56 protein-coding genes, 1 tRNA gene and 1 pseudogene (1 of these 58 cut by a window edge) are annotated in these 56,614 nt (G+C 62.1%); 27 read left to right on the plus strand and 31 right to left on the minus strand.

The window, feature by feature from the left end:
* Positions 1-109 precede the first annotated feature (109 nt).
* A complete protein-coding gene (locus tag P1T08_06905) occupies positions 110-742 on the plus strand; it encodes a hypothetical protein (GenBank protein ID MDF1595810.1) in 633 nt (210 codons plus the stop codon).
* Between the two features lie 226 nt (positions 743-968).
* On the opposite strand, the gene P1T08_06910 is transcribed toward P1T08_06905, so the two are convergent.
* Positions 969-2,243: an NfeD family protein gene (locus P1T08_06910; protein MDF1595811.1), complete on the minus strand. Its 1,275-nt coding sequence runs from the start codon at positions 2,241-2,243 to the stop codon at positions 969-971.
* A 102-nt stretch (positions 2,244-2,345) separates the two neighbouring features.
* On the opposite strand from P1T08_06910, the gene P1T08_06915 reads away from it, so the two are divergent.
* The 3 genes from P1T08_06915 to P1T08_06925 all read left to right on the plus strand — a co-directional run bounded on the left by P1T08_06915 (position 2,346) and on the right by P1T08_06925 (position 4,134).
* Positions 2,346-2,726, plus strand: coding sequence for a response regulator (locus P1T08_06915; GenBank protein ID MDF1595812.1), 381 nt, complete (start codon positions 2,346-2,348; stop codon positions 2,724-2,726).
* Between the two features lie 31 nt (positions 2,727-2,757).
* Entirely contained in the window at positions 2,758-4,032 is a 1,275-nt protein-coding gene (locus P1T08_06920) for a hemolysin family protein (protein ID MDF1595813.1), read from the plus strand.
* Between the two features lie 28 nt (positions 4,033-4,060).
* A tRNA-Pro gene (locus P1T08_06925) sits at positions 4,061-4,134 on the plus strand.
* Between the two features lie 131 nt (positions 4,135-4,265).
* On the opposite strand, the pseudogene P1T08_06930 reads toward P1T08_06925, so the two are convergent.
* The 8 genes and pseudogenes from P1T08_06930 to P1T08_06965 form a co-directional block, all read right to left on the minus strand.
* Positions 4,266-5,170 (minus strand): annotated as a pseudogene (locus P1T08_06930) (IS481 family transposase).
* A gap of 27 nt (positions 5,171-5,197) precedes the next feature.
* Positions 5,198-5,464 carry a hypothetical protein gene (locus tag P1T08_06935; GenBank protein MDF1595814.1) on the minus strand — a complete coding sequence of 89 codons (267 nt, stop codon included), beginning with the start codon at positions 5,462-5,464 and terminating at the stop codon, positions 5,198-5,200.
* An 88-nt stretch (positions 5,465-5,552) separates the two neighbouring features.
* Positions 5,553-6,410: a thioredoxin family protein gene (locus tag P1T08_06940; protein MDF1595815.1), complete on the minus strand. Its 858-nt coding sequence runs from the start codon at positions 6,408-6,410 to the stop codon at positions 5,553-5,555.
* Positions 6,407-6,772 carry a hypothetical protein gene (locus P1T08_06945; GenBank protein ID MDF1595816.1) on the minus strand — a complete coding sequence of 122 codons (366 nt, stop codon included), beginning with the start codon at positions 6,770-6,772 and terminating at the stop codon, positions 6,407-6,409. The genes P1T08_06940 and P1T08_06945 overlap by 4 nt, the downstream gene beginning before the upstream one ends.
* The gene (locus tag P1T08_06950) at positions 6,769-8,604 is read right to left on the minus strand and encodes a plastocyanin/azurin family copper-binding protein (protein MDF1595817.1); all 1,836 of its coding nucleotides are present in this window, start codon (positions 8,602-8,604) and stop codon (positions 6,769-6,771) included. The genes P1T08_06945 and P1T08_06950 overlap by 4 nt, the downstream gene beginning before the upstream one ends.
* Positions 8,605-8,885: 281 nt before the next feature.
* Positions 8,886-9,626, minus strand: a complete 741-nt coding sequence (locus P1T08_06955; protein ID MDF1595818.1) for a sigma-70 family RNA polymerase sigma factor — start codon at positions 9,624-9,626, stop codon at positions 8,886-8,888.
* Positions 9,626-10,075, minus strand: coding sequence for a thioredoxin family protein (locus P1T08_06960; protein MDF1595819.1), 450 nt, complete (start codon positions 10,073-10,075; stop codon positions 9,626-9,628). The genes P1T08_06955 and P1T08_06960 overlap by 1 nt, the downstream gene beginning before the upstream one ends.
* Positions 10,076-10,087: 12 nt before the next feature.
* Complete coding sequence (locus tag P1T08_06965; GenBank protein ID MDF1595820.1) at positions 10,088-10,300, minus strand: DUF2892 domain-containing protein; 213 nt, start codon at positions 10,298-10,300, stop codon at positions 10,088-10,090.
* Between the two features lie 238 nt (positions 10,301-10,538).
* Here P1T08_06965 and P1T08_06970 point away from each other — a divergent pair, with 238 nt between their 5' ends.
* Positions 10,539-11,354, plus strand: coding sequence for a hypothetical protein (locus P1T08_06970; GenBank protein MDF1595821.1), 816 nt, complete (start codon positions 10,539-10,541; stop codon positions 11,352-11,354).
* 847 nt (positions 11,355-12,201) lie between these two features.
* Here P1T08_06970 and P1T08_06975 read toward each other — a convergent pair.
* The 5 genes from P1T08_06975 to P1T08_06995 form a co-directional block, all read right to left on the minus strand.
* Positions 12,202-12,354 (minus strand): hypothetical protein, encoded by a 153-nt coding sequence (locus tag P1T08_06975; GenBank protein MDF1595822.1) that lies wholly within the window; start codon positions 12,352-12,354, stop codon positions 12,202-12,204.
* A gap of 382 nt (positions 12,355-12,736) precedes the next feature.
* Entirely contained in the window at positions 12,737-13,903 is a 1,167-nt protein-coding gene (locus P1T08_06980) for a low temperature requirement protein A (GenBank protein ID MDF1595823.1), read from the minus strand.
* Positions 13,904-14,357: 454 nt separating this feature from the next.
* Complete coding sequence (locus P1T08_06985) at positions 14,358-15,302, minus strand: IS110 family transposase (GenBank protein MDF1595824.1); 945 nt, start codon at positions 15,300-15,302, stop codon at positions 14,358-14,360.
* 157 nt (positions 15,303-15,459) lie between these two features.
* The gene (locus P1T08_06990; protein ID MDF1595825.1) at positions 15,460-15,792 is read right to left on the minus strand and encodes a hypothetical protein; all 333 of its coding nucleotides are present in this window, start codon (positions 15,790-15,792) and stop codon (positions 15,460-15,462) included.
* A 64-nt stretch (positions 15,793-15,856) separates the two neighbouring features.
* Complete coding sequence (locus P1T08_06995; GenBank protein MDF1595826.1) at positions 15,857-16,852, minus strand: TerC family protein; 996 nt, start codon at positions 16,850-16,852, stop codon at positions 15,857-15,859.
* Between the two features lie 225 nt (positions 16,853-17,077).
* Between P1T08_06995 and P1T08_07000 the strand changes: the two genes are divergently transcribed.
* A complete protein-coding gene (locus P1T08_07000) occupies positions 17,078-18,052 on the plus strand; it encodes a hypothetical protein (protein ID MDF1595827.1) in 975 nt (324 codons plus the stop codon).
* A gap of 80 nt (positions 18,053-18,132) precedes the next feature.
* Here P1T08_07000 and P1T08_07005 read toward each other — a convergent pair whose 3' ends face one another.
* Positions 18,133-18,954, minus strand: coding sequence for a hypothetical protein (locus P1T08_07005; protein ID MDF1595828.1), 822 nt, complete (start codon positions 18,952-18,954; stop codon positions 18,133-18,135).
* 159 nt (positions 18,955-19,113) lie between these two features.
* On the opposite strand from P1T08_07005, the gene P1T08_07010 reads away from it, so the two are divergent.
* Entirely contained in the window at positions 19,114-20,208 is a 1,095-nt protein-coding gene (locus P1T08_07010) for a transaldolase family protein (protein MDF1595829.1), read from the plus strand.
* A 187-nt stretch (positions 20,209-20,395) separates the two neighbouring features.
* On the plus strand, positions 20,396-21,550 hold the full coding sequence (locus tag P1T08_07015; protein ID MDF1595830.1) for an alpha/beta hydrolase: 1,155 nt from the start codon (positions 20,396-20,398) through the stop codon (positions 21,548-21,550).
* A 117-nt stretch (positions 21,551-21,667) separates the two neighbouring features.
* On the opposite strand, the gene P1T08_07020 is transcribed toward P1T08_07015, so the two are convergent.
* The 3 genes from P1T08_07020 to P1T08_07030 all read right to left on the minus strand — a co-directional run bounded on the left by P1T08_07020 (position 21,668) and on the right by P1T08_07030 (position 24,606).
* Positions 21,668-22,528, minus strand: coding sequence for a TIGR03560 family F420-dependent LLM class oxidoreductase (locus tag P1T08_07020; protein ID MDF1595831.1), 861 nt, complete (start codon positions 22,526-22,528; stop codon positions 21,668-21,670).
* Between the two features lie 14 nt (positions 22,529-22,542).
* A complete protein-coding gene (locus P1T08_07025) occupies positions 22,543-23,439 on the minus strand; it encodes a dienelactone hydrolase family protein (protein MDF1595832.1) in 897 nt (298 codons plus the stop codon).
* 105 nt (positions 23,440-23,544) lie between these two features.
* Positions 23,545-24,606: a Gfo/Idh/MocA family oxidoreductase gene (locus P1T08_07030; GenBank protein MDF1595833.1), complete on the minus strand. Its 1,062-nt coding sequence runs from the start codon at positions 24,604-24,606 to the stop codon at positions 23,545-23,547.
* A 175-nt stretch (positions 24,607-24,781) separates the two neighbouring features.
* Between P1T08_07030 and P1T08_07035 the strand changes: the two genes are divergently transcribed.
* From P1T08_07035 to P1T08_07060, 6 genes are all read left to right on the plus strand, one after another.
* Positions 24,782-26,515 carry an ABC transporter substrate-binding protein gene (locus tag P1T08_07035; GenBank protein ID MDF1595834.1) on the plus strand — a complete coding sequence of 578 codons (1,734 nt, stop codon included), beginning with the start codon at positions 24,782-24,784 and terminating at the stop codon, positions 26,513-26,515.
* A gap of 111 nt (positions 26,516-26,626) precedes the next feature.
* Positions 26,627-27,640: an ABC transporter permease gene (locus P1T08_07040; protein ID MDF1595835.1), complete on the plus strand. Its 1,014-nt coding sequence runs from the start codon at positions 26,627-26,629 to the stop codon at positions 27,638-27,640.
* A 35-nt stretch (positions 27,641-27,675) separates the two neighbouring features.
* Positions 27,676-28,566, plus strand: a complete 891-nt coding sequence (locus tag P1T08_07045; protein ID MDF1595836.1) for an ABC transporter permease — start codon at positions 27,676-27,678, stop codon at positions 28,564-28,566.
* A complete protein-coding gene (locus tag P1T08_07050; protein MDF1595837.1) occupies positions 28,563-29,882 on the plus strand; it encodes an ATP-binding cassette domain-containing protein in 1,320 nt (439 codons plus the stop codon). Before P1T08_07045 ends, P1T08_07050 begins: the two co-directional genes overlap by 4 nt.
* Positions 29,882-31,246 carry an ABC transporter ATP-binding protein gene (locus P1T08_07055; GenBank protein MDF1595838.1) on the plus strand — a complete coding sequence of 455 codons (1,365 nt, stop codon included), beginning with the start codon at positions 29,882-29,884 and terminating at the stop codon, positions 31,244-31,246. The genes P1T08_07050 and P1T08_07055 overlap by 1 nt, the downstream gene beginning before the upstream one ends.
* Positions 31,247-31,292: 46 nt before the next feature.
* On the plus strand, positions 31,293-32,555 hold the full coding sequence (locus P1T08_07060) for an MFS transporter (protein ID MDF1595839.1): 1,263 nt from the start codon (positions 31,293-31,295) through the stop codon (positions 32,553-32,555).
* Between the two features lie 24 nt (positions 32,556-32,579).
* On the opposite strand, the gene P1T08_07065 is transcribed toward P1T08_07060, so the two are convergent.
* Genes P1T08_07065 through P1T08_07075 form a run of 3 tightly spaced genes read right to left on the minus strand, consistent with a single transcriptional unit; the run spans position 32,580 to position 34,569 of the window.
* On the minus strand, positions 32,580-33,299 hold the full coding sequence (locus P1T08_07065) for a fumarylacetoacetate hydrolase family protein (GenBank protein ID MDF1595840.1): 720 nt from the start codon (positions 33,297-33,299) through the stop codon (positions 32,580-32,582).
* Positions 33,296-33,703 carry a cupin domain-containing protein gene (locus P1T08_07070; GenBank protein MDF1595841.1) on the minus strand — a complete coding sequence of 136 codons (408 nt, stop codon included), beginning with the start codon at positions 33,701-33,703 and terminating at the stop codon, positions 33,296-33,298. Before P1T08_07070 ends, P1T08_07065 begins: the two co-directional genes overlap by 4 nt.
* Positions 33,700-34,569 carry an NAD(P)-dependent oxidoreductase gene (locus P1T08_07075; protein ID MDF1595842.1) on the minus strand — a complete coding sequence of 290 codons (870 nt, stop codon included), beginning with the start codon at positions 34,567-34,569 and terminating at the stop codon, positions 33,700-33,702. Before P1T08_07075 ends, P1T08_07070 begins: the two co-directional genes overlap by 4 nt.
* 130 nt (positions 34,570-34,699) lie before the next feature.
* On the opposite strand from P1T08_07075, the gene P1T08_07080 reads away from it, so the two are divergent.
* The 5 genes from P1T08_07080 to P1T08_07100 all read left to right on the plus strand — a co-directional run bounded on the left by P1T08_07080 (position 34,700) and on the right by P1T08_07100 (position 39,900).
* Positions 34,700-35,857 (plus strand): hypothetical protein, encoded by a 1,158-nt coding sequence (locus P1T08_07080; protein ID MDF1595843.1) that lies wholly within the window; start codon positions 34,700-34,702, stop codon positions 35,855-35,857.
* A gap of 134 nt (positions 35,858-35,991) precedes the next feature.
* Positions 35,992-36,951 (plus strand): C-terminal binding protein, encoded by a 960-nt coding sequence (locus tag P1T08_07085; GenBank protein ID MDF1595844.1) that lies wholly within the window; start codon positions 35,992-35,994, stop codon positions 36,949-36,951.
* The gene (locus P1T08_07090) at positions 36,948-37,697 is read left to right on the plus strand and encodes a creatininase family protein (GenBank protein ID MDF1595845.1); all 750 of its coding nucleotides are present in this window, start codon (positions 36,948-36,950) and stop codon (positions 37,695-37,697) included. The genes P1T08_07085 and P1T08_07090 overlap by 4 nt, the downstream gene beginning before the upstream one ends.
* Positions 37,694-38,077, plus strand: a complete 384-nt coding sequence (locus tag P1T08_07095; GenBank protein ID MDF1595846.1) for a cupin domain-containing protein — start codon at positions 37,694-37,696, stop codon at positions 38,075-38,077. Before P1T08_07090 ends, P1T08_07095 begins: the two co-directional genes overlap by 4 nt.
* Positions 38,074-39,900 carry an aldehyde ferredoxin oxidoreductase C-terminal domain-containing protein gene (locus P1T08_07100; GenBank protein MDF1595847.1) on the plus strand — a complete coding sequence of 609 codons (1,827 nt, stop codon included), beginning with the start codon at positions 38,074-38,076 and terminating at the stop codon, positions 39,898-39,900. Before P1T08_07095 ends, P1T08_07100 begins: the two co-directional genes overlap by 4 nt.
* Positions 39,901-39,930: 30 nt before the next feature.
* Here the strand turns inward: P1T08_07100 and P1T08_07105 are convergent, their stop codons facing one another.
* A complete protein-coding gene (locus P1T08_07105; protein MDF1595848.1) occupies positions 39,931-40,233 on the minus strand; it encodes a YdhR family protein in 303 nt (100 codons plus the stop codon).
* Between the two features lie 192 nt (positions 40,234-40,425).
* On the opposite strand from P1T08_07105, the gene P1T08_07110 reads away from it, so the two are divergent.
* From P1T08_07110 to P1T08_07120, 3 genes are read left to right on the plus strand one after another with little or no spacing between them, the layout of a single operon-like run.
* On the plus strand, positions 40,426-41,499 hold the full coding sequence (locus P1T08_07110) for an alcohol dehydrogenase catalytic domain-containing protein (GenBank protein ID MDF1595849.1): 1,074 nt from the start codon (positions 40,426-40,428) through the stop codon (positions 41,497-41,499).
* A 29-nt stretch (positions 41,500-41,528) separates the two neighbouring features.
* Positions 41,529-42,506 (plus strand): 3-dehydro-scyllo-inosose hydrolase, encoded by a 978-nt coding sequence (gene iolN / locus P1T08_07115; GenBank protein MDF1595850.1) that lies wholly within the window; start codon positions 41,529-41,531, stop codon positions 42,504-42,506.
* A 38-nt stretch (positions 42,507-42,544) separates the two neighbouring features.
* Positions 42,545-43,354, plus strand: a complete 810-nt coding sequence (locus tag P1T08_07120; GenBank protein MDF1595851.1) for a sugar phosphate isomerase/epimerase — start codon at positions 42,545-42,547, stop codon at positions 43,352-43,354.
* Between the two features lie 146 nt (positions 43,355-43,500).
* Here P1T08_07120 and P1T08_07125 read toward each other — a convergent pair whose 3' ends face one another.
* The 6 genes from P1T08_07125 to P1T08_07150 all read right to left on the minus strand — a co-directional run bounded on the left by P1T08_07125 (position 43,501) and on the right by P1T08_07150 (position 49,092).
* Positions 43,501-44,340 (minus strand): sulfurtransferase, encoded by an 840-nt coding sequence (locus tag P1T08_07125; protein MDF1595852.1) that lies wholly within the window; start codon positions 44,338-44,340, stop codon positions 43,501-43,503.
* Between the two features lie 88 nt (positions 44,341-44,428).
* A complete protein-coding gene (locus P1T08_07130; protein MDF1595853.1) occupies positions 44,429-44,896 on the minus strand; it encodes an EamA family transporter in 468 nt (155 codons plus the stop codon).
* Positions 44,889-45,311 carry a DMT family transporter gene (locus P1T08_07135; GenBank protein ID MDF1595854.1) on the minus strand — a complete coding sequence of 141 codons (423 nt, stop codon included), beginning with the start codon at positions 45,309-45,311 and terminating at the stop codon, positions 44,889-44,891. The genes P1T08_07130 and P1T08_07135 overlap by 8 nt, the downstream gene beginning before the upstream one ends.
* A gap of 130 nt (positions 45,312-45,441) precedes the next feature.
* A complete protein-coding gene (locus P1T08_07140) occupies positions 45,442-46,212 on the minus strand; it encodes a 3-ketoacyl-ACP reductase (GenBank protein MDF1595855.1) in 771 nt (256 codons plus the stop codon).
* Positions 46,209-47,600 carry a glycoside hydrolase family 88 protein gene (locus P1T08_07145; GenBank protein ID MDF1595856.1) on the minus strand — a complete coding sequence of 464 codons (1,392 nt, stop codon included), beginning with the start codon at positions 47,598-47,600 and terminating at the stop codon, positions 46,209-46,211. The genes P1T08_07140 and P1T08_07145 overlap by 4 nt, the downstream gene beginning before the upstream one ends.
* An 85-nt stretch (positions 47,601-47,685) precedes the next feature.
* The gene (locus P1T08_07150; protein MDF1595857.1) at positions 47,686-49,092 is read right to left on the minus strand and encodes an NADH:flavin oxidoreductase; all 1,407 of its coding nucleotides are present in this window, start codon (positions 49,090-49,092) and stop codon (positions 47,686-47,688) included.
* 269 nt (positions 49,093-49,361) lie between these two features.
* Between P1T08_07150 and P1T08_07155 the strand changes: the two genes are divergently transcribed.
* The 5 genes from P1T08_07155 (at position 49,362) to P1T08_07175 (ending at position 54,298) form a co-directional block, all read left to right on the plus strand.
* On the plus strand, positions 49,362-50,735 hold the full coding sequence (locus tag P1T08_07155; protein ID MDF1595858.1) for an amino acid ABC transporter substrate-binding protein: 1,374 nt from the start codon (positions 49,362-49,364) through the stop codon (positions 50,733-50,735).
* A gap of 162 nt (positions 50,736-50,897) precedes the next feature.
* Entirely contained in the window at positions 50,898-51,626 is a 729-nt protein-coding gene (locus P1T08_07160) for an ABC transporter ATP-binding protein (protein MDF1595859.1), read from the plus strand.
* A gap of 1 nt (position 51,627) precedes the next feature.
* Positions 51,628-52,368, plus strand: coding sequence for an ABC transporter ATP-binding protein (locus P1T08_07165; GenBank protein MDF1595860.1), 741 nt, complete (start codon positions 51,628-51,630; stop codon positions 52,366-52,368).
* Positions 52,365-53,264, plus strand: a complete 900-nt coding sequence (locus P1T08_07170; protein MDF1595861.1) for a branched-chain amino acid ABC transporter permease — start codon at positions 52,365-52,367, stop codon at positions 53,262-53,264. The genes P1T08_07165 and P1T08_07170 overlap by 4 nt, the downstream gene beginning before the upstream one ends.
* Positions 53,261-54,298, plus strand: a complete 1,038-nt coding sequence (locus tag P1T08_07175; GenBank protein ID MDF1595862.1) for a branched-chain amino acid ABC transporter permease — start codon at positions 53,261-53,263, stop codon at positions 54,296-54,298. Before P1T08_07170 ends, P1T08_07175 begins: the two co-directional genes overlap by 4 nt.
* Before the next feature lie 24 nt (positions 54,299-54,322).
* Here P1T08_07175 and P1T08_07180 read toward each other — a convergent pair whose 3' ends face one another.
* The 3 genes from P1T08_07180 to P1T08_07190 all read right to left on the minus strand — a co-directional run.
* A complete protein-coding gene (locus P1T08_07180) occupies positions 54,323-55,423 on the minus strand; it encodes a sugar kinase (protein ID MDF1595863.1) in 1,101 nt (366 codons plus the stop codon).
* A 44-nt stretch (positions 55,424-55,467) separates the two neighbouring features.
* Positions 55,468-56,136: a bifunctional 4-hydroxy-2-oxoglutarate aldolase/2-dehydro-3-deoxy-phosphogluconate aldolase gene (locus P1T08_07185; GenBank protein ID MDF1595864.1), complete on the minus strand. Its 669-nt coding sequence runs from the start codon at positions 56,134-56,136 to the stop codon at positions 55,468-55,470.
* Positions 56,137-56,247: 111 nt separating this feature from the next.
* Positions 56,248-56,614, minus strand: the final stretch of a protein-coding gene (locus tag P1T08_07190; protein ID MDF1595865.1) for a shikimate dehydrogenase. Its footprint extends 470 nt past the window's final position; the window shows 367 of its 837 coding nt (coding positions 471-837); its start codon lies beyond the right edge, outside the window; it ends in the stop codon at positions 56,248-56,250.

The following is a 56,614-nucleotide window of genomic DNA, read 5'->3' on the forward strand; positions in this document are numbered from 1 at the left end:
CCACGGACCCCGACTCCAACCGCCAGGGTCACTATGTCAGGCCACCCCTCTTACACAGAGGATCTGACACGCCCGGACGGTCCTCAACGCAGTCACCTTGCTCGTCGAGGTGGCCTGGCCAATCATGTCGATCCCCCAAGCAATGAGTGTCGACAACGCCTTCGCTCGGACAACACATCCCAACAATCCCTGGACGCTCTGGACCCGGACCTGTCTGTTCTTTGGGGTCGAAGTCGTCGTGTCACCACCCGGAGAGCTCGGCTGGACCAATCACGTTGAAGGCGACAACAACCTGTGGCAGTCCCGCACCATCAACCGTCACTTCTGTCCCGATATCAACGCCGTCCGTGACATCTCCGACACGGCCTGCGACTGGTTCAACACCAAACGCCCCATCCTCGATCCCAACCTCTGTGGCACTCGCTACCCAGCCGAACACATCGCCAACCACCGAGAGGCGCTGCGATGGCCACCCGACACCATCATCGCCGACCACCTCGATACCAAAGGCAAACTCCACATCCCCCTCGCAGCCGGGAGAGTCACCTTCCTCCGCCGCGTCGACCGAGAAACCGTCACCATTGCGCGGACCCGCTGGCCTACCCCCGGCCTCCCAAACGGTGCGCTTGTCATCGCCTCAATCACCACCAGCGACAAGACGCTCACACTCCGACATCGCGGAGAAGACCTGGCACGCCTGCCCTACCCGATCAACAAGCTGGAAACGATGTACTGGCGGTAAACCGTCAACGATGTCCTGACGGTTCCCCCCTACTGCCTAGAGCTCATTGCCTAAGGCACATGGCCACGGCTCACTGCTCGTGTCCGACGGTTCCATGGCCACGGCCTACGGCTCACTGCTCGTGTCCGACGGTTCCATGGCCACGGCCTACGGCTCACTGCTCGTGTCCGACGGCTCCATGCCTATGGCCCAAGGCTCATTGCCTAAGGCCCAGGGCCACAGCTCGCTACTCACGATTGCTGTACTTGTCTACCTCGAGAAACAACCCGTCGATGCCGGTCACCACAATCGCATCACCCTCACCGATCCCCGCCTCTCGCCGGGCGGTCGCCTTCCAGCGAGCCCCATCCACCTGGACCTCGCCGTCGGGAACGAGCGCACCAGCAGCCACGCCTGAACGCCCGACCATGTGTTCCCGGCCGATGGTCGGAGTTGAGAACCGCGCCCTGGCAACCGTCGGCATGGCGAACTGATAGAAGAGCCACACGCCGATGACCGCAAAGACAACACCCCATGCATTGGGAACGATTTGAGGAGATCCGTCGGTGAACGTGAATCCACCGATTAGCTGGAGAGACGCTCCGAGCACGCTCAAGACCCTGAAGCGGCCCCGTTGGTAGTCGACATTGAAGAGCCATGCACCGAGAAGGACCAGCAGGATCCCCCACCATCGCAGGGGGAGGTTGACCAGGCCGTATCCCGCCATGAGCAAGGAGGCGGCTGCCACACCGGCGGCCACTCCGGGCCCGATCGCATAGAACTCGAACGCCGCAATCGCCAAACCGGCGATCAGGAAGAAGAAGGCGGCCTCGGGAGCCAATGCCGTCCGAGCAGTCCGAGTCACAACCCCGGGTTGGCGGAAGCGGACCGGAACCGTGGTCGTGATGGTCTGGCCGTCAACCTCCACTTCACGAACGGTGGAGAGGGAGATCGTCTCTCCTGCAACGACAAAGGTCGCTCCATCCAGGGCGGCGACTGCCTGGCTATCGGCGGGTGGTGTGGCGTCTATGAGACCCGCAAGCGGGGAACTGACTTCAAACGTGTCTTTGAGACTCTCGATGTCCTCGAGTGTGATGCCGGCATGGATCTCCAATCCCCCGCCGGTACCCGCCACCCTCGGACTCAGATAACCGATCTCGGAGCCGAGCGCCGCCAGCCTGACCGGAGCCGCGAGAAACAACTGAAGAGCACCGCCGTAGGCGCGTGCGGGCGCAGGGCCGACCCACACCGCCACAGGCAGCGGAGGGTTGCGAACCAGGTCGATGAGGTCATCGATCTCGTCCGAGAGAGCACCGGGGGAATCTATCTGGATGATCACCGCCAGGGCCCCGTCCTCGGCGGACGCTTCTATCTCATCGATGACGTAGCCGATTCCCAGCCCGTCCAGTGGTCCCTTGATCTCGATGATGTCTACCGGTGCATCACCTTCCTGAGCAGCTACAGGCATCGCGACGACAAGCGCGGCAAGCAGAAGCACCGTGGAGGAGAAGCGGCGAAGCATCACGACATCGTACTCAGAACGTCGAACCTAGGACTCAACCTGACTATGTCTCGCCAATCTCCGATGGTGCTGCCTCACCTCGCTCCGGCTAAAGTTCCCGCTATGTCGAAGGTGCTGCTCGTAGCGGATGCACCCTGGGTTCGAAACCAGGTGGCGGGCGCCCTCAGCGATTCAGGAACCGAATTGCGCGAGGTCACCGATCCGCGTGCTGCGGTCGATGAGGTCATCGACTTCGATCCCGACGTGATCATCATCGATATGCAGATCGGGAGCATGGGCGGCATGGCCGTCGCCAGAGCCGTTCGCGATAGTGCGTATGAGACTCATCTCGCCGACGTTCCGCTTGTGCTGCTACTCGATCGGGCCGCCGACGCGTTCATCGCCAAGCGGGCTTCGGCTCATGCCTGGCTCACGAAGCCCTTAACCGCCCAGGATCTCCGGGCCACTTTGGAGCAGGTGCAGGGCGCCGGGGCCATCCGCTGACGGGGTTCCACCCCGGTGCGACGGCACGACCATGATCCCACTGTTGGCCATATTGACCGTGTGTGTCACTGCTTCCGGTTTTCTCTCCGGTTCGGAGACCGCGCTCATTGCCATCCCGCGCGAGCGGGTGCACCAACTCGAGGACAAGAGTCGGAGTGGCCGGTATCTCGCCTTGCTTACAAGTGATCCCGAGCGAACGCTCGGCACATTGCTGGTCGCCAACAACTTCGTGAACATCCTCGGTGCTTCGGTCGCCACCGTCATCGCCATCCAGCTCATTGAAGGTGGTTTCGGCGAAGAGGCGGGATCGGTTTGGGGCCCGTGGGCGTCGACCCTGCTGTTCACAGCCCTCATCCTCATTGTCGGCGAGATTACGCCGAAGACCCTGGCTGCACGGTACCCGGATCAATTCTCGCTGGTGGTTGCCCGACCCATCTGGTTTCTCACCCGAGCGATCAGCCCCATTACCCGCGTGTTCGTGGGTATTGGCAGAGCCATTCTCCGTCTGTTCGGGGCGACGGACCTATGGGTGAGCCCGATCACGGAAGGGGACATCAAGGCAATGGCCAAGCTCGGAGAAGCGGCCGGGGAAATCGAATCGGCCGAACGAGCCATCATCGATTCCGTCTTCCGTCTCTCGGACCGGCCGGTGCGCGACGCCATGACCCGTCGGGTCGACATCGTTCCGTTGATTGCGCCCCTCACCAAGGAGAGCATCCGCTCGGCTGTCATCCGGACGGGGCATTCCCGGTATCCCGTCGTTGCAGAGGACGGGAACCTGGATCACATCCTGGGCATCTTCTACGCCAAGGATCTCCTGCGATCCGCAGACAATCTTCCACCGCCGCGCCTCATCCGCCTGCTCCGGGAGCCGCACTACGTGCCGGAGAGCACCCCGGTGCTCGATGTGTTCCAGCAGATGCGTCACCATCGGCTGGGTTTCGCCGTCGTGCTCGACGAGCATGGTGGAGTCGACGGCATCGTGACCATCAAGGATCTGGTGGCTGAACTCGTCGGAGAACTCCAGGACGAGTACGACCCGGGTATCCCGGAGGCTGTTCCGATCGGTCACAGAACGTGGATGGTTGACGGTCGCATGCCTGTGGAAGATCTTGCCGCAGCCATTGCGGAGGAACTGCCCGAAGGCCCCTACGCCACAGTCAGCGGCCTGTTCCTCTTCTTGTCGGGAGACATCCCGGAGGAGGGGTCGATTGTCGAACACGACGGAACACAATTCGTCGTTGACCGCATGGACAAACTCCGAATCGACCGGATTCGCGTGGAGACCGGGTTCGAGCATCCCTGAACCGAGTATCATGCTGCCCCACACAGATCGGGACGTGGCGCAGCATGGCAGCGCGCAGCGTTCGGGACGCTGAGGTCGTGGGTTCAAGTCCCACCGTCCCGACTAGAGAAACACCAGGTGAAGGCCGCCCGCAAGGGCGGCCTCTGGTTTTGGATGTCGTTTCCATCGCGCGTCAGAGGAGGCCTCGTTGTGTGCAACTGACGGTGACGGGTTACATCGGTGGGCTCCTGCGTCTTCTGTCGTAGTCGTTCGTATGGGGTTTGGCCGTCGAGGCCGCCGTGGGGTCGGTTGAAGTTGTAGAAGTCCTCCCACTCTTGCAGCTTGTCGTTGAAGAGGGCGGTGTCGTCGATGACCATTCCGTCGAGCATCCGGTAGAACTCTTCTTCGTCGATCCGATGCGACCTCTCGACCTTGCCGTTGAGACGGGGTGTGGCTGGTTTGATGTAGACGTGTCTGATGCCTCGGTCCAAGACGTGGTAGTGGAATTGGGTGCCGAACTCTCCACCGTTGTCGGTTTGGATCACGTCCACCCGGAAGGGCAGTTTGGCCAGCAGGTAGTCGAGGAACTGGATGGCCGTTTTCTGGTTGCAGCGGGGGTAGACCCTGAGCACTCGCAGTCGGGTGCAGTCGTCGATAGCGGTGAACTGATAGAAGCGTTTCCCGGCTCCTCCCACCGGGGTGATGAACTTGACGTCGACCTGGACGGCGTGCCCCGGCTTGGGTTTCTCATAGCGCTTCCAGCGTTTCTGATAGGTCTTGTGCTTCTGGGAGGCCGGCAGCCGGTTCAGCTCAAGACGCTGCAAGATCCGCCACACCCCCGACTTGGAGACTTCGATGTCGTGGTGGCGCTTCAGATACATGGAGATCTTCCCTGGTCCGAAGTGGTAGTTCTGTCTCAGGTAGATGATCTTGCCCACCACCTCAGCGGAGGTGGCATTAGGACTGTGGTGGGGACGATGGGACTTGTTACGGAGCCCTCGAGCCCTTTCTCCTCGTACCTGCGCAGCCACCGGTAGAAGGTTTGGCGGGTAATCCCGTAATACCGGCAGGTCTGGGCCACGTTGCCGGTCACTTCCTCAGCATGTTGGATGATCGCCAAACGATGATTCACCAGTCGCTGTTGTTCCCTCTCAGTCATCGGTTCTCCTCGTCTAGTTGGAGAACCCTACGTGTAACCAATCTCCGTCAGTTCGACAAGGAGGCCTCGTCCGCGATCCTGGTCCCGGCGGGGAAGAAATCGGTCGCCGAGACGGTCGGCGGCTTGCCGGTCGGCTTCGGTGGTGGCCTGGGCGTAGATGCCCAAGGTGAGCCGGGGGTCGGTGTGACCGAGGCGAGTCTGTGCCGTCTTGATATCGACGCCTTCGAGGACGAGTCCGGCGGCGAACCGCCCAGGCAGCCGGCGGGGAAGCCTATTGGGAGGCAGGTCGGCCATCGGGGACGGTGGTTCGAGTGGTGCTGCCGGTGGCCGGCGGTGGCCGCCCCCTGGTCCGCTCACCTGATCGCTTTCGGCTCTTCGACAATCAGCCCAGAGCCGCCCGCAGTTCGGTTGAATCCATCACACCTTCAAATCGATGGGTGACGACCCCTCTGCCGTCGACGACGAAGACCCATGGCTCCGACGGAAGATTCCATCCCGATGAGGTAACAGCCGGAGCCAGGTGCGCACCATCGGGAACGAAGTCGGGATCCGTGAACCCCGTGTAGATCTCCACGTGCACGAAGTTGACGTTGGGGTAGCCAGCGGCGACCTCCTTGGTCTGTTCGAGCACCGGACCGCACGTTGCCGTGCGGCAGAAGGCAGGGGTGCTGAACACCACTACGGTGGGCGTCCCCGACCGAACAGCTTCGTCTAGAGACATCCGGTAGAAACGTGGATCGGGTTCTGGATCGGTGGTGATGGCGTCGAGGCTTTGGTCCTCCCCGGTCGGTGTTGACACCAGCGGGGCCAAATCGCCAACGTTGGGAGCGATGGTCTCTTCATACACGACCACGGTGCTCGGTGCGAGGGGGCGGCCGGCTTCGGGCACAACCGTCACGTTCCAGGGGCCAGGTCGACTGAAGTCGAAATCGGCTCGATACAGACCAAAGGCGTCCTCGATGATCCAGGTGAAGACGCCGGTGGTGCGCTGTCGCAACTCGGGCTGATCGGCCGGGGCAACCTCGATGGCGATGATGTCCTGCGGCGAGCCAAGGCGACCACCGTCGCTTTCCGCCACCGCGACGTTCAAACGGGACGGCCCGACGGCGACGTCCGTACTCGCGATGATGGAGATGGCTCCATCCGGGAAGCCGCCGGTGTCAGGGCTCGGCTGCTCATTGAGGCCGCCACATGCCGACGCCACCACCACCAGTGTTGCGACGATTGCGATGCGTCTCATTCGGAATCCACCACTTCTGTGGCGATCAGCAGGTCGCCTTCTTGGTGGAACTCGACTCGCACTGGTGCTCCGCTGACCAGGTGATCCCGGATGTGCGAGAGGGGGCCACCCTCGAAGAGGAGGCCCGGTTGGGGGGTCAGTTCGAGAGTCGAGCCGTCGGCTAGCAGGATCGAGAAGCTGCCGACATCGACGAGACCGCCGTCGACGACCACCACTACGCCGGTTTCGTGCTGACTCGAGTGCGGGTCGGTCCCGGCGGGCGAGTCCGCCGGATCAGGTGTCTCCGTCCCGCCGACCGCCGAGCATCCTGCCAGAAGGCCCAGGGCTAGAAGGAGAAGTCCGCGCGCAGCCCGCAACCTCATGTTCCGTCTGAGTCAGCGGTCGCGGGGATTTTGGAATCGCGAGCGATGAGAATGACGAACCCGGCTGCCAACATCAGCAGGAGCAGGGTGGCGATGTTGCCGGCCATCAGGGCGACATTGCTGGTGGACGGTGTCGTCGAGGAACCGCGAGAAGGGGTGGCCCCCGATCCGCTCGCACCCGTGGTGAGGTTCTCCGACCCCGTGGTTCCACCCCCATCGACAGGTTGTGTAGCCGCAACCACAGTCACACGACCGACCATCTCGGGATGGATGATGCAGAAGTACTCGATCACACCCACCTGATCGAACTGCATGGTCCAACTCTCGCCGGTCATCAGGAATCCTGAATCGAAGCTCTCGTCTCGGGCCGTGACAGTGTGCGGAAGTTCACCGATGTTGCTCCACGTGACGCTGCTTCCCGCCTGCACCTCGATGTCCAACGGGTCGTAGGCGTTGTCGACCATGTCGACTACCACCGCCCCCGCGGGGCCGGCGGCGGATCCTCCCCTTTGGTCGACGAGCAATCGATCCTGGTCCCCCCCGCCGGTGTCGTCTCCGCTCGTGAGTGGTGCTTCGCCGCTGCTGTCGGTGACGAGGATGGTGCCGGTCATCTCCGGGTGGAGGGTGCAGAGGTAGTTGAAGGTTCCCGGGCTGATGAAGGTATGGCTCCAGGTGTCGCCGCTCATCATAAAGCCCGAGTCGAACTGGCCGAGGGCGGTGACGGTGTGCGGCAGTTCGCCTAAATTCACCCAACTGACGGTAGACCCGACGGATATCGTGCGACTGCGTGGTTGATAGTCGTTGTCGACAACGTTGATCGCGCCGCGCGGTGCCGCCGGCGGATCCGATGGTGGTGGTGGTGGTGGTGTAGTTGGGTCTGCCGGAGGTGGTGCCTCGCCGCTGCTGTCGGTGACGAGGATGGTGCCGGTCATCTCCGAGTGGAGGGTGCAGAGGTAGTTGAAGGTTCCCGGGCTGGTGAAGGTATGGCTCCAGGTGTCGCCGCTCATCAGTATCCCTGAGTCGAACTGGCCGGCGGCGGTTGCCGTGTGCGGTAGCGCTCCCGTGTTGGCCCAACTCACGGTCGAGCCGACCGCGACGGTCATCGTGCCCGGCAAGTAGTCGTTGTCGATGATCGAGACGTCACCCGTCCCGGGCGGTAGAGGGGGCGGAGGAGGAGGGGGCGGAGGAGGAGGTGGAGGCGGTGGCGGAGGCTCTCCGCCGCTGCCCCCCACCACAACAGTCCCCACCATGTCCGGATGGATGATGCAGAAATACTCGACGGTGGCAGGATTCGTGAAGGTACGCGAGAAACTCTGGCCCGCATCGAAGATTCCACTGTCCCAAGACCCATCCCGAGCGGTGACCGTGTGCTGGCGATCCTGATTGACCCAGGTCACCGTTCCGCCGACGCTCACGGTTATGGATCCCGGCCGAAACGTGTCATCGAGAATCATCACGTCGCCGGTCGGCGGAGGCGGGGGTGGCGGCACTCCTGGGTCACCTGAAGCCGTGGTCACGATGATCGTGCCGTAGTAGCTCGAGTCGTCTCGATCACGGTCGTCCATATACAGATAGGTGCCTTCGACGTCGAACGTGACTGCGAAGCCCTGACCAGGGTCGAGATTGCCAGAATCGAAGTCGACCGGTCCAGAGGTCGTCCGCATGCGGTGTCGGGTCTCGTCGTTGTTGCTCCAGGTCACCGTATCTCCGACGTCGATGGTCAGGTCACGGGGGGTCAACGTGTCGGTGATTGATACGGTCGACTCTGCCGCAGAGGCGATGGGCGGAAACAGGGCGAGCACCACGAGGCTGGCCACCAAACCTCGGAGCATCCTGCGCGCAGAATGGCGAGGCTTGCTTGTCGCTCTCGGAGAGCCGGAAACCGATGCACTCATCGTGGGGTGACCTCGTTGGTTCGTGTTCGTTCGTCGGGGGTGCGTGGTTCAACCCCGCGCTCGGGCAGGTGTGAAGCAGCCTGATGCAAACCTGGTTAGTGAGTCCTCCGGCGGTAGTAAGAAAATCGTAAAGCCGGAGACGGCTCGCACCTGCAAAGCTCGGCTCCATCCGGCACCCTGGTCGCTCGGCGTTCCCGATCGGCCAAACAGCGAGTAGCTCACCGCAGGGCCAGGACTCTCGCCCGGACATCCGGCGGGATGACCGAGTCCGGATCGCGGTGCCCCGCCAGTCCGGTGTGAGCATCGACGAGCGCCGCGTAGAGCGGAGGACAGGTAGGGCAGACTTCGAGGTGACTCTCGACCATGAGAGCTGTATCCGGCCCGAGCACCCCATCTAGATAGTCGGACACGTGTTTCCGAGCGTCCCAGCACCGCATCGGTACCTCCTTGAGCATCATCCGACGTTCGTGACCTTCTGCCAGGGCATCCACCAACATCATCCGCCCCCGTCGCAACCGCTGTTTGGCGGCGGGTAGTGAGACTCCCTGCACCTCGGCGATCTCTCGCACTTTCCACTCTTCAGCATCATGAAGTACAACGGCCGTTCGGTAGGCGAACGGGAGACGGACTAACGCGTCCTCCAGTTCCTCACGTGTCTGCACCCGCTCGGCGACGGCCTCGGGATCAACCGTGTAGTCGTTGTCGTGCCACTTCTCTTCGACCTCCTCGACGGCGACTTCGCGGGCGGATCTCCGCACGCGGTCGATGGCCAGATTGTGCAGAATCCGCCGAAGCCAGCCGCCCAGCGGTGCGTCGCCTCTGAATTGATCACGCCGCTCGATGGCTCTCACCACCGTGTCGTGTACGAGGTCACCGGCGAGATCCGGATTGCGAGTAATGGCCAAGGCAAAGCGGTACAAGTCGTCGAGATGCTCGCCTAGCTCAGCAGTCTCGAACATCAGCGTCCTGCCGACCGGATAAGGGCGTATCCGCCAAGGCCGACCCCGATCGCCACGAGGATCCACGAAGGGCCGGTCAGCAGTCCCACTCCGGTGAGCAGGACCCCGGCGATGCCCGACACCTGCAGATCGGAACGGCTAACGGTCGCCACCGAGCTGGTATCGCCCTGGGCCACCGCCTTGAACAGCTCAACGAGTTCTGAGCGTGACCGACGTCCTGTATAGCGAGCGAGCTCGGTGCCGTCCTTCACGGCGATCAGCGTAGGGGTCCCAATGACCTTCCACGAGGCCACCTGGTCGGGTTCCTCGGTAGCGTCGATCACGAGCAGATCGACCACGCCCTCGTGTTGGGCGGCCACCGCGTCGAGGTCGGACTGCATTGCCCGACACTCGACACAGTGGGGAGTCTTCACCTCGATCAGGGTCGGGTTGTCGTAGTCGGCGAACATCGCTGATGGTGTTCAGACTCGTGCGGTTTCCCGATTGGTGCGGAACCTGAAGATCGCATACAGCGGGCACCAGCCGACCAGTCCGGTGATGAGCGGGACGAAACCGAAGACTCCGAGAAAGGTGCCAAGGCCACCATCCACGGTGCCGGAGAAACCTAGGTAGATGAGAACAACACCGAGGACGACCCGAGCGATCCGATCCCAGCTTGCTTCGTTGATGGACATTGCTGCTCCTTGAGTAGCTTCTTACCCCCCAAAGACGAACGATCCGGCAATTTGGATACAAATGTCGCCGGGACCATCAAGCGGCCCATTCGCTGGGGAGGGATCGGCCACCGGTCGCCGATCCGGCCTTTCTGCGCGGTTTCGATGCAGAGATTTCGTTAACAGACGCTGGAGGACTCTCAAAGGTCGGCGCCGGCATTCTGGCTCCAGTATCGATTCAACAGAGGAGACAGGAAGAATGCTCAAGCGCATCACAGCAGTAGTCGCCACACTCATCACGGCCCTCCTGGCGGTAGGGATCGTGTCGGCGGCAGTTGGACCATCATCCGACGACTCGACATCGACCACCGCCACCAGCGCACCCACCGCGGCCACCTTGCCTGTCCCTGGTGACTCTGAAACCGTCATCTACGAGGTCGGCGATGCCGGCACCGTGACCCTGGCGTCCGACGGTACGGCCTTGTCAATCGTCGCTGCGGAGGCGGCTGAAAGCTGGACGGCGGAGGTAGAAGCAGCCACCGGCCTCGAGGTGGAAGCCGACTTCCGCAACGGCACCCGCCGTCTCCAGTTCAAAGCCGAATTTGAAGACGGTGAGGTTCGGGTCGAGGTTCGTGAGCGAGCCGATGACAATGCTGGGGACGACGACTCGACCAGTACCACGGTGACGATGCCGGATGACTCAGGCACCACGCCGACCTCGTTGCCGGATGATTCGAGCACGACGTCGACTTCGACGCCGGATGATTCGAGCACGACGTCGACTTCGATGCCGGATGGATCGAGCAGCACGTCGACGACCCTGCCTTCGGCCGGTGGTGACGCGGTAACGGTGACCTACGACGCTGGCGGCGGAGGGACCGTGACAATCGCCAGGAAGGGCTCGAACCTTTCGATCGTTGCCACCAATCCTGCGGCCGGCTGGTCACATGAGGTCGAGGTCGCCTCAGGCCTCCAGGTGGAGGCCGACTTCCGCAACGGCGGTCGTCGTATCCAGTTCGATGCAGAGATCGAAGATGGAGAGGTTCGCATCCGGATTAGAGAGAGCAATGGCTAGGTCGAACTAGCGAGCTTGCGCTCGAACCAACTGCCCGGAGCCGATCCTCCCCCCGGCTCCGGGCAGTTGGTGTCCGGTTCGAATTCCGTGGCAGGGATCGATTTCAAGGCGATCCGGGCTCGGATCGGGCCGGTTGCCTCGAAGCAGCTCAGACGCTGGCGTACGGACATGATCAGCTCGTCACCCTCCAGTTCAACGACGGGCAGTTGCTGCGTTCGCGTACCGGCCCGATCCGCGGACTGCGCAAAGACCAGCGGGTCAGGGTGAGCGTCGACGAAGCGGTGACTTCCCCAGCGCGGTAGAGGGGTTTCTCAGCAACTGGTCTGCCACGCGCCACGCCATTTCGAGCAACTTTGTCCGGGATCGTCCTAGCTTCCCAAGTCGAGCCGAGCGAGAGCCTGCTCGACCTCCCAATGACGCTGCTCAGCGGGCTGCATCAACATCACCGTACGATGTGGGACGGTGGACAGCATGGGTGAGGACCACCGACCTTGGACCTTCCTCACCAGCCATGTACGCGTCCTCATCGTGATCGCACAGCAACCTGACCTGCGAGTCCGCGACATCGACGCCGTGGCGGACATCACGGAACGGTCTACGCAGCGGATCGTGGCCAATCGCGAAGCCGCCGGCTATCTGAGCCTTGAGAGGATCGGCCGTCGCAACCACTACCGGGTCCGATCAACCGAGAACTTCCTCCACCCTCATGAGCAGGGCATCGAAATCGGCTTGCTCCTCGGTTTGCCTGCCGACCTCACAGCGCCGCCGACGAACGGCGCTCACAGACCTGAGCCCTCACCGCCACCGGTCGATCGACACACGGTGCCACGCCCCTCCGCGGGGAGCGTCAGCTCGGTCCATCGAGGTCGTTGGCCTCGTGCCAGTTCTCCACCGCCTCACGGGCGGCGGCCGTGCCCACGATCAGCGCCGCAGCAGGATCAGCCCATACCCCTTCCCCGCCCGCCCATAAGTGCCGGTCCTTCGGAGCCACTGGTCGCACCGCTCTCCGGAAAACCTGCCAGGTAGGAACGGCCTGTGCGGAAGCGGCCAACCATCCATGTGACCTCGGGTCCGCCAACCAAGATTCAGCCAGATCACCGGTCTGAGCGACAACGCCAACTTCTGAGACCGCACCCGATCGGGGCTCGAACACGCACCGTTGGGTGTGCGATAACGCGCGGGTGGTGGGCGATCTGTGCGCTGGATCCCTCGCCGGGGACCGTCGGCGCGCTCGGGTTCGAGTCCTGTGAGGCCACTGCACATTGTCGAACCCAGGATCATCCACCAGAGCATGTATTCCGGGTCTCTTCCTAGCCTGGGAAAGTGTCGTTTCACAAACCTGCCACCGGTTGAGGCCTCGCTTCTACTGAGACGACAGGACCTCAGCCCTCGAGCTCGGAGTGCATTCGAAGCCGCTCAACGCGACGGTGCTCAATCAGTAGCACCACGAACAACACGATGACAACGAGCGTCAACATATTGAGGCCCTCGAGTGAGGCCCCGAGGAAGACGATGGCGGTTATGACGATGGCGCCAACCAGCCGTTCACGCGCCTGAGCTCGAAAGGCGCGCCATACCGCGAGGAATACCCCGACCAGGAACAAGGAGAGGCCGCCGGCCATCATGGCTCGGAACTCCAGCGGGATGGCGTCGCGGGGGTGCAGCGCAATCTCCTCGAGCGCAGCCGCCGCCAGGATGATGCCGGCGACGATGGGAGCATGAGCCCAGGTATATACGTCGCGGACGTACTGGCCGACTGCTTGGCCGTCGAGCCTGGAGGCAGCGAACTCGAGACCAGGGCTCGGCCGATCGAAATACGCCCACCACAGCAGACCGGCGAATGCGCCCGAGGCCAGCAGCGCCGAGATGGTGGCCAGGGGCAAGCTGCCGCCCTTCTCCAGAGCGGCGACCACGGGAATCCCGATCGCAACTATCACCTCGCCCAGAGCGATGATGATGATCAGCCCGTGGCGCTCAGCAAAGTGGCCCGAACGCACCATCCACTCGCCGTCAGAGGCTCTGAACATCGCCCACAGCACAATGGCCACCGTGCCCAGCCAGAGGGCCAGCCTGACCGTACCATCAAAGAACGATCCGACGACAAGCACCGCGATGGCGACGACATTTGGAGCGATCCAGGTGTAGACAGCAGTGCGGTAGCTGAAGTTCCCGGTGATGCCCAACGTCTGCATACGGAATCCGATGAGCATGATCCCGGTGAGAGCGATGGCGAATGTGGGTCCGCCCCCGGCGAACGCAGTGGAAGTGGAGGCCGCCATGGGGATGCTGACCACGGTGGCGATGAGGAACAGGGCGCGCACCGGCCGCCCGTTGCCCGATATCGCATTGGCCGCCCATGTCAGCTGCTGCCACGGCAGCCACAACAGACCAAACAGCAGGGCAGCCTTCCCCACGCCCGCCCACGTCGGCTCCTCGATGAGCAGGGCCACCAACTGCGAGAAAGCGAACACATAGGCCAGGTCGAAGAACAGTTCAACGGGGTCTGCCGTGAAGTCCTCAGTCGGCGGTGGAAGTTCGATGCCTTTCATGGAGGGGGATTGTACGTGAGCGTATCGCCCGAGCAGAGCAGCAAATATGGGCGATAGCGCCCGCTTCGCTCACCTGTCCGGTATCGCAGCACCACCCACATCGTCAATCAGGCATTCATGAGGGAGTGGGCCGTGTCAAGGGGTGTTGTTTCGCGTTCTTCATGGTGGGTGGGCGCGTCGAAACTTGCAACAGCGGATCGCTTGATCGGATCGGTTGTTCAGGTCAGGAGAATGGGTGGTGCTCCTTGGTTGGTGGGGACACGGTTGTCGCCGGCTCCTACCCCGATGGGGGGCGAGGCGGTTCGGTGCCTGGGCATTCATCCGCCACGCACAATGTGGTGGGCATGGAGCGGTACGGCCACAGCAACCGCTGGGCTCATTCACATGCGTCGACCCGCACCAGGGGTGGGGTCATGCCTGATATCGAGCTCGCAGCTGTTGCCGTGTCCGAACCTCACGCCGCCTCTTTCAGGCAGCGGATCTCACCGTCCCGTATCCCGTAGTAGACCAGGGTGAGGAGTTTGCGGGCGGCGGCGACTCGGGCGATGTTGGTGCCTCGACGTTCGGCGATCCGTTGGTAGCTGTCCCGGATCGGGGTTCCGCCCCGCCAGCGGGCCACCGCCTCGACCGCCGCCCATCTGACCAGCGCCGAGCCCTGTTTGGTGATCGACCGGCGGAACACCTTGTCGTCGGATTCCCGATGCCTTGGCGTCAAACCCACCCAGGAACAGAGCCGTTTCGGGTTGGGGAAACGGTCGATATCGCCGATCTCGGCGACGAACACCCCCGCAAAGACCCGACCCACCCCCGACAGCTGCTGGACAGTCCGATACCCAGCGTCGTCGCGCAACTGGAGATGGACCCGCCGGTCCAGTTCGGTGATCTCCCGGTCATAGCGGCCGATCAGGTCCCGTAGCGAGTCGATCCGATGCTCGTAGGCTTCACCGAGCGGTGTCTCTTCGAGGAACCGGGCCCCATGCGGACCCCACAGCGTCGTCAACGACGGTATCACCCCTTCTTTGCCCAACACCGAATGCACCTGGGACTTCAACCCGGTGCGAAGCTGCGACAACTTGTGGCGATACCGCACCAACTCCCGCAGCTGGCGCAGCGACCGAGGAGCGATCCACGACTCAGGCAGACTCCCCACCCGCAACAAGTCCGCCAACAAAGTGGCATCCCGATCGTCGTTCTTGACCCGACGGTTCTCGAACCCCTTCACCCCCAACGGATGTGCCAAATGAACTCGGCCACCAGCCTCCTCAATCACATCAGCCGCCCAATACCATCCCCACGTAGCCTCCAGGACAACCTCGGGTTCGGGGCCGGCTTCCCCGAACCGCCGCCGCCAACGCCATCGGCGAGTTCTCGATCCTCCGCGACGACACCTTTCTGCCATCCGGATCCATGATCACCACCACCGACCGGCGCCTATGCAAGTCAATACCCACGTAACGTGACACAACGGGCCTCCCTTCTCGAGGCGGACATTGACACCCCGAAGTATCGGGGAACCGTCAACGGGGAGCGGAGGCCCGCTCCCTCATCGCATCACATCACGAGCGGTCGGATTTGCGCTGAATCGCCCTCGCCGTTTCCGCGGTCCTTGCCCTGAGATCGGTGAGCTGATTGTTGGCGGAGAGCACATCCGCAGCCTCGACGTCGTGTCCGTTGGCCGGATGGATCAGCAGGTCGGACAGGCTACCCATGCCGCCGAAAGCCGTCAGCAGGTGATCAACTCCGTATTGATCTCCGGCTCTGATCCGCTCTACGTCTCGCTCGACCCATTGAGCCCACACGTCTTCGCCAAACGATCGAAGCAACCCGGCCAGCTCAGTCGCAGCTTCGATGAGTTGGTCGGGTGAGCCGGCGGCCTTTGAATCGTTCATTTCTTCATGATGGCGTCTCCGCCGGGGCATGTCTCGCCTCCGGTTGGACACCTGTGGCTCGCCGTCATCCCTCATGGCCTTCGTGGGTCACCGTTTCGACCGGGAGAAAGCGCTTGGCGCGCCTCATGCTGAACACGATGGCGGCAACCAGCATGGTCACGATGATCGCCAATGACAGATAGGTGTTCATGTGAAACCAGTGCGAGATCGCCATCTTGATGCCGACAAAGATCAAGATTCCGCCGAGCGCGTGCGACAGGAAGTGGAAACGGTCCTTGGCGTTGGCCAGCAGGAAGTACATAGCCCGCAGGCCGAGGATGGCGAACGCGTTCGAGGCGAACACCAGGTAGGGCTCATTGGAGACGGCCAGGATGGCGGGGACCGAGTCGACGGCGAAAATGACGTCGGTGATCTCGACCACGAACAAAGCGGACAGCAACGGAGTGGCAGCTCGCCTCCCGTTGAGTCTGGTGAAAAACTTCTGTCCGTCGAGCTGGTCGGTGACGGGCATGATCTTGTGCAACAACCCGAGGCCGCGAGTGGCTTCTTTGGCGCCCTCGTCGGCCCGATGGCGAATGACCTTTACGCCGGTGTAGACGAGGAATACCCCGAATACGAGCAACAGCCACCAGAACCGGCTGATGAGAGCGGTCCCCAACAGGATGAAGATCGCTCGCAGAGCGAGAGCTCCAAAAATGCCCCAGAAGAGAACCCGATGTTGATATCTCAAGGGGATCGCCAGGGTGGAGAACAACATCGACCAGACAAAGACATTGTCGACACTGAGGGACTTTTCGATCAAGTACCCACTGATGTACTCACCAAAGGCGTCGTAGCCGAAGGTGACGGCAATGAAGACCGAGAACGCCAGCCCGCATGCCACCCACACAAGCGACTCGTACAGCGCCTCTTTGGGAGAGGGGGCGTGTGCGTCACGGTGCCGGTACAGATCTATCGCCAGCAGAGCGACGATGATCACGAGCAGGGCGGACCAGGCCCACGCGGGCACATCGAGATCGACAAAACTCGAACGGTCGCCTTCAGCCGCGGCCAGTATCAATTGAGCATCCTTTCGACTATCACCAGACGGACAGTCGAAGGTCTCGCTCTCACCGGGACGGGTGAGCCGGGGAACCGGGCAGCGCACTGCCGGACTGACGGCCGATCCCGGGGGCTACTCGCCCTCGACGACCGTATTCTGGCCTGCGTAACAGACCGCCGCAAGGCCGTCCTTCACCGCGGCAGCGTCGTCTCGCGCCTAGAAGCCGTGCTCTATGCTCGGCCCATGGAGAAAGTGGTTGACCGTCTCCGCAGGTGGAACGATTCGGCGGTGCGGTATCACACCCGGCTCGTGTTGGACGGGGCTGAGCCGGACACCGCCGAGATGCGGACCAGGGCCGACGAGGTACGCGCGAGTCCAGACTGCGGTGCGGTAATCGATGGCAGTTTTGTGGACCCACGCCACGCCTACCGCAAGTGGCAGGGCGCTCACTGGGCACTGGTGCAGCTAGCCGAACGGGGCCATCCCGGTGGAGACCCACGCCTCGAACAGGTACAGGAGGTCGTGTTCGCATGGATCCTGTCGCCGGCGTTTCTGAAACCGAACTGGACCCGGCACATCGAAGGACAGTCCGATCGGGTGCGACGTTGTGCCTCGATGGAGGGCAACGTTCTCTGGGCAAGCCTGCAGCTGGGCCTGATGGACGAGCGGTTGCAGGTGCTTGCGGATCGGCTCGGGACAATGCAATGGCCCGATGGGGGCTGGAATTGCGATGTGCGCCCTCAAGCGCGCCGGTCATCCTTCGTAGAGACCGTGCTGGGACTGCGGGGCCTGGCGGCTTGGGTGGAGGCGACAGGCGACAGGACCGCCAATGGCACGCTCGAAAGAGGTATCGAGCTTCTGTTGGAACACCACCTGCTCTTTCACCGCAGTGGCGCCCTGATGGTACCCAACTGGGGGCCCCGACCCGACAAGATTGGATTCCCGATCCGTTTCTTCGATGTTCTTCTTGTTCTGGAGCTCATGGCCGACATCGGCTGCCTCGACGACCCGCGCTGCAATCGGGCCCTCGACCTACTCCTTTCCAAACGCACCGCGGACGGTGGATTTCCGATGGAGGTGAGACGGGCCCGCACCGCAACCGAGATCTGTAGCAATTGCACGTTCGCCGAGTGGGGGCCCGGTGGGAAGACCCAGACAAACCCCTGGGTGACCATCCGCGCCCTTCGGGTGCTCGGAGCCACCGGCCGCCAGCAGTGATCTGCCTCGTGCATTTGACGTCGTAGTAACCGGCCGCAGAGTCGGAGGGTGGGCCGAAAGAGGTGGCGATGCTTCTGGGGCTACGGCGCGCCGGGCGAATCCACCGGCAAGTCGAACCGAATGACTGCATAGGCCAGCAACGCCGAGCCACCGGCGGGGAGTTCGCCTGGAAGGCCATCGCGACGAAAGGCGCCGAGCCGCTCGGCGAAAAAGCCCTGCGCACGCTCATGGGAACGCTCGACAGCCTCCCCAACCACGGAACCTGCCTCGTCGAGTTGCCCGGCCCTGACTAGATATTCGATGAGGCTCAGCTCTGTCACGTGGCCAATCAGGGAGGTGGGATTGGGGAGGCCACCATCGAGGAGGCGCCGCATGGATTCGATCCACGGCAAGGCTGCACCCTCGATCGTTTCGACGATGTCGGCGGTGGCATCCGGTCGGATGGTGGAGTCCACCAGGTTCCACTCGAGCCACCGGGGAGGGTCGAGCAGATGCCCCAGATGACGTCGTGCCACTTCGTCCCCGGTCGCCAGGGGTTGCCCGATCTCCTTCCGCCACTTGCCGATCGTGCGGTCGCCGAGGTGGATTTGAACCCAGAGGCCGACGAGTTCTCCCGCTACGTTCAGCCGGTTTGACACGAACTCCACCCTGGCGGAGATGTCACCATCCCGACGGCTCAAGTGAGGCCCGCTCCTGGCGTAGCGCCAACCCGATCCGGAGAAATGGCCTGCTACCGCGTCGACCACCGACATGAACACGGCTCTCGGGGTCTCGACCCCGGGCCGACGGGGCGCAAACCGGCCGATGGCCTTGTCCTGGGCGATCTGCCGGATCAGCTCGTCGGTCGTCTCCGCCGTCCGGCGACCAGCGTTACCCGGTTTGCGCTTTCCCGGCCATGGCATCTCCCAAGCATAGGAAACGCGCCGGATTCCGACGGTCGCCCTGTCGAGGCACGGTCGTTTAGCTCTCGCGACCGGAGGCAGTCGTAGCGTTCCACGGAGCATCGCCTGACAGGTCGCTTCGATACGCGGTTGGACCTATTCTGTTGCGAGGGAGGAATCGTGACTTTCCAGACAGAATTCAAGAGCCCGCTGCATCAGACCGTCTCTACGACGAAGACCGACTTCTGGAACGACTCCTGTTCGATCTCCGAACTCACCTACGCGATCGAGCACGGGGCAGTAGGTGCGACGAGCAACCCGACGATCGTCGAGCAGGTGCTCCGGCTGGAACGGGACCTTTGGAACGACCGAATCCACCACGTGATTGCCGAGAATCCTTCGTGGACCGATGAAGACGTGATGTGGAAGATCTTCGAGGAGATCGGCGTCAAAGGCGCCGAACTGCTCCTTCCGGTTTTCGAATGGGAAGAAGGCAAGAAGGGCCGATTGTCGATTCAGACCAATCCGTCCAACTATCGGAACGTCGATCGAATGGTCGAACAGGCAGTTCACTTCGCCTCGCTTGCCCCCAATGTCCAGGTGAAGCTGCCGGTGACGAGCCAGGGTATCGTCGCGATCGAGGAAGCGACCTACCGGGGCGTGAACGTCAATGCGACGGTCAGTTTCACGGTACCGCAGGCAATCGCGGTCGGTGAAGCTGTGGATCGGGGCCTGGCGCGTCGCCAAGCAGAGGGTCTGCCCACAAACGACATGACTCCCGTGTGCACGATCATGGTGGGACGAACCGACGACTGGATGCAGGTCGTGACCAAGCGGGACGGCATCATCGTGAACCCTTCGTATCTTCCCTGGGCAGGGGTGGCGGTCTTCAAAAAGGCCTACGGCATCTTCCAGCAGCGCGGGTTTGGGGCCCGGTTGCTGGCCGCCGCCTACCGGCACCACCTGCACTGGTCCGAGTTCATAGGAGCCGATGCAATTCTGACGATTCCTTCGGGATGGCAAAAGCTGTTCAACGCTTCGCAGGTCGAAGTTCGTGAGCGGATGCAGATACCCGTGGATCCGAAGATCGTTGCCGAACTGAGCGATCGGATCCCGGACTTCCGCAGGGCATACGAGCCGGATGGCATGACCGAGATCGAATTCGACACTTATGGAGCCACGGTCAGAACACTGCGCGGCTTCATCGCTTCGTACCACGAGTTGATCAGAGTGATTCGTGAGGACTACATGCTCCCGAATCCGGATGTGAAGTAGACCCGGGAGGCCGGCGCCGATCCCAGCAGGCGGATCGGCGTTTCGAAGTCTCGGTGCAGCCGCGATCGAGCACGAACCGCCGCGAAAAGACCTGGTTCCGGCAAGCCAAACCAACTTCACGTCGTTGCAATCGATTGCCGGACTAGCCTCTCGATGGCAGATTCACCAAGCCCGGAGGAACGCCCGCATGACAAACGAGCTCGGCTTCGCCCCGTCGGAAGACCCATTCGTCGTCCAGCACGGCGGCTTCTACCGGCGCTGGCTATCGATGATCGACGACCTCGACGAGTTGCAGACCACGGTGGCAACGCTCAAAGGCACCACCCAGGATCTCTGGGTACCGGTGTGGCGGGAGGCCGGCCTCAGACACGAACAAGAGGGCGACCGGCAGGAACTCCTCGGTGACTACCAACGAGCGCGCAAGGAGTTCCTCCAGGCCAAGACCTACTACGCGATCGGGAGGTTTCCCGCAGAGATAACAGACGTCAAACGAACAATCAGCGATGACTGTGCCCGCGCATATCGCAAGGCCTGTGCCCATCTCGACCCGCCACTCGAGGTAGTGGAGGTGCCCCATCAGGGCGCGACAATCCGATCGCACTTTCGGGCTCCCGCCGAAGCCTCCGGCAACCAGCCGGTGCCGGCCGTGCTAATCATGTGTGGAGCAGACGTATTCAAGGAGGACCGCGGCTGGGCCGGCGACATGGCTCTCGACCAGGGCATGGCCTCACTGGTTATGGATGCGCCGGGAACCGGCGAGAACCCCTTCCCGTGGGCCCCCGAGTCGGTGTCTGCCTGGGAAGCAGCGCTGGACTGGCTGGCGGATCGGCCCGAAGTGGACGCAGATCGCATCGGGGCCTTCGGTATCTCACGCGGCGGATATTCGGTGATGCAGTTGGCCGGAGTTGCACCAACCAAGGTCAAAGCCGTGGCGGCCAACGCTGGTCACCCTTTCGGGTATCGCATGAGCGACGAGGAACTTGATGTGTTCGTCGACCACGCCAATCAGCGTGCTTCATGGCAATTCGGTGAGCCCGGGGGTCCCGGATTCTTCCCCTCCACCTCGCGCGAAGAAGAACGGGAGAAGTTCGCCACATGGGCCCTGTCGGAGCAAGGCATCCTCGAGAACATAACTATGCCCGTGCTCATGATCAACGGCAAGCATGATCACCTGGCGCCGATCGGCAACATCTACTTCATGTTCGAGAACGGCCCCGTGACGGGCAAGGAGGCTCGCATCTACGCTGACGCCGGCCACTGCGCCTTCAAGTACTTCGACGATTGGGCGCCGGCCACCTTCCGGTGGCTGGCCGACAAGCTCGGGGGCGGGCAGCCTTCTTGACATCGCCGCCGATAGCACCGTCATCGGTGCGTCTATTGGCGCAACCGCTTTGATGGCCGGTGTGGTGCTGGTCGTCTCCGGCGTCGCGCTGACCGCCGGTCAGTCACCCGTCTTCCGTTAATCAGCCAACACTTCTGCAACAGACGGCGGCAATGAGGAATCCGGCGGAGGACTGAAACTGATCAGGATGTGGTCGGCACCTGCCGCCCGGTAGGCCGCCACGCGCTCAACCGTTTCAGAAAGGTCGCCGGAGAATCTGAACTGCACCGACACTTCGATCTCGCCCGGGTCGCGCCCGATCTCCGCGCACGATTCGACGAGCAAGGCTTTCCGGTTCCGGAAGAGGTCCAGATCGTTGGTGTAGTCGGGGAAATTCCATTGGTCGGCCCATTTGGCCGCCAGCGGGATGGTCCGGCGGGGGCCTGTCCCCCCTATCACAAAGGGCGGGCGCGGGGTTTGGATCGGTTTGGGCTCGAAGACCGCCCCGGTGATCGTTCGATAGGTTCCCTCGAAACTGAACACCTCCTCGGTCATCAGGCCATGCAGAATCGCGAACGTTTCGTCGAGCAGTTCGAAGCGCTCCGATATTGGAGGGAGGTCAATTCCAAACGCCCGATGCTCCCCTTCGTGCCAACCGGCGCCCACGCCGATCTCGACCCTGCCGCCGGACATGCGGTCCAGGGTCACCGCTTGCTTGGCGAGAACTGCTGGATGGCGGAACGTATTGGCGCTCAACATCGCTCCGAAGCGAATTCGCTGTGTGACCGCCGCCAATCCGCCGAAAAGGGTCCACGAGTCCATGATCGGTGAAGCCGGGTCAGATTTGGGCGGATGCAGATGATCGTTGAGCCACACTGCGTCCCAGAATCCGCCCTGATCCGCTTCGACCCAGACGTCACGGAGCTGCGCCCAATCTGCATCCTGCGACCAGACTTTGAACGAGTACCGCACCCTAGGACCCGCTTCCTCACGTTCCATCGGACGGATTCCCGCTACTTCAGGTACCGATCCAGGTAGCCCAGCACATGGGTAATGGCTTCGTGCTGGACGTCGTTGACTTCGTAATCGCCGCCGGCGCCGCGCTTTGGATAGACGTAGCCATGGAGGTCGTGGTCGTACGAAACCCAATCGACCTCTTTGCCGGCCTCGACAAGCAGGTCGTAGTTGAGACGGAATATCCCTTGCAGTTCGTCCGTCTCACGCCCCATCACAAGAATGGGGGTTTGGATACCTGAGATCCGCTCCATAGCAAGTGGATAATCGATCCTGCGACGTACCTTCTCGACCTCCGTCATCATCATCGACTCAATGTTCCGCAGCTGCGTGTCCTCATTGACGAACGCCGTGTCGTCGGGAGTCAGGGCCAGATACTCATGCGACGCGGGCTCGCTGGCGACGGCCACCGCCGCTCCGTGGTACTCGGAAGCGAGCTTCATCACCATCTCGCCCCCATGGCTCATGCCGATCAGCCCCACCCGGTCCGGGTCGACATAGGGAAGAGTCTTGACGTATTCGATGATGGCGATCTCGTCCTCATATTCGAGCGGTGAGCGATTGAACAGCTCCCGACCCTGCCGCATGTCGCGAATCAGTGGTCCACCGTTGTGGTAGCCGAGCTCGACTTCAGTCCGATACCGCAGCCACGCGCAGGCGTAACCGGCCTCAACCAGCCGATCCATGATGTAGCCCCGGTTGGCTATTGCGTCGCGGATCCAAGGCATCCCCTCTCCACCGTTGCCGGATGCCAGTAGAACGACGGGAAATGGTCCATCGCCGTCGGGCCTTCGCATGCCGATCGGCGCATAGAGGCCGTCCCAGACCTCGATGTACATCAGATCGCATTCGGCGCCGGCGATCGTCTCGGTTACAACCACGCGTTCAGAATCCACCAGATTCTCCTTCTTGCCTATCGACTACCGGGACGCCATGAGACTCCCGGTCGGGCTTTGCGAGCTTACCGGCGAGGACAGATCCGAGCACCCGCCCCGGCCCAATCATCCCGACGAAACCCCAACTGAGTCGAGGAAGGGTCGCACCTCGACGGCTTTGCCGTTGAGTCGACTCGACTCGATGGCAGTGTGGACGATGGCGAGTGCTCGAATGGCGTCGTCCACCTGTACCTCGACGATTGCCTGTCCCCGGGCTGCGCGTGCGAACTCCTCGAGTTGCTCGCGGAACATGTCGGTTGCGGGAAGGTCGACCGGAGTGCGTTCCTGCTGCCCGTATGCCTGCGAAACCAGACTCGACCAGGCATCCGCCTCGTGAGCATCATCCCAATGCGAGAAGTCGAGGTCATACATCAGGTTCTGCCGGCTCCCCTGCAACCGGATCTGATAGATCCCGGGAGAGGCCCAACCGCAACCTAGATAGCCGAGAGCTCCAGACTCGAACTCCAGGATCGCCATCGTGGTGTCCGGCACCTCGGCACTGGTGTACAACTTCCGCGTGTGGGCAGACACAGCCGCAACCGGGCCGAGCAAGTACTGGAGGTTGTCGGCGTGATGAACTCCCAGTTGGATCAGCGGGCCCCCAGGTGTCTTCGACAGGTACCAACGCCAGGTCTCCGGCGTGAGTTCGAGCCCGCGTTCGTTGGAGAAGTTCGCCTCGACCATCGAAACGCCACCGACCGTGCCGTCTTCGATCCACCGTTTCATAACCCGACTACCGGCCAGGCGTCGAGCACTGTGCCCGACCGCGAAGACGCCACCGGTTTGATCAACGACCTTCTTGATGGCCAGGGCATCTTCGAGCGTCTGGGCGATCGGTTTGTCGGTATATACGGCTTTGCCCGCTTCGAGTGCCCTGATGATCAGGTCCTTGTGAGTGTCATTGGGAGTCGTGATGACAACGCCCTCGACGTCGGGGTCGCTCAACAGCTCCTCGTAGGAGGCGGCCGACTTGGGTACACCGTATTCTTCCTGAAAGGCGGTACGGCTGTCCTTGGATCGCGAGAAGCACGAATACAGCTCGACTAAATCGCCTCGTTGGGCACCGCGCGCCAGCACCCTGGCCCAACGACCAAGACCAACGGATGCAAGCCGAACCTTGTCACTCATCGTTCCTCCATATCCGCTTCGGATCTCGAGATCGTCACAAACACCCGTTCCTCGATCGTCGATACGAACCCCAATATCACTTGACGCCGCAATTTCCCCCATTATGGTCATTTCGTGCAATCGATTGCACACCGTCAGGCGTAGCCAAACGATCTACGCCCGCTGAGGAGGAAGAATGCCCACTCGCAACCGTGGCTCCCGCAAAGCTCGAGGATGGTTCGCGCTACTCATCGTCTTTGCGTTGGTCGTAGCCGCCTGTTCATCGAGCGACGACAGCTCGGACACGACAACACCCGGCGCAACGGATACAACTGCCGCTGGAGGAGGAGACCCCTCCGATGTCCAGAACCCCGGTGTATTCGTTCATGCTGCCGATGATGAGCCAACTACGCTCGATCCGGCTCAGGTCGAACCGGGCGAAGGCGGGGAGACGATGATCCTCCAGGTTTACGAGCGACTCCTCGAGATTGCTCCGGTCGGACCGGACCTCGTCCCGTCGATATCTACGGAAGTACCGACGCTGGACAACGGCCTCATCTCGGCAGACGGTCTGACGTTCACCTTCCCAATCCGACAGGACGTTGTCTTTCACGACGGCAGCCCGCTCACGGCCCAAGATGTCAAGTACTCGTGGGATCGGGTCATGACGATGGACCTTCCCGAGTCGGCCGCCGACTTGCTCAACGACACCGTCGTTGAGACGAGAGTCGTTGACGAGTTCACCTTCGAGGTGGTTCTCCAAGAACGGAGTGCTTCATTCCTGCGTGCCGTCGTGACATCAATGGTCGCCTCGGTCGTCAGCGAGGACGCGGTCGAGGCCAACGGCGGGATCGTGGCGGGCGAACCGAACGAGTTCATGTCCACGAACATGGTCGGAACCGGACCCTACAAGTTCGTCGTATGGAACCGGAACGAAAACCTCCAGTTCGAGATCTTCGAGGATTATTGGGGCACACCGGCCAACCTCGACTTGCGGGTTGAGATCGGATCTGATCCGGATGTGCGGGTTCTCGGCTTGCGCGCCGGCAACTTCGACATGATCGAGACCGACCCCTCGTTCATCGGCGACCTGGAGGGCGCCGACGGTGTTGTCATCTACAGCGGAGGCCTTCTGCTCGAGCCGATTCACATCGGTTTCAATCTCAACATGCCGGAGGATGAGCTTCCGGACGAGGACACGATCTCCGGTGACTTCTTCAACGATCCGAGGATTCGTCAAGCGTTCAACTATGCCTACGACTACAACGCCTTCCTAGAGGGAGCTCTTGGCGGATTCGGGGACTTCAACCCCCACTACATTCCAATCGGCGTGTTCGGATATGACCCGACGGCACCGTTGTACGACAAGCAGGATCTGGCCAAGGCCGAGGAACTCTTCCGCGCTGCGGGAGTGTGGGACGAAGGCTTCACGGTTTCGGTCATTACCGAGGAGGCCAACCTCTTCGAGACTGCTGCCCTGGTGCTGAAGGACTCCATCGAGGGCCTCAATCCGAACTTCACGATCCGGGTACTGGCCGTCGCAGAAGCCCAATTCGACGATGCCCACGCATCCGACCCCGTGCCCTACGCAATGTGGGTCAAGAACGCCGACCCGTTCGCTGATCCAGATGCCTACCTGCAGGCGTACGCTCACCCGGATGGCGAGTGGGGTGTGGTTCACGGCTTCCGCAATGGCTACCAGGACCCTGATCGGATCGCCGAACTCATCGACGAAGGCGCCCAGGAACTCGACGCTGACCGGCGAGCGGAAATCTACGCCGAGCTCCAGAGACTCCTCTACGAGGACCCGATGTGGCTCATCACTGCCCAAGAGGGTATTGCGAACGCTCATCGAGATTGGGTGGAAGGATTCGTCCTCAACCCGCTCTGGCCGCGTCCAAACGTCAAGTTCGCGCTTTTCGACAAGTAGACGAGGAAAAAGAGGGGACGCCGGCCGTGCGGCCGGCGTCCCCCAACAAACAGCCTGCTCCTGAATAGATCGACGTTGCCTGCAAACGACCTCCACAAGGACTGAAGACTCATGCAGATCAAGGACTACGTTCTCAGGAGGTTGATGATCCTCCCGATCCTCGTAATCGGCACTTCGATCATCGTCTTCACTCTCACCCGGGTCGGCGGCTCTCCAATCGGGATCTACCTCTCTCATGAGATGAGTCCCGCCGAGGTGGTGGAAATCGAGGAACGATTCCATCTCGACGAGCCACTCCCGGTGCAGTACGTCTATTGGGCACGAGGCGTCTTAGCCGGCGACCTGGGATGGTCCGGAGTCGCGGCGGCACCCGTCACACAGGTTTTCCCACAGAAGCTGGCCGCTTCGATGGAACTGGCGATCGCCTCGGCCATCGTGGCGGTGACACTGGGAATTGGCCTCGGGACATTCGCCGGGGCCAGGCGAAATCGGCTTCCCGATCACGTCACCCGTGTTGTATCTATCAGCGGCGCCAGCATGCCCTTGTTCTGGTTCGCCATCCTGTTGCTGATCGTATTCTGGGTGTACCTCGGTTGGTTCCCGATTGGGCGCAGTGACCCCGATATCTTCGGCCGCATTCAGCACCCCACCGGGCTGTACACGGTAGATGCGATCATCGCCGGTGACTTTGGCGCTCTGCGTGATGCGGTCTGGCACCTCGTGCTGCCCGCCATCTCGATCGGCTACGGGGCGACGGCGATCATCGCCCGGATGATGCGCTCGTCACTCATAGAAGAGCTTCAGGAGGATTACGTGGACGCAGCTCGGGCGAAGGGACTCCCCGAGCGCCTAGTCCTGCGGCGTCACGCTCGCCGGAATGCTCTGATCCCGACTGTGACCGTGATCGGACTCAGCTTCGGTTTCCTACTGCAGGGCACAGTGGTCGCCGAGATCATTTTCCGCTGGCCCGGCCTGGGGCGTTGGATGGCAGACGCGGTTCTTCGTGGGGACCAGGCCACGATCATGGCGTATGTCATGTTCACCAGCATCCTCTTCTTGTTCGTGAATCTCATAGTGGACGTTGTCTACGCATATCTCGACCGCCGAGTGGTATTGGGGGCCTGACCATGGTTGATATTTCAACTCCAGCGCCCGCCGTGGTGACCGAGTCAGCGGCCAGGGCTCGACTTCGTCGGGCCGGCGAGATCGCCAAGAACGTCGTGTCGAACCCGACCACCGTGGCCGGAATCATCATGATCGTGGCAATGTTATCGATGGCACTGCTGGCGCCGCTGATCACCGAACCGAACACCCCCGACGCGTATCAAATGCCCCGCGACTGGAGCGCCCTGAACGCGCCACCCGGCACCCCCGGCCATCCCCTGGGCACAACGAACACTGGAGGAGATGTCTATTACGGAATCGTATGGGGAGCGAGAACCTCGCTGCGCCTGTCCATCATCGTTGTGGCTATCACTGCCGCGGTAGGCGTCACCGTCGGAAGCATCGCCGGTTTCCGCGGGGGTCGTTTCGACGAGGTCCTCATGAGGATCGTCGATGTGTTTCTCTCCATTCCGGAACTCATCTTCGCCCTTGCCATCGCCGCGGTGCTTGGACCCTCGTTCCGCAACATCATCCTCGCCCTGGCCGTCGTGTTCTGGGTGAAGTACGCCCGGATCATGCGCGCCCAAGTCATTCATGTGAAACAGAACGAGTATGTAGACGCGGCACGCGTCATCGGCGACTCACGACTGCGCATCTATTTCAAAGACGTCTTTCCAAACTCAATTACCCCGGTGATAGTGCAGGCCACACTCGACATGGGCCACATCGTGCTGGTCGGGGCAACCCTCAGCTTCATCGGCTTGGCCGAAGCCGGGCTCGCCGAATGGGGTGTTCTCGTCTCGGAGGGGCAAGTGGGTATATCGGCCGGGCGCTGGTGGGCTTCGACCTTTCCCGGCCTGATGGTGTTCATTTGGGCATTGGCCTTCAACCTCGTGGGCGATGGCCTACGCGACGTGCTTGATCCGCGAACGGAGACGAGCCGATGACCATGGCCGAATCGAATGAGCAAACGGTGGCGGTACGGCACCCCAACGCCGTCGCCTCTGTCGAGGATCTACGCGTCCACTTCCGCTCGAAGGCCGGGACGGTGCACGCCGTCGACGGCGTTTCATTCGACATCCTCGATGGAGAGACCCTGGGCCTGGTCGGCGAAACCGGCTGCGGGAAGTCCGTGACGGCCCGCTCCTTCCTCCGTCTCGTGCCGATGCCACCCGGCATGCACGTCGGGGGATTCGTTCTCTTCCACCCGAAGGAACCCTGCGAGGCTTGCGCCGGTCACGGGTGTGACGTTTGTGACCAATCCGGGAGAACGCCCGTTGCCTGCCCGAATTGCGCCGGGGCGGGCTGCGGCTTGTGTGAAGGAAGTGGCCGCGAAACCCTCGACCTCATGTCGATCCCGGAAGACCGCCTGCGCGAAATCCGCGGCAACCGGATCGCAATGATCTTCCAAGATCCGGCCAAAGCTCTCAACCCGGCACTCTCGATAGGCGACCAGATCGCCGAGGTGTTCTACGAGCATCGCCCTGCCGAGATTCTCGATCTCGCCGGATTCGATCAGACGGCGACGGGACCACTGCTTCAACGTAGCGCCAAATACAGATCGCGGATGCCAGAGCGAATCGCCCTTGGGCTGCCACCACTTCGTGGCAAACGCAACCGCATCCGCCGGGCCGTCGGCGAGATGGTGGCCGAAGCACTCGCCGAAACACAGATCGCCAATCCGTTGAAGGTCATGGAGCGCTACCCGCACGAACTCTCTGGAGGAATGCGACAGCGGGTCATGATCGCCCAAGCGCTGGCCTGCAACCCGGACCTGCTCATCGCCGACGAGCCCACTACGGCTCTCGACGTGACCGTCCAGGCACGAATTCTCGAACTCGTGCGCGAACTCCAGCAACGGCGCCGCGCCGCGGTCCTTTACATCAGTCACGACCTCGCACTGGTCAAGCGGGTGAGCGATCGGGTCGCCGTCATGTACGCCGGGCGGATCGTCGAGGTCGGCCCAACCGAGCAGATCTTCCGGGATCCGCTGCATCCCTATACCCGAGGTCTCCTCAACGCCATTCCGTCGGTCGATCATGAGCGCGGCCGATTGGTCGTGATCGAGGGCACCGTTCCAGAGCTCATCGACCCGGAGCCGGCCTGTCGATTTGCCGGTAGATGTCCACACGCAGCCGAGGTGTGTCTGGCTCAGGATCCACGGTTGTCAGATGTCGACGTTTCGCATCCGGTCGCCTGCTTCGTCCATCACCAGCCGTCTGGTGTGGCCCTCGCGATGCCATCTTTCTCTAAGGACAATTGATGACAATCTCCACTCGAACTGCAGGACCAATCGAAGCTTCGACACCTGGTGAGATCGTTCTCGGTGTCCGCAACCTCCAGAAACACTTCCCAATCAAGGAGGGCGCCCTCCAGCGGGTCGTCGGAAGCGTCAAGGCGGTGGATGGGATCAACTTCGATCTTCGCAGGGGCGAGACGCTCGGCCTGGTGGGTGAGAGCGGTTGTGGCAAGACCACCCTCGGACGCTGCGTGGCCGGTCTGACAGATCCAACGGGAGGCGGTGTCTACTTCGACCTGACTGAGAACGAACGCGACCGGATCAACGCGCTTATGGCAGTCACAGAAGATCGCCAAACCGACGAACAGCGGGCCGAACTGGAGGAGATAGCCAGAGTGCATCGCGTCGACCGTCTGGACGGCGACAACTGGAAACGCTACCGACGCAACTGTCAGGTCGTGTTCCAAGACTCTTTCTCGTCGCTCAACCCGCGCCAATTCGTCAAAGACATCGTCGGCCGACCACTCAAAGTCCACCGCGAGGCATCCGGGCGCGACTTGACCGACCGTGTCGTTGCCCTGCTCGAGCAGGTCGGCCTCGGAAGCCAGCACCTCTACCGATATCCGCACCAGTTCTCGGGTGGTCAGCGGCAGCGCATATCTATTGCTCGTGCGCTGGCCCTCGATCCGGCACTCCTGATCCTCGACGAACCGACGAGCGCCCTCGACGTTTCGGTACAGGCTCAGATCCTCAATCTGCTGCACGAACTCCAACAGAAGCTCGGACTCACCTACTTGTTCATAACTCACGACCTGTCTGTGGTCCGTCACATGGCCGACCGGATCGTGGTCATGTATCTGGGGAAGGAAGCCGAGGCCGCTAACACCAGCGACCTGTTCGAGCACCCGAACCACCCGTACACGGCGGCGTTGTTGGCGGCCAGCCCGGATGTCAATCAAGCCACCGACATACCAATGCGCCCGCTGGAAGGTTCAGTTCCAGATCCGGCGCGCCCACCGCAGGGGTGCCGGTTCCACACCAGGTGCCCGGTTGCCACTCCGGTTTGCGGGTGGGAACTCGACGATGTCGTACGCTGGCTCCAGGATGAGGAAGGCATGTTCGATCGCCTTCAAGGGGTTGAGCGACTCGACGAGTTCGGCGGATCATTCGAGTTCGAAGACGACAAGTCGGCGACTGCACTGGCAGACGGCCTGCGCTCCGATCGGGTCCCGGCTGCCCTGACGGCCGCACTCGAGCACCTGGAAGTGGACGAGCGCTTCGTTCGGCTCCGCTTCAGCCCGGTAGAGGAGGTCGTTCTCACGCGGCGCGGGCCGGGCCATGAGGCCGCTTGTGTCTTCGACGCCTTGCCCGACGAGATCAAGGGTTGAATCCCGCGGTCGGAACCGCTGAATCGGGAGCGGAGCCGGGTCAACCGTGAAGAGGAGTCGCTACAGCTCGTTCACCCGACTCCTGGCCGACGTGACCCCACTCCGGCAGTCCCCCAGGTTCCGATGGTTGTACGCCGGACTATCACTGGCGTGGCTCGGCCGACAGTTGACAGTTGTGGCCGTTCCGTACCAGGTCTATCAGCTCACCGGCTCGACACTCCTGGTAGGCGCGCTGGGAATCGCTCAGCTGGTGCCGCTGCTCTTGACCTCAATCGTTGGAGGAGCGATCGTAGATTCGGTCGATCGCCGCCGGCTGCTGGTGATCGCTCAGGTGGCGCTGATGGCGACCGCCGTCGGGCTCGCTTTGAACGCCTCACTCTCCGAGCCGAGAGTCTGGTTGATCTTCGTGCTGAGCGGGCTCAACGCAGGCATTTCCGCCATCGATAGTCCGGCCAGGACTGCCTCAGTTCCGGCACTGGTGGGACGCGACCTGTTGCCGGCGGCCCTGGCACTCACTCAGATCCTCGGCAATGTCGCCAAGACGGTTGGACCGGCCATCGGAGGACTGCTGATCGCTCGCACCAGCTTGAGCCTCACCTACAGCCTCGAGGCGGTCGCGTTCGGCGTCGGAACGGTGCTCATGTTCAAGATCGGTTCACTGAAACCCGAGGGAGGCGGCCAGCGGTTCGGGTGGACGTCGATCAAGGAAGGGTATTCGTTCCTGCGGGAGCGACGCCTCCTCCAGGCCAACTTCGCAATCGACCTCAACGCAATGATCTTCGGCATGCCCCAGGCCCTGTTCCCGGCAATCGGCCTAACGATGCTGGGCGGAGACGCCTCCACGGTGGGACTGCTGTATGCCGCCCCCGGTGCCGGTGCCCTCATCGCCGCGGTGACCTCTGGATGGGTTGGCTCCATCGTCAGGCAAGGTCGGGCAGTTGTAATAGCGGTCATCGCCTGGGGAGCCGCCATCGTCGGATTCGGGCTGGCCAAGTCGGTGGTTGTTGCGGTGATCTTCCTGGCCATCGCAGGCGGCGCCGATGTGATTTCTGCGGTCTTCCGGAACACGATCCTGCAGCTGGCAGTGCCGGATCGTCTACGCGGCCGGTTGTCGTCCATCCACATCGCCGTGGTCAGCGGCGGTCCACGCCTCGGCGACTTCGAGGCAGGTGCCGTCGCCTCGGCAACGACCCCACAGATCTCAGTCGTTTCGGGAGGCCTCGCCTGCATCATCGGCGCCTTCATCATCGCCAGGAAAATGCCTCAGCTCAACGCCTACCGGGCCGGTGACGAAGCAGAGCTCCGATAGGCCGAGTCGGATCCGGGGCGGCAATCAACCCCGAGATCGGTCTATCTCGACCGAAATCGGGTCGAACGGGTCAAGTGCGAACGTGAATTCGGTGCTCTCGGTGACGTGGATGGGCTGGAAGATCGAACCGGTGATGATCACGTCTCCGGCCCGGAGCATCTCGCCGCCGGCGCTCAGGGTGTTAGCGACAGTGGCAACGGCCGTTGTATGGGAGCCGGCGATTGTCTGAAGGTCGCGCGTGGTGAATCGCTCCTGGCCGTCGATCAGGACCCGGGCCACCAGATCGGTGATATCCAACCCTGCCCGGTTCTCATCCGGGTCGCCGAGGATCACTCCCTTGTGGAAGATATTTCTAGCTAGGATTGCCTCAATACCTGCAGCCTCCACGGGGAGGTCGACGTCGGCCAGTTCGATGGCGGGCCCCAGTGCGGATATCGCCGATCGAATGTCCTCCTCGCCGGCTCCGGCATCCAGGTCCGCTCCGATGTAGACGGCCACTTCGAACTCGACCATCGCCTGCTTCCAGCCGGTAACCGCGATTTGCGCCCCGGACTCGAATTTCGTTGAGCTGGTCAGATAGCCGACCAGAGGGCTCGTGATCTGCATCAGCTCGTGGGCCGATGGAGAGCCGAACCCGACCTTCCAGCCTATCGCCGTCGCTCCCCGGCTCAGCGTCCGCCGGCGCGTTGCCAGCTGCCGGTTCATTCCGGTGGCAACGCGCGGATTCCCCTGGGCCCGGCTCACCCGACTTCCTCTTCGTCGACTTCGTATCCGGAATCCTCCAGCGAACCGGAGCCACTCCAACCCCACACCAGTACAACCTCTCCGTCGCCGGTGTTGTCGAATCCGTGGAAGCGGCCACGCGGCGTCCAGATCACGTCGCCAACACCGGCCGGCTCGGTGCCGAGGTCGGTGTAGATCCGACCTGACCCTTTGAGGACGATGAAGAACTCGTCGGCGTTGCGGTGTAGGTGCCGGTCGTGACGAGCGCCGGGTGGGAGAACGGTCCAGCCGAGCAAAAAGTCGTCGCTTCCTACCGTGGCCTTGTCAATGAGGAATTGGACCTGCATATTGATCCAACCTTCGTCCTCCCGCAGTCCCCCAACGTGGGGCACCCTGGAGAGGTTGGTGTGGAATCGCTCGGTCATCGTCCACCCGACAACATGTGATAGACATCGAAGACCGTTACGAAGTCACGGTGATCGATTCCGAGACCGCGACAGGCGTTGAGTAGCTCGTTGGCAACTGCGGCGAGTGGTGCCGGTGAACCCTGACGTCGGGCTACCTCCAGGGCCAGCAACATGTCTTTTTGTTGGAGCGTGACGTCGGCGAGTGGCTTCTCCGGCATCTCGAGAATGAACGGACCCCGATAACCCATCACCGGCGAGGCCACCACACTCTTGAGCATGGCGTCGACCGCCACCGCCCGGTCTACTCCGCCTTTCTCGGCCAGGGCGACCGACTCGCAGAACACGACCATCTCCACGATCAGAGTCAGGTTGATCGCCACCTTCATCTGGACGGCAGTACCGGACGGGCCGATGTAGCTGACCTTCGACCCGATGTCGAGCAACACCGGCTCGACCCTGGCGTAGGCCTGCCGGTCACCACCCACCATGATCGAGGCGGAGCCTTGACGAATAGTCACCGGACTACCCGACAACGGAGCATCAAGCATGACGAGCCCTCTTTCGGAGAAGGCGGCAGCCACCGTCCGGCTAACGTCGGGGTCGATCGTGCTCATGTCGAGATATACCGCTCCTTCCGGCAATCCGGCAATGACGCCATCGTCGCCAAGTGCAACTGCGGATACCGCGTCTGCGTCCGTGACCATTGAGAAGACGAGGTCCGACGCCGCCGCCGCCTGGCGGGGAGTGTCTGCCCATCTCATGCCCTGTTCGAGGAGCTGATCGGCTTTCGAAGGCGTTCGGTTCCACCCGGTAACTGGGTGACCGGCACCCAGGAGGCGGGGGATGATCACCTGCCCCATATCGCCGAGTCCGATCCATCCCACTTTCAAGAGCAGACCTCCTGTTCTGGTGTCCTTTCCAACTACGGTAGACGGAGACAAGCGGGGGATGCTGAGCGGAGAGATTCCGGGTAGACCGACCGGTGTGAGGCGCCGGCTGATTCGAGGAGTTGACATGACACGGCCGGCCGACTCGAGCGGGTTTCAGCAGGTTGGGCACTCGAATCTCAACGGCTACGGGGACGGGATGCAGGTGATCCGGGACGCCGATGCCCTCTACGTTGGGCACTTCGGTGTCAGCGGGATGGGTACCAGCGTCCTCGACGTTGGCGACGTGAACAGCCCGACGGTGGTCAAACAATGGAAATCCCCACCGGGAAGTCATACCCACAAGGTCCAGGTCGCCGACCGGCTACTGCTTGTAAACCAGGAACAGTTTCGCGGAGGCGACCCATATTCGGCAGGCATGGCGATCTACAGCTTGGATGATCCTTTTGACCCGCACCAGATCGGGTTCTTTGCGTCCGGCGGCCGGGGCGTGCATCGAATCTGGTGGACGGGCGGGCGGTATGCCTACGTATCGGCCATACCGGAGGGATTCGAGGGCCGCATCCTGGTCATCGTCGACATGAGCGATCCCGAGCACCCGGTGGAAGCCGGTCGGTGGTGGACGCGGCGGGATGGAATCCCTGGAGCGCCGGAACCGGCCACGGCTCGTCCGATTCATCACGCTCTAGTCGACGGCAACCGTGCCTACGTCGGAATGTGGGACCGGGGGATGACGATCCTCGACATCTCGGACGTCTCTCGCCCTGAGATCGTGTCGACGCTGGACTGGTCGCCTGGTGGCGAGAGCCACACCTGTTTGCCCTTGCGGGGCCGCGCTCTGGTGGTGACTACCGACGAAGAGACCAAGAATCGTTGCGAGGGTGACCCCCGCATGGCGAGGGTGGTCGACGTGTCTGATGAACGGAATCCACAGGTGATTTCCACCTTGCCGGTGCCTGAAGGCGATTTCTGCGAACGGGGCCTACGGTTCGGTGCACACTGTCTTCACGAGAACCGGCCTGGAAGCTACATCAGTGAAGAGGTCTTCTTCCTGACCTACTTCAATGCAGGATTGCGGGTGTACGACCTCGCCGACCCTTATCACCCGATAGAGATCGCCCACTGGATTCCCGAAACGCCACCTGATCAGGAGGACGTACAGATCAACGACGTGTTCGTTGACGAAGACGGCCTGGTCTATGCCACCGATCGGGTGCTGGGCGGGGTCTACATTCTGGCGCCCGACGCGCAACTGGCTACCCGAATGCTCGAAGCCTCTTTCTAATCACCTAGGGTGCGCAATCTGTCTCCTCGCCCGACTGGTGCCCGGCTGCACGACGGGGCTCAAGGCGGGAGATCTCGTTGTTCTGCAAACGATTGCCGGTTTAGACTCCGATGATTCGATTAGGAGTGGTCGCAGTGCCTCAACGTGTAGCAATCCTCGGCACTCGCTACCCGGATTTGTCAGTCGAACAGAAGATCCTCGGGGGTCTTGACGTAGAAATCGTCACCGGCGACGGGGCCGACGGTGCTCAGATCGTCGAAGTCGCCGGGACCGCGACAGTGATCCTGGCCGGCTCCCGGCCCCGGTTCACGGCCCAGGTGCTGGAACGTCTTTCGTGCCGGGCCATCGTCCGATACGGCGTCGGGGTCGACTCGGTCGATATCGCGGCGGCGAGACGGTTGGGCATCCTGGTGGCCAGCGTTCCCGACTACGGGACTGAGGCCGTCGCCGTGCATACGGTGGCACTCATCCTGGCGGCCATCCGCAAGCTCCCCCAGGCCGACCACCATGCCAAGTCGGGCCGGTGGGGCTTTGCCGATCTCCGTCCGCTCCACCTGCCGTCTGAACTCACGGTCGGCGTGGTCGGATTCGGCCGGATCGGACAGGCCGTGGCGAGAATGCTCCGAGGCATCGGTTTTGATCTAATTGTGCATGATCACCTGGTATCAGCCGGAGACCTCAGTACGGCCGAGTCACTCGAAGAGCTGCTTGAAGTCAGCGACGTCATCACGCTGCACACTCCCGGTGCCCCGGACCGGACACCGTTGCTCGATCGCAACGCCCTCCTGCTTCTTCGACCGGGCAGCATTGTCGTCAACACGGCCCGCGGCTCCCTTGTGGACCTCAAAGCACTCGTCGAGGGCTTGCGGGCCGGCAGGCCGACCGTGGCCTGTCTCGACGTGTTTCCCGAGGAACCTCCCGATCTCTCGCAGTTCTCACCCGTCATCGACCGTGTGATCCTGACGCCCCACGTGGCGTGGTACACAGAGGAGTCACAGCTCGACCTCCGCCGCAAGGGCGCCGAGGAAGCCGCGCGAGTTCTGAGGGGTGAGGAATTGAGGAATCCGGTCCCGCATCAAGGAGAAACCACGTGACGCGCTCAATCTACGAGCTGACCAGCCCCGAGGTAGCGCAAGTCATCGCAGATTCACCGATGGCTGTTCTTCCCTTCGGGAGCACGGAACAGCACGGACCACACCTGCCGTGTGGGACCGATACGATGGCGGCAGAGCTGATCGCGGCAGAAATCGCGGAGAGAACCCGGGGCCTCTACGTTCCGTTCGGCCCCTACGGTGTTACCCCTATTCATGCCGGCCATCCCGGCACGATCTCGTTGAGCAGAGCAACCTTCGAGGGCCTGCTCAAGGATGTCTGCACCGAGTTGATCGACATGGGGGTATCGACCTTCGTGTTCGTCAACTGGCATGAGGGCAACATCGCTTCGCTCGACGGAGTCGCCACCGACCTCCAATCCACCCGAGACGCCACTTTCATCGTCGCCCACGCCTGCTACACGGCCCAACGGGTCTACGAGGACAAGGGCGGAGAACTCACTCACGGGGGAGGAATCGAAGCGCTGGCCGTCCTCGCCTACGACCCGTTATTGGCCAAAGTGGACCTGGCCGGTGAGCCAACCCGACCTCCCAAGGCTCATGCACTCGATGAGATGCGGCGGTCGAAAGAGGTATATGGGTTCATCACGGATGTGACCGAAATCGATGCTGAAGGATGGTACGGGAGCCCACAATGGGCGACCGACGAGCGGGCCGCCGGCTTCGTACAGACGGTATCCGGGGCAATCATGGATCGACTCAGCGGCATCCTCGCCCTCCGATCATGACCGTCGTTCATTCCTCCGATCTCAGTTTCAGGGATCTTCCCGGTCGAAGTTCTGCCGACCCATTCCACGACCTCGACCCGGGACCCCTGGCCGTGCGCGTCGTGATCATCGAGGAACACACCGGGCGAACACCACATCTCCACCCCCACAGCCCCGAGATCATCTACGTGGCCGAGGGCCGAGGAACAGCCTGGCAAGAGCGGGCGGAGACACATGTGGCCGCCGGCGACATAATTAGGATTCCGCAGAACGTTGCTCACGCGACAATCCCGGAAGCCGGATCGCGACTCAAGTTGATCTGCTTCTTCCCGCGTGGAGATCTCAGCACGAATCTCGTGGAGCTCGAAGGGACCATTTCGATCGATGAGGAGAGAAGATGACGAACGGGCCGCGAGCGGCTACCGACTACTCGGTGAGTCGCTACCACATTGATCTGACCAACGGGACCGTCCGCTGGGAGCGAACACCCTGTGAAGACCTCGAGGATGCGCTCGGCGGGATTGCCCGGGCCGCCAAGATACTCGGGGACCAGGCGGTGACCGACGCCTACTCTCCCGACGCGCCGCTCATCATGAATCTCGGCCTGCTCAGCGGAACCCGGGTCATGACCGGACTGCGGACCTATTTCCACGGATACTCGCCACTCAAAAGTTCACTGAGCGGAAGTCCCGGCCTGATGTGGACGGCTGGAAGCGGCCACTTCGGCACCAAGCTGGCCGGTCTGGGCATCGACGAGATGGTGTTCACCGGCCGCTCCCCTCGTCCAACCTTGCTGCACCTCACCGCCGGAGACGACCCCGAAGGTCCGGGCGGGCCCGCCAGGGTCGAGTTCCTCGACGCGACAGACCTGACCGGACGCCTAATAAACGATCGCATCCAGGACCTTCACAGGAGATACCCGGAGGCCCACTTCGCAGTGATCGGCCCGGCGGGCGAGCACTACGAGTCGGTTCGCTTTGCCTCGATCGCACTGTCCAGCGACAACCAACTGAAGACCGGTGATCCTAAACCCCGATTCTGCGGACGGGGCGGCTACGGCGGAGTGATGGGTTCGAAGAACCTCTTCGCCATCGCCGCCGATGGCCCGAACCCGACTGTCTCAGGAAGGGGCCTCAAGGACATCAACCGTGAGATCAACCTCGGCGAAGGCAGCAAGCCGTACCGGGACGACGGCGCCGGCGGAACCTGGCGCCATGTGAAAGCTCAGCACGAAATTGGCGGCCTACCGGAGTTCAATTTCAATCCACCCGGAACCGAAGACGCGGTCGCCCTGCGACGGGCTTCCGTCGAAGCTGGCCCCTTCACCGTCAAGGCGGAGAGCTGCTACCTGTGCGGCATCAAATGCCACAAAAACGTCTACGACAAACGGAGCGACGGTGAGGCGGGCCCGTTCCGCGCCAAGGTGGACTACGAACCCTGGGCCCTTCTCTCGTCCAATCTCGGGCTGTACGACCAGGACACGGCGTTGGACCGCGTCGAACTCGTAGATCAGCTGGGCATGGATTCGATCTCGCTCGGAGTGACACTTGGATTCGTCATGGAACACAACCGCCGTCACCCCGACCAGGCCATCGCAGGTGGGCTGTCCTACGGTGACGCGGCAGCCGCCGAGGAGGCCATCCTTGCTGTTGGCGAAGGCCGGCTGCCCGACATCGGCGAAGGCTCGCTTCGTCTGGCCCGGCGACTCGAGGCTCTGGAATACGCTATGCAGTCGAAAGGCGTTGAGTACCCCGCCTACCTGCCGCATACGAACCCGGGATACCCCTGGTCGCTGGCCGGTGGCCACATGGGGATGCGCACCTTCCTCCTGGCGATGATCGAACGTGAGACGGGCCTCGATTACTGGGTCGACGCCATCACCAACCGGGGGCCGATGATCATGCTCGACGACATCACCGGGCTTTGTAAGTTCGCAGCCCTCGATCCAGAGACCGAGGCCGAAGCCCTCCACCTGGCGGCCGGCCTCGAAGTGACGGGCGACGATCTGCGGGCGGTGGTGGGCCGCACCTATTTGCGGGGCTATGCCAGCGAACGGCGGCAGGGCTTCACCGAGTCCGACTACGTCGTTCCGGATGAAGCGCACATGCCCGCCGAGCACAGCACCCTGCCCCGATTCAACACGCCCGACTTCTTCGCGCAATTGCAGGAACGGGTCCTGGCGGTCTTCGACGCCCGCGCTCGAGAAGAGGGTTATCTGGCATAACGAGAGCTCCCGAGGAGCCGCGGAGCCCGCCTACTTGAGGGGGCGCCTGAAGGCAACAGCCGCGACATCGAAATACTCCAGCTCGAGTTGGTTGTGCAAGGTATTTTCGACGAAGTCACGGAATCTCTCTGACGCGAAGCGCGCCTCGGCCGAAGCCCGATCCTCGAAGTGGTAGACCGAGCACATTCTGCCGGTCTCCTCGTTCATACCCCAGGTCTTGTCGATCAGGCCGGGCACATCGGTCTCGAAGGCGGACACCATCGCCTCGCAGCGCTCTGCAGTCTGATCAAACGTGGGCAGGTATGCCGGATAGAGCAGGACTACTACGACCATGATTCTGCCTCCGTAGGGCACCCAAGCATATTGGGAGCAGGCCACCATCCGGACACAAACGTCGGAATGAGCCACCCGGGTTGGGACCTTCGACCCTGCCGATCGGCAACCAGATCCGTAGGGTAGGCGTGACAGAGAAGGGGTGCGGCCGTGTCCGGATGTCCGGCTCGGCCGGCCGGAGAAGGAGAACAGATGCCCGATCAGTCGATGGATGCACTCGTCCTATTGGGTCCCAACGAGTTCGAGATTCAGAGCACCGGGATCCCGACTCCTGCCCGGCACGAGGTGCTCTGCAAGGTGCACTCGGTAGCGATCTGCGGAACCGACAAGGAGATCATCTCGGGAAACTTCCTGAAGCGCGGTTGGCCGCCCGGCTATCCCTACACACCGGGTCACGAGTGGTCGGGCGAAGTCGTTGCCCTCGGAGACGAGGCAGAGGGGTTTGGTTTTTCCGTCGGTGATCGGGTGGCAGGGACGGCGCATTCGGGCTGCGGGTACTGCCGGATGTGCACCATCGGCCGCTACACCCTTTGCGAGAACTACGGACACGAGGAGCGCAACCACCGGCACTACGGCCACTACAGCACCGGCGCCCTCCGCCAGTTCCACAACAGTTCGATCAAGTCGGTCTTCCACATTCCCGACTCGATGACCCTGGAGCAAGCCGCCCTGGTGGATGCCAGTTCCATCGCCCTCCATGCAGTCAAGCGCGGCAAGGTGATGCCGGGCGATACTGTGGCAATCGTCGGACCGGGAGCCCAGGGTTTGCTGGCGGCCCAGTGCGCCGCTCAGTTGGGCGCGGCGCGGGTGATCGTGGTTGGCCGAGGGTCGCGACTCGAGACCGCCGCCGCCCTCGGCGCGGAAGTTGTCGACAACAGTCAAGTAGATGGCCCCCAGGCCGTACGCGATCTCACCGGCGGCCGGGGCGCCCACATGACGGTCGACACCGCCGCCCGGGGTACGTCGACCCGCGACGCGATCGAGATGACGAGGAAGGGGGGGCGAGTCGCACTGATCGGCGTTCCCCTGGAGGCTGCCGAACTCCCGCTCAGCCGGATCGTCATCGAGGAGATGGATCTCTACGGCGTCCGGGCCAATCCCGGGGAGTGCGCGGAGATCATCCCGCTCATCGCGGCCGGCAAGATCGACGTCGACATCGTCACCACGCACAGGTTCCCGCTGAAGGACTTCGGCCAGGCCTACGAGACATTCACCAAGCGCATCGACGGGGCTATCAAGGTCCTGGTGCAGCCCAACGCGGAGTAATTGCTCGGCAAACAAGGAGGACAGTGGTCATGAGTAAGTGGCAGATCCCCCCGGATGGCGGCCACATGGAACGCCCATCGGGCATCTACTACCAGACCATGACGGGGAAGCAGATCGAAGATCGGCTGAAAGAGAACGATCTGATCATCATCCCCATCGGGAGCAGCGAGAATCACGGTCTGGCTCAGAATCCAGGCGAGGACACATTCCTCGTCACCCGGCAGGCAGAGCAGATCGCGGCCAAGACCGGGTGCACAGTGGCAGAACCCATCTGGTACGGGTCCCATCCCTTCCATCACCTGGGCATGCCCGGCAACATCGTCATCCCTGAGGAGACCTTCAATGCCTACCTGCGAGCGGTCATCGCCGGGTTCTGGAATGCCGGTTTTCGCAAACAGATTCTCCTGAACGGCCACGGCCAGGACTACGTGATCCCGGCCGCAATGCACCAGTTCGGCAAGAAGTATCAGGTGCCCTGCATTCTGGTCAACGTCAACTGGTGGTTCGTGATCCCGGAGCACCTCCGCGACAAAGAACACGGAGGACCGTTCGAGACTCCGTTCATCCACGGCGACGAGTGCGAAGCTTCGTTTGCGATGGCTCTCTTCCCTGAGTTCATCGACATCAAACACGCGCAGAAGACGTCGTTCACTCCGTTGCTGCCTCCCGGACACATCAACAAGTCGGGTTCGGCTCTTCCCCTGGCGGAGGCGCCGCTGCCGTTCTGGCAGCAGGTTGGTGGTTCACCGCTCGAGGTGGTAGCCACTCCGGAGGGCACCGTTGGTGACGCCACCCTGGCCGATCCGGAGAAGGCGAGGGGTGGCGTGAATGCGATCCTCGACTATCTCGAGCGACTGGTCAATGACATCATGGAGATGTATCCGCCCGGGAAGCTGCCGCCGATCGAACAGGTGAGTATGCGGCCCCGGGAGGACGTTGAAGCGGTGCTCAAGGGCCCACTGGAGCCGGGCGGCCGGCATCTTTACACGTTCGCCTATCCGCCGTAAGTCGGGGTCGCCGGCGGATCAGGAATAGATTGAGGTTCATGTTCAGAACCAGCATGGCAATCTCGCCCACCCCGGCCGAGTTTGCCCCGCTGCTCTTCGCCGGGGATTGGAAAGGGGCGCTCGATGCCGCCGCCGATCTTGGGTACGACGCAATCGAGATGAGCGTCCGCGACCCGGCCGATCCGGCGGTTGTGTCATGTGATGCCGAAGCCCGCCGGCGGGACATTCGAGTCTCGGCGATAGCGACAGGACAATCCTTCTACTCGGACGGGTGGTCGCTGACCGCCGACGATCCGGGGATTCAAACATTGCTCGAGCAACGGATGCGCCGCATCATCGACCTGGCTGCCCCCTGGGAGGCACTCGTTGTAATCGGCGGCGTCCGCGGGACGCTGTCCGGATCAGATGGCGAACGAGTCGATCAGTATCGCCGGGCACTGGAAGCCGTCCGACGCTATGCCGAGTATGCACTCACACTCAACGTCTCTCTGGCGGTTGAACCCATCAACCGATACGAAACCAATTACCTAAACACAATCAGGGAAACCCTGCAGTTCGTTGGCAATGTCGGTCTAAGCAACGTAGGCATTCTGCCCGACACCTTCCACATGAATATCGAAGAGGTTTCATTGGCCGAGTCGTTGCGATCGGCCGGGAAGCTGATCCTGCACACGCAGTTCACCGACAGCAACCGGCTGGCGGCGGGGCAAGGTCACGTTGACTTCCGGGTTCTGGCAGGGGTGCTGCGGGAGCTCGACTATTCCGGCTACCTCTCAGCCGAGATATTGCCTCATCCCGACAGCCGAACCGCCGCCCAACAGGCGATCGAATTCTTCAGAAACCTATGACGCTCCACCAGGAACGACGCCTTAGATCGAAGACGTAGCCCTCTTCTCTCAGGCTGAAATCGAGGAACATCTCAGGAACCCCGGTGAGCCGGGATATCTGAATCCCTACCGCGCCTGACGACCGTTCGAGTGAGCCGGCCGGCTCCCTACCGCTCGATGGGATATCCGACGATCGATCCCCACTCGGTCCACGAACCGTCGTATACGCGAACGCGGTCTCGTCCGAGCAAGCGGGTGAGCACAAACCATCCGAGAGAGGCCCGATGACTCAAGCGACAAGAGGTGACAACCTCGTGTTCGTCTGAGACCCCGACCTTCCGGAATTCGGCCCACAATTCGTCGGGTGCTTTGAACGTTCCCTCTTCAGTGAGGAGTTGTTCCCGGGGAAGGTGGCGAGCTCCGGGTATGTGGCCACGGCGCTCCGCGCCGTGATCGAAGGGGGCCGTGAGGGGCGCCACTCGCTCCCCGGAGAACTCCTCAGCCGAGCGCAGGTCGATGAGCACCCGGCGCGGATCTTCGAGACCGGCCAATACACCTTGGCGTCCTATCCGACAGGTATCGTCAGCCCGACCAGGCGTGACTGTCCGCGGCGCGACCACCGGGCGATCATCAGTCTGAGGGAACCCACGCGTTGCCCAGATCTCGTGTCCACCATCCAGCACGGCCGTTCGTTCTTCGAATCCAGCCATGGCCAGCACCCAATAGGCGTAGGTAGCAAACTGGATTGGATCACCTACCAGCACCAGGGTCGTGTCATCCCCCACTCCGAACGCTCCGAGGCGTTCCGCCAACACCGCCGGGCTGGCGAACTCCCGATCTAGTTCATGCCAGAGCAGGTCTTTCCAATAGACGTAGTGAGCTCCGTCGATATGGCCGGAGAAGTAGGCGGCCTTGTCGGGTTGGTAGAAAGACACTTCCAGCACCGCCACGTCGGGACCCCCGACCCGATCGAGCAACCACTCGGGCGAAACCAGCGGGTCGACCATCAGAGGGTTATCCCACAACGGCCGGACTGCCGTGTCCGGGTCGAAACGGCTGGTTCTTTGCGAGCTGCGGCCATGTCGGTGACCCTCCTCACCCGTAGAAAGCCAGGAGGATTGAGCCTCCCACTATGAACATACCTCCGAGCCAGATGCGCGGAGTAACCCGCTCGAGGTGCTGACCAACCACGATCGGGGACAAGATCAAGACGACGATCACCGCCAACCTCCCGATCGACAAGACGGCAGCCACGGTAATCAGGCTCAAGGCAATCCAGTTGGCCGCGATCGAGAACCCGGTAAGAAGGCCGACAACAAACTGCAATCCCAGATCGCCCCGATTCGCGGTGGCCAGGCCTAGCTTGCCGCGCCGAATCCACACCACCGGCAAATACGCCAGCATGCTGGCGGTCATACCGATCGCCACACCCACTACCGGAAAAGGGACCTCGTCCAGTCCGCGCCGCACAAACACCGGACTGAGCGACCAACACAACGCGGTGAGCAACCCAAACAGAGTGCCACCCGCCCATCGGGTCAGGGCTCCGCCCGATTCATCCATTGGATATCAAGAAGACGCCGATCACTACGAGCGCCACCCCCATCATTGCCGGGAAGCTCAAAACCTCACCCAACGCAACGGCTGCGATCACCGTCCCGAAGAGAGGACTAGTACCGATCAGCGCCCCAGTTCGAGCTGCGCCAATCCGCCGCTGGCTGAAGGTGAGGAAGGTCCAACCGAGTGAGAAGTGGATAACGCCGGCGAGAGAGAAGTTCACGAACGCCATCAGCGGGGCATCACCCAACACATCCAGGTCGCCCATGACTGCGACCGCACCAAAGAGCACCAGTGCGCTGACCGTCAACAAAATGAAGGTAGCCAGGAAGCGGTCGACTCCGCGACCGGCTCGCCGGTGCAAGGTCTGGAAGACGCCGAAACCAATCCCCGCCGCGGTTGCCCAGTAGATGCCGCTCATCGGCAGGTCCAAGTCCAGAGAGAACTGTCGGTCTGGCCATCCAGGCAAAGCCGGGCCAGTTCGGGATCACCGAACAACTGCGTCACGGACCGCTCGCGAAACTCCCATCCGGGTTCCAACACGGATCCTCTCAGAGTCTCGAGACGGTCAGCCCGCCGTCGATAGTCAAGATCTGGCCGGTCGCGTACGGCAGGTCGCCGCCCACCAGCGTCGCGACCGCCGCAGCCACGTCCTCTGGCGTCCCGAAGCGCCGATCCAACGTGAGCCCGGCTTCGATCAACGCCTCATATTTCCCGGCAACGGGAGCGGTCATATCGGTTTCGATGACCCCGGGCCGCACTTCGTAGACCTCGATCCCGTGGTCGGCGAGCCGAGTAGCCCACAGTAACGTCGTCATCGAGAGGCCCGCCTTGCTGATGCAATACTCACCTCGGTTGGGCGAAACAACTGCTGCGCTGATCGAAGTGATGTTCACGATCCGTCCGCGGAACGACGAGTCGGCCTCATGCTCTTGAATCATGTGTCTCGCCAGGGATTGGGTGAGCAGGAACGGTCCCTTGAGGTTGACGGCGAGCACCGTATCAAGGTCTTCCTCCGAAACCTCCAGGAGGTCCTTGCGTCCCGGCGATGTGATCCCCGCATTGTTGACCAGCACATCGAGGCGTCCGACAGCCTTCAGCGTCTCGGCAACGAGGTGGCTGCGCCCATCCGCCATTCCAACATCAGCTGCCACGTAGGCAGCCTCCCCGAAGCGTGACAGTTCCTCGAGCGTTTCGGCGATAGCTTCCACGGCACGCAGACCATTGATAACCACCTGGTAGCCGTCGGTGAGGAGTCTCCTGGCGATACCGAGCCCGATGCCGCGGGAACCACCGGTCACGAGGGCAGTGCGGGGGGTCACGAGATCCCCTCGATCGGACCGAAGAAGGTGAGGTAGGGATCACCTTCGATGAGTCGTTGCACGTAGAGGGCTGCCTCCATGAGGTGGTAATCACCCCACAGCACCGATTCGCCGGATGGAACGTGGGTGTCGTCCGGAGCGTGGTCCCAGCCGTTCGGTCGGTGGTACACGCCGTGGAGGAGCAAGCCTTCATGCTCGGGATCGAGACTCAAGTAACCGTCGGAGAGTAGGGTCCGCATGACCGTCAGGCCCGCCTTCGTGTACCGGACTCCCGAGGAAGCTCCGGCGGCGGTGAGATAGTTGCCGAGCCTCAGCAAACCCTGGGCGGCGATGGCCCCCGCCGAACTGTCGACCGGTTCATGTGGGTTGTGCGGTTCGGCCGGCCGGTCGAGGTAGGCGCCCATCGACGCCAGGCCGGGTGCTCCTGTATCCCAGTAAGGCACACCGTCGATCGGGGTGTGCTCGATGTAGAAGTCACAGGAAGCGGTGGCCGCGGCGATCATCATCGAACGAACTGCTTCCCTCCCGCCGACCGGTTCCAGCTCCGCGTCTGCGACGGTGTCGAGGAACTCGAGCAGTTCGGGGTATCCGGACATGACCCAAGCGAGGCCGCGAGTCCACGTAGTAAAGGGCGAATATCCCTGTTGGGTGCTGGGGGCCCGATAGTTGCCGTCGTTGACGTTGAACAGCGTCTCATGGGCCACCCGACCCCGGACGTCGAAAGTATCGCGACCTTCACCGTAGAACACGTTGTATCTGGCCGTGGTGGCCGCATGCTGGATCCCGCGCTCGAGCAGCGAAATGGACTCGTCGTTCTCGCCCAGCAGGCGGTGCCCCAGGCGGTGGGCCAAAACAAGGGAACGAATCGAGCGGATCGTGTCACAGAACAGGGAGTGGGGGCCGTTGAACGAGTGAATGAAGCCACCGCCCTCGGCAGTTCTGGTCCAGCGCATCGCCTGCACGGCTCCGCTCACTCGCAGCGCATCCTCGTAGAACGCCAACTCCCACGCGTCAAAGGGAGTCCGATCCTCGAGCATCAGCCGCCTGAGGTTCCCGTAGGTGCTGACGTTGTTGAAGCCGTGGTCGTGGACGCCTGCATGCGTCAGGTGCGGGGCCATATGGTCACGGGTGAGGCGCCGGCCGAGATCAAGAGCTTCTTGGTCGCCGGTCGCATCGAACTGCAGGATGGCTTCACCGTAGAGAAAACCTTGGGTCCACTCGGTCCAACCTCTGGCGGTGTATCGACCTTCAACTGTGTACACCGGCGTTGCGTTGTCAGGTGAATCCCGGCGGCACAGCCGCTTGACCTTGGGACCGGCCATGTCCCACAATCTCTTGAGATCCGGGCCGACCGACGCCGGTTCGATGGCGGTGTCAATCTTGATCAAAACGCACTCCGAATCTCAACGGCCACCCGCTTCTGGTGCGAAGCTAGCACTCCGGCTCGGGGCGATTGGTGGAGAGGCACGTGAATCAACCGGTCTTGGCTCGCTTGGTTTTCTTGGCGGCTGCGATTACGACCCGGGCTTCGCTCTTCTTGTAGTGATCGTCGAGCGGGTAGCACCCTGAGGCCAACCCGATGCGAGGTCCGGTCGTGCAATCGCTAAAGGTTCGGCAAATGAGTTTTGGTTCCAGTTCGTGCCCGGCCAAGACATCAGCGGGGAGGTGCGGGTAGCTGAGAGCCATCCTGCCCAAGCCCACCAAGCCGACTCCTCCGGTTCGCACCTGGTATTGAGCCGCGTGGGGGAGCAGTTCCTGCAGGTAGCTGTATCCACTGCCCACCAACACCAGATCGGGGTGCGCCCTCGCCAAAGCAGCAGTGGTTTCGACGTGATAGGCAACCTCGGCGAGCGGCTCGCGGGGCGGCAGGTAGCCATCGAGCGCCGGGTGGTAGGCAGGTCTGATGACATGCGGGTTGTAGTAGGGACTTCCGATCGTGACGCAAACCATCGCCACCCCGAGCTCGGCGCAGAGGTCGAGGAACTGATGAGTTTCGCCTAGCGGATTCCCGTCTTCGTCGGGACCGAAGACGAATCCGGGCTCGTCGAGCGGCTGCGGGAAACCGACTCCATCGGGACCCTCGATGTATGGCCCTGGGTCGACTGCGCTCAGCCTGACTGCGATGGTGAGGTTCGGCCGTTGGGCTCTCAGCTGTTTCACGACAGAGCGTAGGACCCTGGTGCGTCCTTCGAATGACCCGCCGTATCTACCGGATCTGGTTCTGGCGCTGAGCAGTTCGTGGAGGAGATATCCGTGGCAGTGCTTGATGTCCACGAAATCAAAGCCGGCGTCGGCGGCCAGGACTCCCGCCTGGACGTAGACGCCGACCAACTCATCCAATTCGCCATCGCTGAGGACAGAGGCATCGGAAACGGGGACTCGTCCATCGAGTTGAGTCTGCCGGTAGGCGATCCGCGGAAGGGGCTCACCGAACGGGCGAGACCATCTACCGCTATGGGTCAGCTGCAAGCCGGTGACGAGGTCCGCTCCATCAAAGTCCCGGGCACGTGCGGCGGCCATCCGGCTGCGCAGTCTGCCCAGGGACTCGGCCGTCCTCTCATTGATCATCAGCTGGTTTGGATTCGCCCGGCCCTCAGGAACAACGGAGGTGGCTTCACCCCACACCAGGCCCGCCCCGGAGGCGCCGAAGCGCAGCCAGCGGCGCTCGAGATCGGGGGTCGTCATCCCGTCGGTTGTGGCGTCCCAACCCTCCATCGGGAGGATTGCGAATCGGTTGTCGGCCCGCAGCCGTTGCCCGATGGCCATCGGCTTTGCCAGTGGCCCGTTCGGGGCGGGTTCCACTGTGGTGTCCAGCTGAAGATCGATGTCTCGTTCCGCCAGATACTCACTCATTGCTTCAGGCGTACCGATCTTCTTCACCTGAGTGAACCGTCTCCGCGAGGTCGCCATTTCACGTCGCTTTCTTGAGGAGCCGCCTTCTCAACCCGGCCGGCTGCAATCCCGGGGAAGAGTAGCTCTCGTCCACGACTGCCGACTGGCGGGCGAGAACCCGGGTCCCACTTCTGCCCTTGCAATCGTTTGTCGACTGCGATCGTAGGGGGCGATTCTGGGTAGATCAATCGTTTGCATTTGGTGTGGGCGATCCGTAGCCTACCTGCAGTCATACCCGCTCATTGTGGAGGTAGCGCATGGTTCGACGCACGAGATTCCTGACCGTCTTGATGGTGATGGCAATGGTGGTTGCTGCCTGCGGGAGCAGCGAAGACACGACCACGACGACCACGGCCGGCACCGCCACGGATACCACGGCCGGCACCGCCACGGATACCACGGCCGGCACCGCTCCTTCGGAAGATCCGATCGTGTTCGCCGCCTCGTTGCCGCTTACCGGCGACTTCGCCATCCCGGGCAGCAAGCATGCCGACGGCTACAAGTACTGCGTTGAGGAAATCAATGCACGCGGCGGGCTTCTCGGACGAGAGGTCGAGCTGATCGTCGAGGACAATCGATCCGACCCAGAAATAGCCGTTTCGCAGGTGCAGCGTCACATCGACGTCGAGAACGCCGATGCGTTGCTCGGAACGTTCTCCAGCTTGCTCACCTTCCCAGCTTCAACCGTCGCTAATCAGGCCAACATGGTGTACCCGATCCCATCGGGTGGCGCTCTTCGAATCTGGGAGCGAGGATTCCAAAACATCTTCTACTTCCAGCAGAACGCCGCCGAGTTGATCGGCTACTCGCCGGTCTCGATGATCGAGTACTACACCGACCAGGGCATCATCGATCCGAAGCCCACTACCGTTGCCATCGTCCACGCCGATGACTTCTTCGCAGACGCGATTGTCAAGGGGCTGGTTGGTGGTGAGGTCGCCATTCCTGACTCGGATGTCGTTGTGCAGGTCGAAGGTTACCTGGAGCCGGCCGGCATCGAGGCCGTATTCGTTGAGCAGTGGCCGGTTCCGTTCACCGATTGGCTGACTCTGGCCAACTCCATGAAGAACAGCGGAGCGGACATGGTGTTCGCAGCCACCGCGTCGCCGGACGAAGCCATTTCGCTCGTCGATGCTCTCAAGACGGTGCAGTACAACCCGCAGCTGATCTGGATGTCCCAGGGCGCGCAATCCGAGTTCATTGAGACTCTCGGAGATTCGGCCCAGGGCGTGACCATTCACGCTTCCTGGCACCCGCTCGCCAACTGGGAAGGGATCATCGGCGGAGAGACCTTCACCAACCAGGACTTCATCGAAGGTTTCACCGCATCGTTTGGGCGAGCCCCGGACGAGGATGAGGCCATTCCGTTCGCGCTCTGCCAGGGCATCGAACAGGCCATCATCGGAGTCGGATCGACCGACAACGTCGCGATGGCTGAATGGATGCACGCCCGAACGGCGAGCGATCCGGTCCGAACCGTTCTCGGCGACTTCGTGTGGGACGAGCGCGGCCTGCCGGTTGACCGCTCACTGATCATGGTGCAGTGGCAGGGCGGCGACCTCAAGTTCGTCTTCCCGGTGGGTGAGTTCGAGGGCACAGTTGATCTCATCTACCCGAAGCCGGCTTTCTAGGCCGGCATTGACAAATGACGCAGGATGGGGCATCGGCCCAGCCGGTGCCCCATCCCCAACTCTTCGAAGAGGCCATGGGGACCCATCTCTCGAGGAATCTGGAGGTTCACGCGTGAGCGCGTGTCAAGGCAAGACGAGTGTCGGAGGACATTCGTGGGTGTGATGCTTCAAGCACGAGGTTTGGACAAGAGTTTCGGCGGCATTCGAGCCGTCAACGACTGCAGCTTCGACATTGAAGAAGGCACGATAACCTCCCTGATCGGACCGAACGGCGCTGGCAAAACCACCACGTTCAACCTCATCAACAACGTCATCAAAGCTGATTCCGGCTCGGTGAAGTTCGAAGGCGCCAACATCACCAACAAGATGCCTCACAAGCTCACCCGGCTGGGCATTGGTCGGACGTTCCAGGTCACCAGAGCCCTCGATGACATGACGGTGCTCGAAAACATGGTCGTCGGGTCTTCGACCGACAATCTGCGGGGGATCATCGGTTCGCGGATGCTGGATTCCGAGATCGAACGAGCCCTCAGCCTGCTCGAATTCGTTGGGATTGAGCAATACGCCTACTCGCGAGCGGAGTTGCTGTCGTACGGACAGCGCAAACTGCTCGAATTCTCAGCAGTTCTCATGTCCAACCCGCGCCTCGTCATGCTGGACGAGCCGGCCGGAGGAGTGAATCCGGCTCTATTGGAGAGAATGGTGGACCGAGTCCGCCAATTGAACGGGCAGGGTCTGACCTTCTTCATTGTGGAGCACAACATGGACCTCGTCATGGATCTGAGCGACTCTGTGATCGTGATGGCCCATGGAGAGGTCCTGATCCATGGGACACCCGAAGAAGTGCAGAATGACGGCCGGGTGCTCGACGCCTATTTAGGGATGGCGTGACATGCCACCCATTCTCGAGATCACGAACGTCGATGCCGGCTACGGAGCCGGACCGAACATCCTTCAGGGTCTGTCGCTCAAAGTCGAAGAAGCGAAGTCGTATTGCATCATCGGCCCAAACGGTGCCGGCAAATCAACGCTGCTCAAGGTGATCGCCGGTCTGCTTCCCCCGCGGTCGGGCGACGTCGTTTTTCGGGGCGAATCGCTGGCAAGGCGAAGGCCTGATCAAATTCTGGCCACCGGAGTGTGCTTCGTCCCCCAGGATCAGGCGCTATTCCCCGAGATGACTGTGCGCGAGAACCTGATAATGGGCGGCTATCTGGTCAAAGACCGGGCTCTCATTCGACAGCGGATGAAGCGGGTGTTCGAGATGTTCTCTATTCTCGAGGAACGAGCGGGCCAGGACGCCGGCAAGCTCTCCGGCGGGCAGCAGCAGATGCTGGCAATGGGCCGAGCCCTCATGATCGACCCCATCCTCCTGATGCTCGACGAACCTACTCTCGGGCTGGCACCCCAGGTGGTTGAGCAGATCTTCGCTCAAGTCAGAGAGTTGGAGAGCCTGGGAATCACCGTGGTGATCGTCGAGCAAAACGCCCAGCGCGGGCTCGAACTCGCCGATTGGGGTGTAGTTCTCGACCTGGGCATCGTCCGCTTCGAAGGCCCGGCAGAAGGGATTCTCGAGGACCCCCGGATCCGAGAGCTATACCTCGGAAAAGCAGCGGGCGCCGGAGAAGCGAAATGACGCATGTGATTCAGGTTGCGATCCTCGGGCTACTGCTGGGCGGTGTCTACGCCCTCATGGCGGCCGGTCTGACTCTCGCCTTTGGCGTAATGCGGATCGTCAACCTCGCCCACGCCGTGTTCATCATCGGCGCCGCCTACATCTCATTCTTCGCCTGGGAGCAGCTCGGCATCGATCCACTTGTATCTGTTTTGTTCGTCATACCTGTGATGTTCCTATTCGGCGTAGCCGTCTATCAGGTCCTGTTCAGGAGGATCGAAGGAACGGCCAGATATACCGAAATGACCGTGTTACTCACCTTTGGTATTGCACTCACCATCGAAGGCCTCCTCGGGTTTGCCTTTACCGGTATCTATCGCAAAGCGAGCCCCGGGTACGCCACCGATTCGTTCATCGTCGACGGCTTGTTCTTGCCGGATGGTGACATCCTCTTCATCCCGAAGGGCCAGCTCTATGCATTGATGACGAGCCTCGTCTTGCTGATCGGGCTGTGGGCATTTCTGCGCTACAGCCAGACGGGCTATGCCATTCGCGCCACGATGCAGAACCGGGCCGCCGCCCAGATCGTTGGCGTAAACGTGCGCCGGGTGTCTGCGATCTCCTTTGGCTTGTCGGCCGCCCTCGGAGGAGGCTCCGGAGCCCTGATGAGCTACCTCTTCCCGTTCTTCCCCTTCCGTCATTGGCAATGGGTGGCGGTCCTGTTGGCGCTGGTTGTACTGGGTGGCATGGGGAGCATCAAGGGAGCCGTCATTGGAGCTCTGGGACTCGGCGTGGCCAGTTCATTCGTAGTTGATCAGATCGGTGCTACCTGGGGTCCGATGACCTTTTATCTGGCGCTGTTCCTGATTCTGCTCGTCCGGCCGCGCGGATTGTTCGGCAAGGAGTTGGCGGTATGATCGAAGACCGGGCTGCAGCAAGTCCAGAAGACCCAGTTCCCGAGCCCGGGAGAGTTCAGCCCCCGCCGGGTCCGGCCCGCTATCGCTGGTACGTGTTGGCGGGGCTGCTCATCGCCCTGTTCGCCTTGCCGTTGTTCCGCCCGATGATCAGCTCTTACAGCTACATCATGACACTTGGCGCGTTGGTCTTCATGTGGGTGGCAATGGCGTCGAGTTGGAACATACTCGGCGGGTTCGCCGGATACATCTCTCTGGGCCACAGCGTGTTCATGGGCGTGGGCGGCTACGTAGCCGGCGTCTTGCTCTACTACCACAACATCAGCCCGTTCCTGACTGCAGCCCTCGGAGGTCTGACGGCAGTGGCGCTCGGCTTCCTTGCCGGATTCATCACCTTGAGGACCCGTGGCCCGGCCTTCATCATCTCTACCATCGCGCTGTTGTTCATGTTCCTTCTCTTGTTTGACAACATCGAATACCTGGGCGGCACAGCCGGCCTCCCTCTGCCCTCTCCGCCCTTCTCTCAGGAATGGCTGCGCACCCCGTTCTACTATGCGATGCTCGTAGCCGCGATGGGGTCGGTGTGGCTGTCCTATCGAGTGGCGCACTCGAAGTTCGGCATGGGTCTGCGGGCGATCGCCGAGGACGAGGTCAAAGCCGAGGTCGCCGGGGTTCCCACCCGTAGCTACAAGATCTCAGCGTTCGCCATCAGCGCGTTCTGGGTAGGAGTCGTCGGGGCGATCTATGGATACTCGATCGCATTCGTGCGGCCGACCGTGTTCTTCACGGTGGCGATCTCAGCGCAGATGGTTCTGATGGCCATCATTGGCGGAAAGGGCACGATCGCCGGGCCTGTGGTCGGTGCGGTCCTCATCTACGCCATCAATGAGCTCTCGCTCATTGTCTTCGGAGCCACTGAGCTCAATATCGTAATTCAAGGTGGCCTGCTGGTGGCCGTCTTGTTGTTCTTCCCGCTCGGCATCGTGGGAACGCTTCGCAAGAGGAGCTGGCTACCGGCATTTCTCGACTGGGATTGATGGTTCCGGCCGGGATTCAATCGGTCAACGGATCACCCGTGCCCCGGAGGCCCCAATAGCTCGTTCGACTTCAGCCAGGGTGACCATCGACGTGTCTCCCGGGGTCGTCATTGCGAGGGCTCCGTGGGTGGCTCCGTAGTCGACCGCTTCCGCAGGAGTCTTGCCGGCCAGAAACGCGAACGCCATGCCGGACGCAAACCCGTCACCCCCGCCGACCCGGTCGTAGATCTCCAGGTTCTCGCGTTGACGTGCGACATGAAGCTCGCCATCGGCGTAGAGCACTGCGGACCAGTCGTTGAGCGTGGCGGTCTTGGCATTGCGCAGAGTGGTGGCGACCACCTTGAAGTTGGGGTATTGGTCAACCACCGACGCAATCATCCGACCGAAGGCAGTGGGGTCGAGTTTTGAAAGTGATCCGTCGACGCCCTCAACGGCGAATCCGAGCGAGGCGGTGAAGTCCTCCTCGTTGCCAATCATCACGTCGACCATCGGAGCGATGGCTCGATTGACCTCGATGGCCCGGTCGCTTCCGCCGTGTGACTCCCACAACGAAGGCCGGTAGTTGAGATCGTACGAAACCACCGTCCCATGTTGCTTGGCCGCCGTGATCGCCTCGATGACAACTTCGGGGGTCGAGGCAGACAACGCCGCGAAGATCCCGCCGGTGTGAAACCACCGCACCCCTTCCTGACCGAACAGCCGGTTCCAGTCGATATCCCCCGGTTGCAGTTGTGAGGCGGCGGTGTGCCCGCGATCCGAGGTCCCGAGGGCAGGCCTGATCCCATAACCCCTTTCGGTGAAGTTGAGACCAACCCGTGACGTACGACCGAGCCCGTCGTAGGGCACCCATTTCAGATGCGAAACGTCCACTCCGCCGGTGAGGATGAGATCCTCCACCAGATGCCCGACCTCGTTGTCCACCAGGGCGCTGACCAGAGCAGTGCGGAGGCCAAAGCACTTGCGCAACGCGCGCGCCACGTTGTACTCGCCTCCCCCTTCCCAGACGCTGAACGACCGGGCGGTCCGCACCCTTCCCGAACCAGGGTCGAATCGCAACATGACCTCACCGAGCGCGGCGGCATCCCAGCGGCACTCATCCCGACCTTTCAACTCCAGTGCTGGCATGGGTTCTCTCCTACTCCCGGTGGCCCCAATTCTCCCGATCCGGTCTAACGGAGACTCGAAATCGTTGCGATGACATCGGTGGTTCGCTGTTCAAGAGCGCTCCAATCGCCTGCCTCAACGAGGTCCTTGCTGACCAGTTTGGAGCCTATGCCTACACACGGGACCCCCGCACCGAACCACGCGGCTAGTGACTCTTCCGTGACGTCGACGCCGCCCGTGGGCATGAGGAGAGCCCATGGACAAGGTGCGAGGACCGCCTTGACGAAAGCGGGGCCTCCCACCAAGCCGCCGGGGAATATCTTCACGATTTCACAACCGAGTTCGTGAGCGAGGGCGATTTCGGTCGGCGATGCGCACCCCGGTGAGTAGGCAACCTTCCGCCGGTTGCACACCTCCGCCACGCGACGGTCGAGGATCGGGCCAACCACGAAGCTGGCCCCAAGGTTGACGTACATTCCGGCGGTCACGTCATCGACCACCGAACCAACGCCGAGGATGACCTGCGGATGCTGCTCGGCGCAATGTCGCTCCAGCTCAGAGAACACTTCGAAAGCGTGATCGCCCCGATTCGTGAACTCGATAAGCCGGGCACCACCGCGGCTCAATGCGTCGACGATCGACCGAGCCGTGTCGATGTCTCCGTGGTTGAATACGGGTACTAGCCCAACCTCGATCATCGTGTTGAGCACCGTGAGCCTCGAGAATCTCGCCATCTTGTCTCCGACCATCCTGATTGATGAATGCCCACCCCGGGCGGGACACGCTGACCTTAGCGAGGTGGGCTAGATCAAATCCAACACCGAAACGCTCTCTGCTGCCTTCAACTATGCCGGTTGCGAGAGGGGTCCGGAGGTCAGGGCCGCGCGCATAATCGGACCAGAGCCCGACACCCCGGTCCAGCGCGCAAAGGCTATCTCGGCCTGAGCAACGAGCATCCCCAATCCGTTGGAGGCCGACAACCCACGAGCCCGGGCCCGGCGCAGCAGTTCAGATTCCGGCGGGTTGTAGACGAGATCGAACACCACTGCCGCACCGGGGAGTGCCGCCACGTCGAAGGCAACTCCGGGTTCGATCATCCCGACCGTTGTCGCGTGCACTGCCAGATCTACCTGACCGAGTGCGTCCTCGAATTCGCCGCCGATACCTACAGCTTGCACCGTGTCCCCGTAGGCTGCGGCGAGGTCGGTGGCT

The organism is Acidimicrobiia bacterium (genome assembly GCA_029210695.1).
GTDB lineage: Bacteria > Actinomycetota > Acidimicrobiia > Spongiisociales > JAHEDJ01 > JAHEDJ01.

What these genes read in the sequence shown, in the direction of transcription:
- P1T08_06935 (MDF1595814.1), bottom strand. Translation starts at nt 5,464, where the DNA reads ATGGCCGACCTGCCTCCCAATAGGCTTCCCCGCCGGCTGCCTGGGCGG.
- P1T08_07185 (MDF1595864.1), bottom strand. Translation starts at nt 56,136, where the DNA reads ATGGCGAGATTCTCGAGGCTCACGGTGCTCAACACGATGATCGAGGTT.
- P1T08_07175 (MDF1595862.1), top strand. Translation starts at nt 53,261, where the DNA reads ATGATCGAAGACCGGGCTGCAGCAAGTCCAGAAGACCCAGTTCCCGAG.
- P1T08_07040 (MDF1595835.1), top strand. Translation starts at nt 26,627, where the DNA reads ATGCAGATCAAGGACTACGTTCTCAGGAGGTTGATGATCCTCCCGATC.
- P1T08_06910 (MDF1595811.1), bottom strand. Translation starts at nt 2,243, where the DNA reads ATGCTTCGCCGCTTCTCCTCCACGGTGCTTCTGCTTGCCGCGCTTGTC.
- P1T08_07095 (MDF1595846.1), top strand. Translation starts at nt 37,694, where the DNA reads ATGACCGTCGTTCATTCCTCCGATCTCAGTTTCAGGGATCTTCCCGGT.
- P1T08_06980 (MDF1595823.1), bottom strand. Translation starts at nt 13,903, where the DNA reads ATGAAAGGCATCGAACTTCCACCGCCGACTGAGGACTTCACGGCAGAC.
- P1T08_07165 (MDF1595860.1), top strand. Translation starts at nt 51,628, where the DNA reads ATGCCACCCATTCTCGAGATCACGAACGTCGATGCCGGCTACGGAGCC.
- P1T08_07170 (MDF1595861.1), top strand. Translation starts at nt 52,365, where the DNA reads ATGACGCATGTGATTCAGGTTGCGATCCTCGGGCTACTGCTGGGCGGT.
- P1T08_07125 (MDF1595852.1), bottom strand. Translation starts at nt 44,340, where the DNA reads ATGGTCGACCCGCTGGTTTCGCCCGAGTGGTTGCTCGATCGGGTCGGG.
- P1T08_07105 (MDF1595848.1), bottom strand. Translation starts at nt 40,233, where the DNA reads ATGGTCGTAGTAGTCCTGCTCTATCCGGCATACCTGCCCACGTTTGAT.
- P1T08_07180 (MDF1595863.1), bottom strand. Translation starts at nt 55,423, where the DNA reads ATGCCAGCACTGGAGTTGAAAGGTCGGGATGAGTGCCGCTGGGATGCC.
- P1T08_06940 (MDF1595815.1), bottom strand. Translation starts at nt 6,410, where the DNA reads ATGAGACGCATCGCAATCGTCGCAACACTGGTGGTGGTGGCGTCGGCA.
- P1T08_06915 (MDF1595812.1), top strand. Translation starts at nt 2,346, where the DNA reads ATGTCGAAGGTGCTGCTCGTAGCGGATGCACCCTGGGTTCGAAACCAG.
- P1T08_07015 (MDF1595830.1), top strand. Translation starts at nt 20,396, where the DNA reads ATGACAAACGAGCTCGGCTTCGCCCCGTCGGAAGACCCATTCGTCGTC.
- P1T08_07020 (MDF1595831.1), bottom strand. Translation starts at nt 22,528, where the DNA reads ATGGAACGTGAGGAAGCGGGTCCTAGGGTGCGGTACTCGTTCAAAGTC.
- iolN (MDF1595850.1), top strand. Translation starts at nt 41,529, where the DNA reads ATGAGTAAGTGGCAGATCCCCCCGGATGGCGGCCACATGGAACGCCCA.
- P1T08_06990 (MDF1595825.1), bottom strand. Translation starts at nt 15,792, where the DNA reads ATGAACGATTCAAAGGCCGCCGGCTCACCCGACCAACTCATCGAAGCT.
- P1T08_07080 (MDF1595843.1), top strand. Translation starts at nt 34,700, where the DNA reads ATGACACGGCCGGCCGACTCGAGCGGGTTTCAGCAGGTTGGGCACTCG.
- P1T08_07135 (MDF1595854.1), bottom strand. Translation starts at nt 45,311, where the DNA reads ATGAGCGGCATCTACTGGGCAACCGCGGCGGGGATTGGTTTCGGCGTC.
- P1T08_06965 (MDF1595820.1), bottom strand. Translation starts at nt 10,300, where the DNA reads ATGTCCATCAACGAAGCAAGCTGGGATCGGATCGCTCGGGTCGTCCTC.
- P1T08_07055 (MDF1595838.1), top strand. Translation starts at nt 29,882, where the DNA reads ATGACAATCTCCACTCGAACTGCAGGACCAATCGAAGCTTCGACACCT.
- P1T08_06970 (MDF1595821.1), top strand. Translation starts at nt 10,539, where the DNA reads ATGCTCAAGCGCATCACAGCAGTAGTCGCCACACTCATCACGGCCCTC.
- P1T08_07130 (MDF1595853.1), bottom strand. Translation starts at nt 44,896, where the DNA reads ATGGATGAATCGGGCGGAGCCCTGACCCGATGGGCGGGTGGCACTCTG.
- P1T08_07035 (MDF1595834.1), top strand. Translation starts at nt 24,782, where the DNA reads ATGCCCACTCGCAACCGTGGCTCCCGCAAAGCTCGAGGATGGTTCGCG.
- P1T08_06920 (MDF1595813.1), top strand. Translation starts at nt 2,758, where the DNA reads ATGATCCCACTGTTGGCCATATTGACCGTGTGTGTCACTGCTTCCGGT.
- P1T08_07110 (MDF1595849.1), top strand. Translation starts at nt 40,426, where the DNA reads ATGCCCGATCAGTCGATGGATGCACTCGTCCTATTGGGTCCCAACGAG.
- P1T08_07160 (MDF1595859.1), top strand. Translation starts at nt 50,898, where the DNA reads ATGCTTCAAGCACGAGGTTTGGACAAGAGTTTCGGCGGCATTCGAGCC.
- P1T08_07050 (MDF1595837.1), top strand. Translation starts at nt 28,563, where the DNA reads ATGACCATGGCCGAATCGAATGAGCAAACGGTGGCGGTACGGCACCCC.
- P1T08_07000 (MDF1595827.1), top strand. Translation starts at nt 17,078, where the DNA reads ATGGAGAAAGTGGTTGACCGTCTCCGCAGGTGGAACGATTCGGCGGTG.
- P1T08_07005 (MDF1595828.1), bottom strand. Translation starts at nt 18,954, where the DNA reads ATGCCATGGCCGGGAAAGCGCAAACCGGGTAACGCTGGTCGCCGGACG.
- P1T08_06955 (MDF1595818.1), bottom strand. Translation starts at nt 9,626, where the DNA reads ATGTTCGAGACTGCTGAGCTAGGCGAGCATCTCGACGACTTGTACCGC.
- P1T08_07030 (MDF1595833.1), bottom strand. Translation starts at nt 24,606, where the DNA reads ATGAGTGACAAGGTTCGGCTTGCATCCGTTGGTCTTGGTCGTTGGGCC.
- P1T08_07100 (MDF1595847.1), top strand. Translation starts at nt 38,074, where the DNA reads ATGACGAACGGGCCGCGAGCGGCTACCGACTACTCGGTGAGTCGCTAC.
- P1T08_07070 (MDF1595841.1), bottom strand. Translation starts at nt 33,703, where the DNA reads ATGACCGAGCGATTCCACACCAACCTCTCCAGGGTGCCCCACGTTGGG.
- P1T08_06960 (MDF1595819.1), bottom strand. Translation starts at nt 10,075, where the DNA reads ATGTTCGCCGACTACGACAACCCGACCCTGATCGAGGTGAAGACTCCC.
- P1T08_06985 (MDF1595824.1), bottom strand. Translation starts at nt 15,302, where the DNA reads ATGGCAGAAAGGTGTCGTCGCGGAGGATCGAGAACTCGCCGATGGCGT.
- P1T08_07120 (MDF1595851.1), top strand. Translation starts at nt 42,545, where the DNA reads ATGTTCAGAACCAGCATGGCAATCTCGCCCACCCCGGCCGAGTTTGCC.
- P1T08_06945 (MDF1595816.1), bottom strand. Translation starts at nt 6,772, where the DNA reads ATGAGGTTGCGGGCTGCGCGCGGACTTCTCCTTCTAGCCCTGGGCCTT.
- P1T08_06950 (MDF1595817.1), bottom strand. Translation starts at nt 8,604, where the DNA reads ATGCTCCGAGGTTTGGTGGCCAGCCTCGTGGTGCTCGCCCTGTTTCCG.
- P1T08_07155 (MDF1595858.1), top strand. Translation starts at nt 49,362, where the DNA reads ATGGTTCGACGCACGAGATTCCTGACCGTCTTGATGGTGATGGCAATG.